General features: G+C 60.7%; 47 protein-coding genes. 21 read left to right on the top strand and 26 right to left on the bottom strand.

The features are described 5' to 3' along the window. Window positions 1–18 precede the first annotated feature (18 nt). A complete protein-coding gene (locus DES53_RS30565; RefSeq protein ID WP_113962140.1) occupies window positions 19–1,236 on the bottom strand; it encodes a hypothetical protein in 1,218 nt (405 codons plus the stop codon). Between the two features lie 188 nt (window positions 1,237–1,424). Continuing rightward, complete coding sequence (trhA, locus tag DES53_RS30560) at window positions 1,425–2,093, bottom strand: PAQR family membrane homeostasis protein TrhA (RefSeq protein ID WP_211325748.1); 669 nt, start codon at window positions 2,091–2,093, stop codon at window positions 1,425–1,427. A 313-nt stretch (window positions 2,094–2,406) separates the two neighbouring features. On the opposite strand from trhA, the gene DES53_RS30555 reads away from it, so the two are divergent. After that, window positions 2,407–2,772: an EF-hand domain-containing protein gene (locus DES53_RS30555; RefSeq protein WP_211325747.1), complete on the top strand. Its 366-nt coding sequence runs from the start codon at window positions 2,407–2,409 to the stop codon at window positions 2,770–2,772. Window positions 2,773–2,841: 69 nt separating this feature from the next. Here the strand turns inward: DES53_RS30555 and DES53_RS30550 are convergent, their stop codons facing one another. The 3 genes from DES53_RS30550 to DES53_RS30540 form a co-directional block, all read right to left on the bottom strand. Next, a complete protein-coding gene (locus DES53_RS30550; protein WP_113962137.1) occupies window positions 2,842–4,662 on the bottom strand; it encodes an NPCBM/NEW2 domain-containing protein in 1,821 nt (606 codons plus the stop codon). A 36-nt stretch (window positions 4,663–4,698) separates the two neighbouring features. Next, window positions 4,699–5,793, bottom strand: a complete 1,095-nt coding sequence (locus tag DES53_RS30545; RefSeq protein ID WP_113962136.1) for an SGNH/GDSL hydrolase family protein — start codon at window positions 5,791–5,793, stop codon at window positions 4,699–4,701. Window positions 5,794–5,859: 66 nt separating this feature from the next. Beyond that, complete coding sequence (locus tag DES53_RS30540; RefSeq protein ID WP_113962135.1) at window positions 5,860–7,173, bottom strand: hypothetical protein; 1,314 nt, start codon at window positions 7,171–7,173, stop codon at window positions 5,860–5,862. Window positions 7,174–7,415: 242 nt separating this feature from the next. Here DES53_RS30540 and DES53_RS30530 point away from each other — a divergent pair, with 242 nt between their 5' ends. Next, window positions 7,416–8,420 carry a hypothetical protein gene (locus tag DES53_RS30530; RefSeq protein WP_113962133.1) on the top strand — a complete coding sequence of 335 codons (1,005 nt, stop codon included), beginning with the start codon at window positions 7,416–7,418 and terminating at the stop codon, window positions 8,418–8,420. Window positions 8,421–8,477: 57 nt separating this feature from the next. Here DES53_RS30530 and DES53_RS30525 read toward each other — a convergent pair whose 3' ends face one another. The 3 genes from DES53_RS30525 to DES53_RS30515 all read right to left on the bottom strand — a co-directional run bounded on the left by DES53_RS30525 (window position 8,478) and on the right by DES53_RS30515 (window position 11,508). Further along, window positions 8,478–8,993, bottom strand: a complete 516-nt coding sequence (locus DES53_RS30525) for a protein-tyrosine phosphatase family protein (protein WP_113962132.1) — start codon at window positions 8,991–8,993, stop codon at window positions 8,478–8,480. A 290-nt stretch (window positions 8,994–9,283) separates the two neighbouring features. Beyond that, entirely contained in the window at window positions 9,284–10,351 is a 1,068-nt protein-coding gene (locus DES53_RS30520) for an NHL domain-containing protein (RefSeq protein ID WP_113962131.1), read from the bottom strand. Window positions 10,352–10,410: 59 nt separating this feature from the next. After that, window positions 10,411–11,508, bottom strand: a complete 1,098-nt coding sequence (locus DES53_RS30515; protein WP_113962130.1) for an NHL domain-containing protein — start codon at window positions 11,506–11,508, stop codon at window positions 10,411–10,413. 189 nt (window positions 11,509–11,697) lie between these two features. On the opposite strand from DES53_RS30515, the gene DES53_RS30510 reads away from it, so the two are divergent. Then, on the top strand, window positions 11,698–12,309 hold the full coding sequence (locus tag DES53_RS30510) for a hypothetical protein (RefSeq protein ID WP_147263728.1): 612 nt from the start codon (window positions 11,698–11,700) through the stop codon (window positions 12,307–12,309). A 260-nt stretch (window positions 12,310–12,569) separates the two neighbouring features. Here the strand turns inward: DES53_RS30510 and DES53_RS30505 are convergent, their stop codons facing one another. The 8 genes from DES53_RS30505 to DES53_RS30470 all read right to left on the bottom strand — a co-directional run bounded on the left by DES53_RS30505 (window position 12,570) and on the right by DES53_RS30470 (window position 25,986). Next, on the bottom strand, window positions 12,570–13,859 hold the full coding sequence (locus tag DES53_RS30505) for an SGNH/GDSL hydrolase family protein (protein WP_170157552.1): 1,290 nt from the start codon (window positions 13,857–13,859) through the stop codon (window positions 12,570–12,572). 647 nt (window positions 13,860–14,506) lie between these two features. Then, complete coding sequence (locus tag DES53_RS30500; protein ID WP_147263727.1) at window positions 14,507–16,213, bottom strand: glycoside hydrolase family protein; 1,707 nt, start codon at window positions 16,211–16,213, stop codon at window positions 14,507–14,509. 41 nt (window positions 16,214–16,254) lie between these two features. Next, window positions 16,255–17,019: an HpcH/HpaI aldolase family protein gene (locus DES53_RS30495; protein ID WP_113962126.1), complete on the bottom strand. Its 765-nt coding sequence runs from the start codon at window positions 17,017–17,019 to the stop codon at window positions 16,255–16,257. Next, window positions 17,016–18,122 (bottom strand): aminoglycoside phosphotransferase family protein, encoded by a 1,107-nt coding sequence (locus tag DES53_RS30490; protein WP_170157551.1) that lies wholly within the window; start codon window positions 18,120–18,122, stop codon window positions 17,016–17,018. Before DES53_RS30490 ends, DES53_RS30495 begins: the two co-directional genes overlap by 4 nt. A gap of 17 nt (window positions 18,123–18,139) precedes the next feature. Next, window positions 18,140–19,099: a bile acid:sodium symporter family protein gene (locus DES53_RS30485; protein ID WP_113962124.1), complete on the bottom strand. Its 960-nt coding sequence runs from the start codon at window positions 19,097–19,099 to the stop codon at window positions 18,140–18,142. A gap of 375 nt (window positions 19,100–19,474) precedes the next feature. Then, window positions 19,475–20,641, bottom strand: a complete 1,167-nt coding sequence (locus DES53_RS30480) for a sialidase family protein (RefSeq protein WP_113962123.1) — start codon at window positions 20,639–20,641, stop codon at window positions 19,475–19,477. Window positions 20,642–20,670: 29 nt separating this feature from the next. Next, window positions 20,671–23,151, bottom strand: coding sequence for a sialidase family protein (locus DES53_RS30475; protein WP_113962122.1), 2,481 nt, complete (start codon window positions 23,149–23,151; stop codon window positions 20,671–20,673). A gap of 39 nt (window positions 23,152–23,190) precedes the next feature. Next, window positions 23,191–25,986 carry a sialidase family protein gene (locus DES53_RS30470; RefSeq protein ID WP_113962121.1) on the bottom strand — a complete coding sequence of 932 codons (2,796 nt, stop codon included), beginning with the start codon at window positions 25,984–25,986 and terminating at the stop codon, window positions 23,191–23,193. Window positions 25,987–26,505: 519 nt separating this feature from the next. Here DES53_RS30470 and DES53_RS30465 point away from each other — a divergent pair. Together DES53_RS30465 and DES53_RS30460 are read left to right on the top strand one after the other, a co-directional pair. Beyond that, window positions 26,506–27,552 carry a LacI family DNA-binding transcriptional regulator gene (locus tag DES53_RS30465; protein WP_113962120.1) on the top strand — a complete coding sequence of 349 codons (1,047 nt, stop codon included), beginning with the start codon at window positions 26,506–26,508 and terminating at the stop codon, window positions 27,550–27,552. Between the two features lie 461 nt (window positions 27,553–28,013). Then, the gene (locus tag DES53_RS30460; RefSeq protein WP_113962119.1) at window positions 28,014–28,517 is read left to right on the top strand and encodes a hypothetical protein; all 504 of its coding nucleotides are present in this window, start codon (window positions 28,014–28,016) and stop codon (window positions 28,515–28,517) included. Window positions 28,518–28,895: 378 nt separating this feature from the next. Here DES53_RS30460 and DES53_RS30455 read toward each other — a convergent pair whose 3' ends face one another. Continuing rightward, on the bottom strand, window positions 28,896–29,630 hold the full coding sequence (locus tag DES53_RS30455; protein ID WP_113962118.1) for a hypothetical protein: 735 nt from the start codon (window positions 29,628–29,630) through the stop codon (window positions 28,896–28,898). A 78-nt stretch (window positions 29,631–29,708) separates the two neighbouring features. Here DES53_RS30455 and DES53_RS30450 point away from each other — a divergent pair, with 78 nt between their 5' ends. Both DES53_RS30450 and DES53_RS30445 read left to right on the top strand, forming a co-directional pair. After that, entirely contained in the window at window positions 29,709–30,128 is a 420-nt protein-coding gene (locus tag DES53_RS30450) for a hypothetical protein (protein ID WP_147263725.1), read from the top strand. A gap of 104 nt (window positions 30,129–30,232) precedes the next feature. Beyond that, window positions 30,233–31,294, top strand: a complete 1,062-nt coding sequence (locus tag DES53_RS30445; protein WP_113962116.1) for a hypothetical protein — start codon at window positions 30,233–30,235, stop codon at window positions 31,292–31,294. Window positions 31,295–31,970: 676 nt separating this feature from the next. On the opposite strand, the gene DES53_RS30435 is transcribed toward DES53_RS30445, so the two are convergent. Continuing rightward, window positions 31,971–33,422, bottom strand: coding sequence for a DUF1501 domain-containing protein (locus DES53_RS30435; protein ID WP_113962114.1), 1,452 nt, complete (start codon window positions 33,420–33,422; stop codon window positions 31,971–31,973). Between the two features lie 507 nt (window positions 33,423–33,929). Next, entirely contained in the window at window positions 33,930–35,792 is a 1,863-nt protein-coding gene (locus DES53_RS30430; protein WP_147263724.1) for a hypothetical protein, read from the bottom strand. Window positions 35,793–35,927: 135 nt separating this feature from the next. On the opposite strand from DES53_RS30430, the gene sufU reads away from it, so the two are divergent. From sufU to DES53_RS30395, 7 genes are all read left to right on the top strand, one after another. Continuing rightward, window positions 35,928–36,365, top strand: coding sequence for a Fe-S cluster assembly sulfur transfer protein SufU (sufU, locus tag DES53_RS30425; RefSeq protein WP_113962112.1), 438 nt, complete (start codon window positions 35,928–35,930; stop codon window positions 36,363–36,365). Between the two features lie 159 nt (window positions 36,366–36,524). Next, window positions 36,525–37,475: an ABC transporter ATP-binding protein gene (locus DES53_RS30420; protein WP_113962111.1), complete on the top strand. Its 951-nt coding sequence runs from the start codon at window positions 36,525–36,527 to the stop codon at window positions 37,473–37,475. A gap of 102 nt (window positions 37,476–37,577) precedes the next feature. Further along, window positions 37,578–38,336 (top strand): ABC transporter permease, encoded by a 759-nt coding sequence (locus DES53_RS30415; RefSeq protein WP_113962110.1) that lies wholly within the window; start codon window positions 37,578–37,580, stop codon window positions 38,334–38,336. Window positions 38,337–38,406: 70 nt separating this feature from the next. After that, complete coding sequence (locus DES53_RS30410; RefSeq protein WP_211325746.1) at window positions 38,407–40,488, top strand: GldG family protein; 2,082 nt, start codon at window positions 38,407–38,409, stop codon at window positions 40,486–40,488. Between the two features lie 53 nt (window positions 40,489–40,541). Further along, on the top strand, window positions 40,542–42,068 hold the full coding sequence (locus DES53_RS30405; protein ID WP_113962108.1) for a DUF4340 domain-containing protein: 1,527 nt from the start codon (window positions 40,542–40,544) through the stop codon (window positions 42,066–42,068). Between the two features lie 150 nt (window positions 42,069–42,218). Further along, a complete protein-coding gene (locus DES53_RS30400) occupies window positions 42,219–42,776 on the top strand; it encodes a cob(I)yrinic acid a,c-diamide adenosyltransferase (protein ID WP_113962107.1) in 558 nt (185 codons plus the stop codon). Window positions 42,777–42,799: 23 nt separating this feature from the next. Beyond that, complete coding sequence (locus DES53_RS30395; protein ID WP_113962106.1) at window positions 42,800–43,810, top strand: zinc-dependent alcohol dehydrogenase family protein; 1,011 nt, start codon at window positions 42,800–42,802, stop codon at window positions 43,808–43,810. A 171-nt stretch (window positions 43,811–43,981) separates the two neighbouring features. Here the strand turns inward: DES53_RS30395 and DES53_RS30390 are convergent, their stop codons facing one another. Both DES53_RS30390 and DES53_RS30385 read right to left on the bottom strand, forming a co-directional pair. Beyond that, a complete protein-coding gene (locus DES53_RS30390) occupies window positions 43,982–45,283 on the bottom strand; it encodes a hypothetical protein (RefSeq protein WP_113962105.1) in 1,302 nt (433 codons plus the stop codon). Window positions 45,284–45,359: 76 nt separating this feature from the next. Next, window positions 45,360–45,656: a hypothetical protein gene (locus tag DES53_RS30385; protein WP_113962104.1), complete on the bottom strand. Its 297-nt coding sequence runs from the start codon at window positions 45,654–45,656 to the stop codon at window positions 45,360–45,362. Between the two features lie 172 nt (window positions 45,657–45,828). Between DES53_RS30385 and DES53_RS30380 the strand changes: the two genes are divergently transcribed. Continuing rightward, entirely contained in the window at window positions 45,829–46,503 is a 675-nt protein-coding gene (locus tag DES53_RS30380; protein WP_245958296.1) for a class I SAM-dependent methyltransferase, read from the top strand. Between the two features lie 232 nt (window positions 46,504–46,735). Further along, window positions 46,736–47,371, top strand: a complete 636-nt coding sequence (locus DES53_RS30375) for a 3-keto-disaccharide hydrolase (protein WP_113962103.1) — start codon at window positions 46,736–46,738, stop codon at window positions 47,369–47,371. A 572-nt stretch (window positions 47,372–47,943) separates the two neighbouring features. Here DES53_RS30375 and DES53_RS30370 read toward each other — a convergent pair. The 4 genes from DES53_RS30370 to DES53_RS30355 form a co-directional block, all read right to left on the bottom strand. Then, the gene (locus DES53_RS30370; RefSeq protein WP_342782379.1) at window positions 47,944–48,894 is read right to left on the bottom strand and encodes an NAD(P)-dependent oxidoreductase; all 951 of its coding nucleotides are present in this window, start codon (window positions 48,892–48,894) and stop codon (window positions 47,944–47,946) included. Window positions 48,895–48,997: 103 nt separating this feature from the next. Continuing rightward, window positions 48,998–49,825, bottom strand: a complete 828-nt coding sequence (locus DES53_RS30365) for an MBL fold metallo-hydrolase (RefSeq protein WP_113962101.1) — start codon at window positions 49,823–49,825, stop codon at window positions 48,998–49,000. A gap of 373 nt (window positions 49,826–50,198) precedes the next feature. Beyond that, the gene (locus tag DES53_RS30360) at window positions 50,199–50,801 is read right to left on the bottom strand and encodes a peptidylprolyl isomerase (protein WP_245958295.1); all 603 of its coding nucleotides are present in this window, start codon (window positions 50,799–50,801) and stop codon (window positions 50,199–50,201) included. A gap of 157 nt (window positions 50,802–50,958) precedes the next feature. Further along, a complete protein-coding gene (locus DES53_RS30355) occupies window positions 50,959–51,621 on the bottom strand; it encodes a DUF1287 domain-containing protein (protein ID WP_113962100.1) in 663 nt (220 codons plus the stop codon). Window positions 51,622–51,690: 69 nt separating this feature from the next. On the opposite strand from DES53_RS30355, the gene DES53_RS30350 reads away from it, so the two are divergent. The 5 genes from DES53_RS30350 (at window position 51,691) to DES53_RS30330 (ending at window position 57,418) form a co-directional block, all read left to right on the top strand. Next, window positions 51,691–53,808: a sulfatase gene (locus tag DES53_RS30350; protein WP_170157550.1), complete on the top strand. Its 2,118-nt coding sequence runs from the start codon at window positions 51,691–51,693 to the stop codon at window positions 53,806–53,808. A gap of 57 nt (window positions 53,809–53,865) precedes the next feature. Further along, window positions 53,866–54,231: a 6-carboxytetrahydropterin synthase QueD gene (queD, locus tag DES53_RS30345; RefSeq protein ID WP_113962098.1), complete on the top strand. Its 366-nt coding sequence runs from the start codon at window positions 53,866–53,868 to the stop codon at window positions 54,229–54,231. Between the two features lie 303 nt (window positions 54,232–54,534). Further along, a complete protein-coding gene (locus DES53_RS30340) occupies window positions 54,535–55,692 on the top strand; it encodes a hypothetical protein (RefSeq protein ID WP_113962180.1) in 1,158 nt (385 codons plus the stop codon). Between the two features lie 41 nt (window positions 55,693–55,733). Then, the gene (locus DES53_RS30335) at window positions 55,734–56,144 is read left to right on the top strand and encodes a hypothetical protein (protein WP_113962097.1); all 411 of its coding nucleotides are present in this window, start codon (window positions 55,734–55,736) and stop codon (window positions 56,142–56,144) included. Between the two features lie 44 nt (window positions 56,145–56,188). Beyond that, entirely contained in the window at window positions 56,189–57,418 is a 1,230-nt protein-coding gene (locus DES53_RS30330; RefSeq protein WP_113962096.1) for an outer membrane protein assembly factor BamB family protein, read from the top strand. 25 nt (window positions 57,419–57,443) lie between these two features. Here DES53_RS30330 and DES53_RS33645 read toward each other — a convergent pair. Next, window positions 57,444–57,671, bottom strand: a 228-nt coding sequence (locus DES53_RS33645) for a hypothetical protein (RefSeq protein WP_211325745.1), incomplete at its 5' end; no start/stop codon positions are given.

Here is a 57,671-nt window from a genome sequence, read left to right as displayed (position 1 = left end):
GCAGGAGCAATGTGGTGATTACCTTCCTATTTCCAGCTTGAGCGGCCTGCCGTTCATGCTCCCCTGCGTGCTGATCACCCAAGGCACAGCATCGCGATTGAGCATGAGAGCTTTGCCTTCAAAAGAGTCGACGGCGCCTTTCATTTCACCATTCAGGTGGCCTTCATCCGGAGGTTGCAGCACGGCGAATAGCATGATGTGCAGGGTCTGCGTTTCAAACTGCTTCCGCATCGCACCTTCGAATGCCGGGAGGGTGTTCTTCAGCACCTGGCCTGCATCCACCAGGCTGGCATGCATCTCCTTCAGGTCGGCCTGGTAGTCCTTCCATGGCTTGGTGCTGGCAGCCTCGGCCCGCGCCTGGAGTTCGCGACCTTGTTCCGCATTCTTCTTCCATTCCTCCATGGAGGCGAGGGCTTGCTTCGCGGCGGCGGATTTGGAGCTGTCTGCATCCTGGCTTTGCGCATTGAGGAGGGACTGGGCCACGTCGAGCATGGCTTGCTCGTTTTCAGGAGAGTTCTGGATGCCCAGCACCATGTGCCGCATCCAGTCGGCCATGGCATGCTCACCCGTCAGGGCCTCGCGCACGGTGTGCAGTGGAGGCATGGCTTTCATATCGCCGATGATTGCCTGACCGTGATCTGTATCCAGGCTCAGCGCATGTCTGGCCGTGGTGCGGATGGCCTGCTGCTCGACACCCTGCTGGGTGATGGTGGTGATGAGCAGTGGCTCCGCGGCGAGGTGTCGTGCCGCGGCATGCACGTGCTTCGTCCAGGTCCATGCTTTCTCCAATTCACCGGAGGCATAGTGCGCCTCCACCTGCACCAGCGCGAGACGGCACATCTGCTGAAGCTTGGTCAGGTGTGGCATGGGGGCGAAGGGGCCCTCATCAAGAGTGGTACCCCACACACACGGCTGGGTGCCACGGGCCGCACGGGCAAAACGCTCCAGAGCACGCCGTGTGGAGCCGAGCAACGTGCCCACGGAAGGATCTGAGGCAGACAAGCGGCCCTCCAGGACCTCAGTGATGATCTTGAGCTGTGGCTGCTTCAGTTCGGGCAGCAGGGCAAAGGCCTGCCAGTAGAGCAGCGCGGGATTCGAGTCGGTGAATTTTTCCTTCTTTGCTGGAGGCGGAACGGGCGTGGCACCGGCACCACCTGCTGATGATGCAGCGGGCCCTTGTGCACCCAGCGAGGGGGCAACGAGAGCGATGCCGGCGAGGACGGCGATTTTCAGCATGCCACCAAGGTAGCAGAGACGCCGCCCGGTGCGAAACAGGCAAAGTGGGCAATTCTCTTCGCGAACTCCGGGTGCTGGGTTTTGCGATGGAGTCATCGTCAAACCAGCGACTCGATATTTCCAAGAAACGTGACTGCGCACTTATCGAGCCTTTTTATCAAATCCGCACGGCAGGCAGCGCTCCTCAATCAAGCCGTAGGCGTCGGCAGCACATAGAGCAGAACCGCCAGGAAATGGCAGATGCTGCCAGCCAGCACGAAGGTATGCCAGATGGCGTGGTGGTAGCGAAGCCGGTGCCAGCGGTAGAAGATGATGCCCGAGCTGTAGCAGATGCCGCCTGCAACGAGCAGCCAGGTGCCACCGCTGGGCAGGGCGGCGACGAGTGGCTTGATGGCCACGAGCACAAGCCAACCAGCAAATAGGTAGGCGAAGACAGAGGCGAAGCGGTGCACCTTCCGTGGCACGAGCTGCATCACCGCGCCTGTGACGCAGAGTGTCCAGATGACGCCGAAGAGCGTCCAGCCCAGTGGGCCCCTCAGCACCGTGAGGAGGAAGGGGGTGTAGGTGCCCGCAATGAGCAGAAAGATGGCGGCGTGGTCGAGCTTCTTGAAGAGCAGCTTCAGCTGTGGGCCGCGGATGGCATGATAGGCCGTGGATGCGGAGTAGAGGCCCACCAGTGTGGTCCCATACACAGCAAAGCTGACCATGTGCCACGCGGTGCCGTGCAGGATGGCATCAATCATGAGCAGCACCAGAGCCGCTGTACTGAGGAGCAGGCCGATGCCGTGGGTGATCCAGTTGGCGGCTTCTTCACCCGGGGTGAAGTGACGCGCGTCTTCCACCGGAGAGGGGCGCATGCCTGACGCTGGGAGGGGGAGTTGCCTTGCCATTGGGGAGGGACCGGCTGGGAGGTTTGATACGCTCAGGACATGGCACAATGCCCGTTGCGCGCGATGCACCGTATCATCGCAACTTCATGAAAACGGGTCAATCGAAAGGACCACAGCCCCTCTGATTTTTCCTTTCATTTAGCACGATACATCTGGAACGAACGGCACGCGGCATTGGATGCGCCTGGGATTGTGCCATGTCATTGAATGAGTGCTGTGGTGGCCGCGACTAACTCCAATAGCCAAAACCAACCCCCAAACAGAAATCGTGAATATGAAAATGATGTCCTTCCTTTGCACCTCCCTGCTGCTCGGCGCATCACTCGCACAGGGCCAGAGCACGCCCACACCGCCTGCTGCCCCCACGGCTCCCTCGACAACCCCGAGCGCCTCCGGGTCTGTAGCATCTGGCACCTCAGATGCCGACAAGGCCAAAAACAAAGCGAAACGTGAGAAGCAGTTCTCCCGACTCGACAAGAACAGCGACGCTTTCGTGGATCGTGAGGAATTCAAGAATGCAAAGTTCGCGCAGAAGAAACCTCAACGCGCCGAGAAGCGTTTTGCCCGCGTGGACAAGAACAACGATGACAAGCTCTCCAAGGAAGAGTGGCTGGCCGCTCCGGCGCGTGGAAAGAAGAAGGTGTAGTCCCGCCTTCAGAGCTGAATGCTTCTCGCATCGCAGCGCGGTTTTGCATCCGCGTTGCGATGTTTGTTTTTAGCGGGTCAGTTCCGGGTCAAGCCAGAGCCCCCAGTCAGAGCGGTCGTCGTCACCGGCATTCTCCACCACGAGCTCCAGCTGACGGATGCCGGTGACGGTGAGGTCGAAGGTGACTACGTCCTCCTTGATGGTCTTGGAGCGCCAGAGTTCTTTGCCATCGCCCTTGATGACAAAGACGACGCTGCCGTCATGCTCGCGAGCGAGGCCGCAAGTGCCTTTGAACTTCGACCACGTACCGCCGAGATCATAGACGTGTTGCGCGGGAGCATGGGCGTAGATGCCTCTCTCAAAGATGCTGCTGCTGGATGCAGGGTAGAAGGGCTCCTCTGCCAGTCGATCCACCGCGGGGCTGCCCCAGCCGACCTTTTGTGACTTGGGCAGGGTGTCGCACAAGCTGACGCTCTTCACGTCTACTGTGATGTCCGCAGGCGATTGCGTGGCTTTAGGTCCAGGCAGGAGGAAACGCTTTGCGACCTTGCGAGCCAGCTTCGCTCCGGCGCTCTGGGATTCGGGAGGGAGAGTCGCGAGGATTTGATCGGGTGTCATGTTGGCCCACTGCTTCTTGGCGACCACACCATCCAGAAGCAACTTCGCCTCCACGGTGCTTACATCCGGGGTGCCATCAGCGGAGACGGTGTAGTGAAAGCCGCGACGTTCTACGGTGAGTCCATTGGCATGGCAGGTGATGAAGCGCAGCTCTCCTGTTTTCGCTGGCTCCAAGGCATCGAAGGTGACGGTGAAGGTCCCATCCTTCGCCGGGATGGTGCTGATGGAGGCTTGATTGTAGTCGCTGTATCCCACCAGGGCGTAGGCGGGTGGTGTGGCTTCCAATTTGCCGGTAACGGTGATGGTCTTGCCTGTGGTGGTGATAGAAAGGTCTCCCACCTCGGATTTCAATTTTTCATCAAGGCCCTTGCTGCTCCCTGTGAAAAGCGGGTGGCTGGCCAGCCGCATGGCGTGCGCGAGTGTGAGGAAGCTGCCCTTGCCCTCACCTCGCAGGTCTTCGCCGTAGGTGCGATTGCCGCTGCCCATGAGTGCCGTGCCAAAGAGGGCGGCTTCGTCCGGGCGTTCCTTGTTATGAGGCAACCCGAGGGCATGGCCCAGTTCATGAATCACGCCGCCTACGAAGATGGAATTGTACCTGCCGACGGAGATGTCGCCGTACTGGCCGTCTTTGAGCCGCTGGTCCTTCACGGCGAGCAGGGCAGGATCGAGCAGAGGGGAGTCCACCTGCCATGCCGTTCCGCTGCGCGCGCTGCCACCGGCGTAGTAGGGACTGTTCTGCCGCATGGTGCGCTTCTCCGCGTCCCACACGGACATGTTGCAGAAGATGACGATGGTCTCGCTATCTCCTGAGAGGTCCTTGATGACACCTGCCTTGCGCAGGGTGGGGAGGCATTCGCGGCGAATCTCGGAACCGCTCTTCACATCATAGTGCGCATAAGGTTGCTCGCCTTTCACAAGATGAATCTTCAGCAGGCCATCGGCATCGTGGTCGAGCGGGATGCGGCGTACGGGGAAGCCCATGCGCTTCATCTCCTTTTCATAGAAGTCAGCCGTAGTCTCCATGACGCGACTCAGGCGCTCGCGCCACAGGGGCTGGGGTTCGCGGTCTGCTGGTGTCCAGTAGATGACGTGCAGCTTGCGCTCCAGCTCGCCGGGCAGGTCGCCATGGTAGGCCTTCAGGGTGGCCACTGCTGGAGGCACCTGCTCTGCGATGTCTGCCTTGGGGTCGCGGGCGTGGGCAGTGATGAGGGGCAGTGCGGCTGCGAGAATGACACTCAGGCGTCGAAGGAGGAAGTGGGAGCGTGCTTGCACGGAGGGAGGATGTTGGGCTTCGGAACGCAGGAGGCGCTAGCGGGCCGGAGAGGGCGGTAGAGTCAACACCCTGCGCAGGTGGGGCTCAAGCCCACGCGCGTACAGAAACATGCCATAGGTATTCGCATGACGCGCATCGGACAGGGCATCGGCCTGATCCGGAGAGATGAGGCTGAAGCCATCCACGAAGTGGATGTTGGCATCGCCGGCGGCCCGGCGCTGCTCCACAAACTTCGGGGCAAACTTCCGCTTCGCCACCTGGTACTCGCCCATGCGTGAACCGAAGGCCTCGGAGGGATTGTAGTAGGGACTCGGGACGAGGATGGGCGTGGTGGGATGCTTCGCGCGGATGATGTCCACGAAGCCCGGCAGGGTGGTGCTGTACTCCGTGGGTGTGGGATTTGCCCAGTAGTCGAGCACGAAGCAGGCGGCATCGATTTCAGCGACTGCATGGGCGAGAGCGGGCTCACCCTTTCCATTGCCGGAGAAGCCGAGGTTTATGAAGTCCATGTCCAGCCAGCGACCCAGCACACAGGGGAAGGCCATGCCGGGATTGGAGGTCTGCGCCCCCTGGGTGATGCTGGAGCCGTAGTAGACAATGGGCTTCGGATGCGAGTATGGAGGCGCAAGCTCCACCTTTGCGCCGGGGTCGAGTGTGATGGATTGTATCAGGGTGGGTGTACCAATGGGCAGGTACAGCGTGATGTCCCGCATCTCGACTCTCTTGCCGGTATCCCACGTCTTCTTGATGAGGCCATCCTCTTTTTCAGGGAGCGTGCTGCCATGGTAGCGGCCATTCACATAGAGGTCGATGCCGATAAGGCCGAGTGCAGGCGAGGGCGCGACCTTGTAGGTGCCCGTCTTCGCCTCCAGCGTGAGATGCACCGAGTCCGTGCGAAGGCGGACGCGTACACCCGCGGGTATCTGCGCGAGCCGCCACACCTTGGGTGGAATGGTGGGCTTCAACCGCTCCGGCAGGCGTTGGAGGGAGGGTTGCGTCTCCTTCCACCAGCCAAGGCCGTCCACCGTGAGGCGCGGGTCAGGGAAGGGGATGCGGACAGGCTCGGACTGCGCTGCGAGTGTGAGTGGCAGAAGCAGGAAGCAAAGGACGACGGCGGTACAGCGAGGCATGGAGGACTGGGGACGGAGCGACAGTTCAACGCCGAGGCTCGGAGATGATGGGAAAGGGACGCGTATTTATTTCGGTGCAGGAGCGAGCCAGAGGAACGTGGGGTCCGTGCTGAGTGTGAGTGAGAGCTTGCCTTCCGCTCCAGAAACTTCGATGGCGGTGGAGGCATCTTTGGCCAGGGGCATGCGCTCCGCTTTTTGCAGGGACATGTCCTTGGTATCGAGGCTCGCGGTGACATCGTTTTTGGTGGGATGCCACACTGCCCAGATGACGGGCGCGCCTTCTTTCTCCGGGGTGAACTCGTAGATGTAGCCCTCCTCAAGCGACGCTTTGATGGTACGGGCATAGCGGTAGTCTTCGAGTGATTTCAGCATCCATGCGATGGCGTGATATGCGGGCTTGGGTTCGAAGTTGCGCGTGATGCCTGAGGCGTGGTGCAGGCGGGCTTCGTCCGAGTCATTGAAGAAGTAGACGAATGCCTTGTCGATGTTCATGCCGGAGAAGAGGAGGAAGGAACGGACGAGCCAGCGGGCCTGGTCTTCGTCCGTGGAGTCCTCCCACCTGGCCCATTCACCCTTGGGGTCAGGCTTCTTTTCCGCAGCATCCCAACCGAACTCGGAAACCCACACGGGCTTGCCAGGGGTATTGGCATCGCGCCAGTGCACAAGTTCCTGAATGCGGCTGAGGTAGGGCACCGCTGGGTCTTCTGGATAGCTGCGGCTCCACACGGGCCATTGCTTGGCAATCGCATAGCGGTGGACGCGCAGTACGTCGTACAGGTCTTCGAGACCCTTGATGCTGTCTGTACCCTTCCAGTAGCGTTCGCTCTTGCCGGTCTCGATGTTGCACGTGGCAATCTTCATCTTCGGATTTCCCTCGCGTATGCCGCGGGCCATGGCTTCGAAGATGGTGCGGTAGGATGGGTCATCATAGAGGCCGGGTTCGTTGCCGAGCTCCACGTATTCCACGTAAGGCCACTTGCCACCGGGGCCGAAATTCTCGGCAAAGCTCTTCGCGTACGCATGCGCGTCGGCAGTCATGTTCTTCCAGTCCTTCTGCATGTTGTCGATTTGGAAGCACACCGAGATGCGCAGGCCTTTCGCATGCCATGAGCCGTAGATCTTCTCCCAGGAGACTTTGTTCTTCGCGAAGGGCCAGTCCGGAAGCTTGCTGGTGTCGTCCCCCAAGTCCCAGGGGACGGGATGGTAGTCACGCACCCAGCGACATACAGGATAGTAGAGGTCCGGTTTGAAATTCACCGTGTGACCACAGAGGCCTACGAAGTCACGGAAGAGGGGGGCCGGTTTGGCGTCTGGCTTGGCAGGCTCCGCAGCATGAAGGGCAGCAGCGAGGGCGAAGAGGCAGGGGATGAAGCGGAGCATGGGCGTGCGAGTTGCGAGCGGGAATGGGGAGCTATGCGCGATGTGCGCCGATGATCAGGACGTTCTCTGGATGTTATTTATCGCGGTCATCGTACAAAAGCCTGCCGTCCCGGTGCAAACGTTGAATTTCGGCTTATCGATGATTTCGATATACACGCTAGTTAATTCGGCCTTCGTTGCTTTTTGCTCGACATTGCATGGCGGTTTTCGCTAGTTTTTCTCGCAGCACCCCTCCCTAGGTTATGACGAGATACCCCCTCCTCGCCACCGCTGCGCTGGCGATTGTTGCCACTACTGCTTCCGGGCAGGCCCCTGCCGATACCGCTTCCAAGCTGGCAGGTTTCCATACCGTCACCGCACGCGCGTCGTCCACCACGCTGGTAGGTGTGAACTATGTACGACCTGCACTGGCCACGGGTATCATTGATGCCAAGGCGGCGAATTCATTGACCGACAATGACGTGAACTTTGCGACGGTGCTTGCCGGCCAGTCCAATCTTTGGATTGAGGTCACGAGTGGCGCGAACAAGGGCATTGCCACTTCTCTCTCCGCCGTGGGACAGAATGCACTCACCACAGAAGACGACCTCTCATCGCTGGTGGAAGTCGGAGACACCTATGTGGTGCGCACCGCCCAGACCGTTGCCACGCTCTTTGGCGCGACGAATCAGGCCGGGCTGCGCACCAGTAATTCACCGAACTCCGAAGGGGGGGCAGACCTTGTGCATATTCCAGATGGGAACGGCGGCTTCAGGGTGGTCTACTATTCGGCAAAAAAGAATGGCTGGCGTGAGGTGGGCAACAGTACGGCGGATGCGAGCGGCATTCCCGTTTATCATGTGGATGCCATCAAGGTTCAGCGGAATCAGGGCAGCAATCTGGCGCTGCGGTTTGCTGGTCTGCTCCGGACTTCGCCGACGTACTTCTTTGCCGCGACTGGCATCAAGACGGACGTGAACACGAACTATCCTTCTGGATCGACGCTCAGCAACAGCGGGCTGAAGGACTACGTGCAACATGGTTCGGAAACCACCGGTGACCTCCTCTGGTTCCAGGACAGCAATGGCGTGTGGAATCAGTACTACTACGCGGATGCTGCCGCGCCTCTCACGGAGGGGTGGAAGCAGGTGGGCCAGGGAGATGCAGACAAAGGGAGCACGACGTTTCCTTCCGCATTCTCCATTGAGCGCCGTGGCGCTTCGGGCCTGCTGAAAATGGTGCCGTCCCCGGACTACGAAGGACTCTAGGAGGGCAACAAGGATTTCCCTTGAGTTGGGCTTTGGCAGGACCGTCTTCCTGCGTCGTCAGGAAGATGGGTTCTGCTGGAGGTCCCGTGCCAGAGCGTGAAGAAAGCGCATCTGGGGAAAGGTCTCGACGGCACCGGGGCGCAGCTTGCGGACTTGGGTGATGGCTTCGTCCGGTCCCATGCCGTTGCAGATGAGATGCCCAGCGAGCATGGTGCCCGTGCGACCGATGCCAGCGACGCAGTGCACGGCCACTGCCCGGCCCTGTGCATGCTGCTCGCGGGTGAAATCCATGAAGGTGCGGAACTGCTCCACGCTTGGTGCGAGTCCATCTGTGATGGGCAGGCAGAGATAGGAGAAGCCCGCGGCCGTGTAGGCGGACTCCGCGGAGCGCATGTTCAGCAGGGAGACCACGGCACGGATGCCCGCCTCCCACAGTGCGGGCAATTCGTCCGGGAAGGCTTCGAGCGTGGAGCTGGGAGACTCATGCCGGTCTGGATGCACGAAGGGCATTGATGTGCCCGCGAGTGAGCCGGGGATGACCCACCAGAGATCTGTTTGGGCAGGAGATGGCATGGCGCGTGGATTTGATGGTACCCCAAGCAGGGAAGATGCGCATCAGGTGTCTATGGTGTTGTCATCGGAATGTGCATCAAATGAACGAGTAGGCCGAAAGCGTTCCACAAAGGCGCCGATGGTGTAGCGCAGCATCCATCTCCACCGGCCACCTTTCTGTGGAACTTTTTCAGAGTTCGTACAGTTCCCGTACCCACCCAAGGTGGCGACTGCTTCGCAGGCTGACCTTGGGCTAGGGCAATGTACAACGCCTTCGGCGTAAAAACGGCTGCAGTTCGATTGAAGCCACTTTACTTCACCATCTTCAGCACGCGGTTGTTGTAGCTGTCGGTGATGTAGAGTTCACCGGTCTTCGGGTGGATGGTGACGCCGTGCGGACGGGCGAGTTCGATCTTGAGCGGGTCGCCACCTTCACCGGCATTGCCTTTCTTGCCCGTGCCGGCCACGCGTTGGATGCTGCCGTCCTTGGGCACGTAGCGGCGGATGAGGTGATTCTCCGCATCGGCGATGAGCACGGAGTTGTCGCGGTCCACGCAGATGTGCTTGGGGCCATTCATGGTGGCATCGATGGCGGCGGCGCCATCACCGGTCGCGCCCTTCTTGCCGGAGGCATTCACCACGGTGCGGATGCGTCCGTCCTTTTCCACCACGCGCAGGGCATTGCCGTTGCGTTCGAGGATGTAGATGCGGCCCTCGTGATCCACGGCGACAGCGCGGGGGTCCACCAGCGGTGCTTCGGTGGCGAGAGCGCCATCCTGGGGTATGCCTTTCTGTCCATTGCCTGCCACGACTTTGAGATTGCCCGTGGTGAGGTCGAGTTCCTGAATCTGGCGCAGATTCGCGATGTAGAGCTTCGTGCCCGTGAAGTTGAGAGTGATGCAATAAGGGCCGGAGCCTTTGGCTTTGTCGAGCGGAGTGGCATAGCCCTTGAGCGGAGCGACACGGCCTGCTTTCACATCCACTTCACGTACGAGACCATTCCATGTGTCGCCGATGAGGATGTTCCCATTCGGCAGCACGGCGAGATTGTGCGGACCATTGAACTGAGCATCGATGGCCGGGCCGCCGTCACCGGAGAAGCCCGGCTTCAACTGACCGGCCACGTGCGAGAGTTTGCCAGTGGAGTCCACCTTGAGCAGGCGATTGCCGGAGACCATCTCCACGATCCACATGTTGCCTTCCGCATCGAACTCGGTGCCGAAGGGTTCTTTGAGGACGGCGTCGACGGCGGGAATGTTCACCGCGTCTTTGCTGCCACCGGCGACGAGGACGAGCTTGTCAGCAAAGGCTGACGTCGCCGCCGTGAACGCGAACGCGGTGGCGAGGATGAGGGAGTGTCGGGGGGAAATGCGAAGCATGACGGGTAGTCTGTGAAATCTCTATCTAATGCGAATGACCAGTGACCAATGACTTGCTCTCACTTCTTTTTCATCACGCGCACGCGATGCGCCTCGCTGTCGCCGATGTAAACGGAGCCGTCCTTATCCACGTAGATGCCGTGGAGGCGGGCCATGGCGCACTTGAGTGGGTCGCCATCGGGGCCGTCGCCTTTTTGGCCGGTGCCTGCCATGAGGAGGAGTTTGCCGGTCTTTGCTTCCACCATGCGCACGCTGTGGCTTTCGGTATCGGCGAGCCAGGCGTTGCCTTCGGCATCAAGCGCAATGCCCTTGGGACCGAAGAGGGAGGCCTCCTTGGCGGGGCCACCGTTGCCGGTGAACCCCTTCTGACCGTTGCCAGCGATGTGGTGAATCTTGCCTTCCTTCAGGTCGAACTTGAAGACCTGGTTTCCTTCACGCGTGGCAAGCCAGAGATTTCCCTGAGGGTCGAAGTCCATGGAGCGCGGTCCCTTGAGCGGCGTGCCTGCGATGGGTGAGCCATCGGGAGTGGGACCAGGCTTGCCAGTACCGGCGAAGGTGGAGATGTTCCCCGTCTTCATGTCCACCTTGCGGATGACGTTGTTGCCGATGTCGCAAATGTAGAGGTCACCGGCGAGATCGAACTGGATGCTGTGTGGCTGCTTGAGCTGCGCCTTGTTTGCAGGACCACCATCGCCGCTGTAGCCTGCGGTGCCGGTGCCCGCGAAGGTGGTGATGATGCCGGTCTTGCCATCGACCTTGCGGATGGCGTGATTGGCCATGTCGGCGAGATAGTAGTTGCCGTCTTTATCAAAGCGAATCTCGTGTGGGAGATTCAGCGTGGCTTCGAGTGCGGGACCGCCATCGCCGGTGTGGCCTTTCTTGCCGGTGCCAGCCATGGTGTGAATCTTGCCGTCGGGTGTCACTTTGCGAATCTTGTGACCGGTGTATTCCGTGTACCAGAGGGCGCCATCGGGTCCGCGCACGACGCCGAAGGGATTGTCCATCTTCGCCTTCGTGGCCGGGCCACCATCTCCGCTGAAGCCCTGCTCACCTGTACCGGCGAAGGTGTCGATGGTCCACTCGGCAGCGGAGACGTGGGCTGGAAGTGAGGCAGCGACGAGGCAGGCGAGAAGGACGTGGGAGAGTCGGAGTTTCATGGGAGGAAAATCAAACGGGGGATGCAGAGCAAGAAATTACAAGGCGGGAGAGGAAAACAGAAGCAGAAAGGCAGTGCTTTCACCCAGGGTGAAAATGACATCTGTCTGCGGGGGGAGGCTCGGTGAAATGTCACATTCTGGCATGCGGGGACATGCAGGGAGTGCCCTTCACTCGATCCCTGAATGAACATGAAGACTGCATCCCGATTTGGCTTGGCTTCGCTCGTCATTGTGACCTGCGGCCTGTTTGCGGCAGTGCTCAGGGCCCAGGTGCCGGACGTGCCGGAGACTTTCCCCAACGGTGTGGTGTATGGACCCAAGGCAGCATTTGCCATTGCGGCGCCCAATGGCTGGGTGCTGGACAACAAGTCGGGTGCGGCGGATGGCCTTCCATGCGTGCTCTACCCGAAGGACGCCACGTGGCATACTGCGCCGGTGGTGATGTACGCGAAGATTGCCAGCACGACGCATGAAGATGCGAAGGAGTTTGTGAAAGTGGCAATCGAGCACATGACGAAGCAGCGTGCTGGCTTCACGCATCGTCTGGTGGCGTCGGGCAAGACGAATGAGGGGCTGGAGTGGTTCATCAATGAATATCCCGCCACGGAGTCGTATCCGCGTGTGGAGCGAGTGGCCTATGTGCAGATGCCGAAGGCGGTGGCGTTCATGGTGATGAGCGCCGAGAGTGCGGATGTGAGTGCACGCTATGCGGTGGCGCTGGAGGACGTGGTGGCGTCGTTCAAGTACAAGGAGGAGTTCATCGGGTATGTGCCGCCGAAGGTGGGAGAGAAGGGGAAGTAGTCAGTAGTCAGTAGTCAGTAGTCAGTAGTCAGTAGTCAGTAGTCAGTAGTCAGTAGTCAGTAGTCAGTAGTCAGTAGTCAGTAGTCAGTAGGTTTGGTGGGTTTTTGATCCATGTGTTTGCAATGTCAGGGATTCGGGTGTGAGGCGTTCCTGGTCCTTGGGACAGTGGCGATGTCGAAGGAATGTCGTGAAAAAAGAGCCCGCCGGATGTCCAGCGGGCTCTCTTGAGTGATTGATATCTGAGTTGAAAAAGACTGCGTTTACTGCACTGCTTCCACCTTGAGGGTGTGCTTCACGGGCACGAGGAGCTTGCGGGCTTCGGTGTCGAGAGTCTGCTGCTTGGTGGTCATCTTCTTCTTGAGCACTTCGAGGGCGCTGGCGAATTCCTTGTCCTCCTTCACATCACCGGCGAAGGAGCGGAAGTGGGTGATGAGGTTCTTGATCATCACGGTTTCCTGGGACTGCTTGGCACCCACAGCACTGGAGAACTTGGAGAAGGCACCATCGAAAGGTGTGCTGGTGAATTCCGCGGCGAGGTTGATGCCGGAGGCGAGTTGTTCCTTGGTGAACTCCTTCGTTTCCTTGCCCCAGGTGACCTTGGCCTTGGGAGCGGAGAGGTTCTTCACCTGGAGGGTGTAGCGATTCAGCTTCTCGTTGAAGTCGCAGAAGGACAGGATGCTGCGGGTGCCGCCCTTGGCATCGCCTTCGAAGCAGAAGGGCCAGCGGGTGCTTTCGAGTTCTGCGCTGCCGTTGGCGCTGCTCAGGACCTTGTGTCCTTCGGTGGCAGTGGCGCTGCCCTTCAGGTCCACGGTGATGGTGCCGATGTTGCCATCGAGGCCCAGCGACTTCAGGAAGGCGAGGGCCATGAGGAGCTGGCCGTTGGAGTTCGGGTGCACGCCATCGCGACCGCACACGTCGTAGTCCACTCCGAGCTTGGCCTTGGCCTTGGTCATGGCGTTGATCATCTCGTCGTGGACGTTGGCAAAGCCGGTCTTGAATTCGGCGGCGAGCTTCGCGTCGATGTCGCGCAGGTGGGCGAGGTTGTCGTTGTAGACATCGGGGCCGGTGGACTTGTTCGCGTAGTACTTGGTGTCCACCGCGCCCGGGGAACCTGCCACAATGTTCTTCACGCCGAGTTGTGCAGCCTTCGTGAGGATGGCGCGCATGTTCTTCTCATACTCGTTGCCGATGTTTGGGCTGTAGGCCACGTAGCTGCCGTCGTTCATGCCGTAGCACAGCGTCATGGCGGTGGGCTGGAAGGTGGAGAGGTCATTCTCCATGCGCGCTGCAAAGCCGCCCGCGCGCTCGCCGCTCCAGCCGTACTGGAAGACCTTGATGTCTTGGCGTCCCGCGCTGGCGAGCAGGTAGACCTCGATGAACTTCGAGTACTGCTTCTGCTCGGTGATGGAGTCACCCACGATGGCGAGCTTGGCATTCTGAGGAAGCGTGGTGCTCACGCCCTGCGGGACGGCTTTCGTTTCGCCGAAGGCGGGGAGGGAGACGGTGGCGAGGAGACCTGCGAAGAGGATGGGACGGAGTCGAGGGATCATGGGAGGGGATGTGGGAGACATCATACAGAGGTGGGAGGTGGGGAATTTCACCGAGGTGAATCAGAGCAATCATTTTTGGCGTGCCCGAAGTCGTACGCCGAAGGCGTTGTACATCCCCAGCCCAAGGTCAGCCTGCGAAGCGGGCGCCACCTTGGGTTGCGGGAAGCTTGGGCCCGAACTCTGTAAGAGTTCTACAAGCTGTGGAATCGCAAAGGGGGTGGAACGTCAGCAGTCAGGCACCCTTTTGTGGAACGCTTTCAGCGTACAGAACTCAACGGGTCGCACCCAAGGTGGCGCTTACCGCTTCGCGGTGACGCTTACCTTGGGCTATACAATGTGCAACGCCCTCGGCGTAAGAATGCAACTGTCGAATCAACATTTGCAATAAGTGTTTTGAGCGTGGCTACTTTCAGCCCTCTTCGCCGGAACTGTGCGGCGACTTTATTCTTGTTTGCGCTTCTTGCCGAATTTCCAGAAGAACGGAGGTGTTGTACTCACGATGAGGTGAACGCATTCCCTCAAGGAGGGCGCATTCGAGAGTTCCCTGTTCGTGGGGTTTCAGTTCCTCATGGAGAGGAGCAGTATGAAAGTTGTCTTCTGCGTCCATAGGGAAGTTCATTGTCGACTCGCCATTTGAGTATTCGACCCTACCGCTGACCCACCGTATCGATGGCACTTTCGAATCCCGGGCCACCAGCACCGACATAGCCATGGCTGGCACCGGTGGTTTCAGGGCTGACCCAGAAGGCGTAGAGCTTCCCATCGGTGAGGTGGAAGCGGAAGCGTACGGGTTTGCCTTGCAGAGTGGACAAGCCTTGAGCGTCCTTCCATCGGACAGGCTGGCAGGTGTGATCTGACTTGAGCGGGGCACAGTTTTCTTTCGTGAAAGGAGCGATGACCTTTCCTGCTTCATTCAAAATCTCGACCTGCAGCGAGCCTTCTGGAGCATCCATGTTGACGAAGAGGTGACTGCCCTGGAAGCGCACGGGCACGGTGGTCAGCGTGCCGCCGTTCCCGTCCGCATTCATGGAGGCGAATCCGTCCCGTCGCAGCGTGGCGAGTCCGGTGGAGGCTTTGGCGTACATGCCGGTCCAGATGCCCTTGCCTGCAGGTGCATCCGCGGCCTTCAGCGTTTCGTCGCCTTCAAAGGCACCGTAGTAGAAGTGCAGCCTGTCTCCCACGATGAGACAGCACCCGCCGGTGGAGGTCACGTAGGCGCGCTCCCAATTACCTGGCTTGCGCGAAGCGGTGATGAAGGATTTCCGCTGCTGGCGGTCCCAGTGGAATCCATCCCGGCTGAAGGCGACCTGAAGCTCGGTGATCTTGGGATAGCCGTCCTGCGCACAGGTGTTGTTGTGCGGACCGTAGAGCACCTCAAAGAGGCCGAGCATCACGCTCTCATACGCCACGGCATCGATTTTGTAGAGCTGGGGACGAATGCTCAAGCCTGCGGGGTCGGGTTTGTCAGCATCGTCAGAGCGAGCCCAGAAGACGGGTGGTGCTTTCTTCCACGCATCACCCTGCGCCTCATAAAAGTCTTTGTGTTCCGTGTAGCCGCGCGTGCGGGCGGAGGTGCCTTCCAGGTTGTGATTGGTCCGGTGGCTGAAGACCCACACCTTGCGGAAGGGATTGTAGAAGAAGGTGGTGTTGTCCCCGGTGCTGCCGGTCGCGCCACGCATGGTCCAGTGAATGCCATCGGGCGAACTGTGCAGGGTGCCGCCCGGGGCATTGCTGAGCTCGCCGCCCAGATCGCCGGACCGAGCGTAGAGAAACATCTTGTAGCGTTCCTCCGGTTTCTGCGTGTCGTGGTCCAGCCAGATGGATACTCCATCCCGCCGCCACTGGGGCTCGCCTTTCACCACAAGGTTGGTGCCGGGGACCACATCGTAATGCTGGCGGTCCCACTTCAGTCCGTCCACACTGGTGGCGAGCGCGGTCCCATCGAACCATCCCGCCATGTGCCAGAGTTGGAAGCGCTGGGTGGTTGGATTGAAGAATGCGCCATCACTAAAGGGCGCGGCCATGGGCTGGCGTGTCTTGCCAATCTCCCACGGCTCCTCAGGTGCGAGCAGCGGATTGCCCACGTGCTTCACGGGTTGGTGAAATTCCCGGGTGAGCGTGCTCTTCGCGATGAGGAAGTCATCCACAAAGAGCTGCCGACCGACATCAATGGGAATGCACTCCGGACGCTGCGTGAGGTAGGGCGGCGGCTGGGGAGTCTGGGCTGCGGCGGGGGCCAACAGCGGAGGCCACTGCTGCGGAAGGCGGATGCCATTGTAGAGCACCTCGCCTTCTTCCTTCGCTTGAGCTTTGCATGGCGTGGTCCATGACCCTGTGAGAAGGAGCGTCAGCACGCTCCCACGCAGCATCAGCCTGTGGAGGCGCACCTGCACACTCATATGTGTGCTTGGGAGTTCGCGACGACATTACGTGCGCCTTGCAGCGCTTTCTGAAATCCGCTGCGAATCAGCGCAAGGTCGGAGTCCATGGCGAGGCACGTGAAGCCCATCTCCAAGAGAGCGGGAAGGTCAGACGCCTTGCGCACGAGGATGCCGGATTCCTTGCCAGCGGCGTGAGCGATGGTGACGACGTGCTTCAGGCATTCGTCGTAGCCCTCGGCGATTTCATTCGGGCGGGCACGAAGGTCGAACTGCAAGTCGGCGGGGCCTACGAAGAGGACGTCCACGCCATCCACGGCAGCAATGGAAGCGGCATTGACCACGCCATCGATGGTCTCAATCTGCGCCATGAAGACGGGCGGCGGTGGCGAGGCATCGGGCACATTCAAGCCGTAGCCATACACGCGCGCGGAGCGGGAGATGCCGCGCTTCCCCACGGGTGGGTAGTGCATGGCCTCCACGCATTCTTGAGCGGCCTCGGCACTATTCACATGTGGGACCATGATGCCACGGGCACCCCAGTCGAGCACGCGACCGATGAGGTCCGGGTGCGGTGCACCCACGCGCACGATGGCGGAGGTATTCGAGCCGCGCAGAGCGCGAAGCTGCGAAGGGATGGCAGCCTCCGATTCACAGCCGTGCTCCAGGTCCATGAGCACCCAGTCATAGCCTACACCCGCAGCGAGCTCGGCAATCACGGGGGAGCCGATGGAAAGCCAGGTGCCAAGACGGATGCGGTGGGCGGCGGAAGGGTCGCTCATAGTTGGGAGACTTCTAGGTCCTCCCGGAGTCCATGCAAGGCGCGGAACAATCGTTCTCTCGTGAACTCCCGCAGGTCAGCTCCTGAGCTGCCGGAGCTGATGAGGAAGAATCCGTCCGTCCGCTTGAAGTAACCGGCACCCACGCGGATGACGGACTTCACGAGCATGTTCCGCAGCAGGTGCATCCAGAAGCGTCGGCGATGCTCCGAGGGCAGGGGGCGCACGGAGGCGTAGCCGAGCAGGGCCGCTTCAATGATGTCGCCCTCGTGGAAACAGGCGAGCAGGGAGAGGTCATCCATGGCATCGCCGGAGACGGCGTCGTCCCAATCGATGTAGGCCTCGATCTGGGTCTCGGTGCCGAGGATGTTCCAAAGGGCAAGGTCCTTGTGCACCAGGCAGCCTTGTTTCAGGTCGAGCAGCTTCTCGTGTTTCTCGATTTCCTTGCGGATGTCACGCGCTTCCCCAAGGCTGAGGAATTCCTGCTCCACGAGGTAGTGCAGGTGGCGGTCCAGGCGCATGAGGAAGTAGTCCGCATACTCCGCGTGGAAGCCCGTCAGCTCATCGATGTCGCGGAGAGATTGGGGATTGAAGGGGCCGAAGCCAGAAGGTGTCAGTGTCTGCCACTTCGCCACGGCGGCGCCGATGGATGCGGCGGTCTGGCGCAGGTCCAGCGTGCCCTGCTTGTGCCAGTGATTGAGGTCCGGATGCGGAATGTGATCCATGACCTGCCAGGCAAAGGGCACGTCGGTGCGGGTGGCATCCACAATGTGCACCTGCGGGGCGCGGATGCCGAGGAAGCGCACCTCCTGCAGCACGCGGGACTCCACTTCGATGTAGTCGTCCCGGTCCGGTCCGTCCTCCACGCGGATGAAGAAGCTGCGGGCCTCTGTCTCCAGCAACCACGTGAGGTGATTTCCCTGACTGCCGGAGGGTTTGAGCGAAAGGTGCTTCCCGATGGCGTGGGGGCGCAGCACGTCCAGGAGCTGCTGCTCCAGCGCGGCATGGTCCCGCGTCTCCTGGGTACCGTGAAATGCCGCCGGGCGGTCACATTTCCAGTAGTGGATGTGACTGCGAGGATGGGAGAGGAGAGGAGAGCGTCTCACTGAAGCTTTAACGATCATCAGGCGCTTCGCTTTGAAGAAGTTTCAACAGTTTTAACCTCGGGGGTGACGGGATGTTTCCGCCACCAGGCGGCGGCGAGGCTGCCGACGATGTTTTGCACCACGCTGCTGAAGACGGCGGGGACGGCGGCGAGCGGCTCCATGGTGAAGTTTTTCTTGGCCAGCGCGGCGGCGAGCCCGCCGTTTTGCATGCCGACTTCGATGGAAACGGTGCGGGCCACCAGTTCCGGATAGCGGAGAACGCGGGCCACGAGGTAGCCGAGCACGAAGCCGATGACATGGAGCAGCACGGCGGCGAGGAGGAGCTTGCCTGCATTGGCCATCACGGCGGCCGCGTTGTTGGAGACAATGCCGCAGGTGATGAGCACGAGGGCGACGACCGAAACGACCGGGCCGAAACGTGAGACTTTTGCCACCTGCCGGGGGAAGAGCCAATTGCTCAGTACCCCGATGAGCACGGGAGCCACGACAATCTGCAGCGTAGAGAGGCACAGGCCCCAGGCATCCACGGGCACACGATGACCCACCAGCCACTGGCACCACAGCGGTGTGGCAATGAAAGCCAGCAGGGTGGACGTGAGTGTGACGGAGACGGCGAGTGCCACATCCGCCTTTGCCAGGTAGCTGATGACATTCGATGCCGTGCCGGAGGGACACGCAGCCACGAGGATGAGGCCAACAGCGAAGCCTTTCTCCAATCCGAGGAGATGTGCGAGGCCCCAGCCCGTGAGCGGCATGATGGTGTAGTGCGCGAGGAATCCCAACGTGAGGCAGCCGGGCATGCGGAAGAGGCGCTTGAAGTCCTCAATCGTGAGCGTGAAGCCCATTCCGAGCATCACGATGGTGAGCGCCCAGACAATCCATTGTCCGGTGAACCACGTGAAGGCTGAAGGGTACAGGAGCGAGAGCAGCGCTCCGCCCACGAGCCAGACGGGGTAGAGATTGGTGAAGCGGGTCATGGGGAAAGGAGAGTGAACAGTAGTCAGTGTTCAGTAATCAGTAGGTAGTGAGTAGTGAGTAGTGAGTAGGGGACGTGTCAGTGATTTTGCGGCCCTGGGAGCTCTGGTCTCTGGCCGGCGGTGTTGGTGCTGGGGTTGGTTCGGGTGCGGATGGGTGTGGTCGTGTGCAGTGGCTTCAACACAGAGACACGGAGACGCAGAGGAAACTTCGGAGACTGAGGTCGGGGGCAGTCTTGAGTGTTGAGGTGGGGTGGGAGTTTGTGCGGGTGGTGTGAGCGATGTTCTCACGCGCACTTGTCACTCACGGACTCAGTTCTACTTACTACTCACCACTTACTGCCTGCTGAACACTGCCTACTGTTTACTGAATACTCTTCACTTCAGCGGCGGCAGCTTCGCGCTGTAATGCACGGCGCGATGGCGGTTGTCGTCATAAGCGAAATGCAGCCACTGCTTGTCCTTGCTCACGAAGCCGTCGGGGTAGTTGATGCGGCCCTTCGGTCCATCGCTGGATTCGGGGACGAGGATGCGCTGGTAGGGCCAGGTCTTCAGACCGTCGAAGCTAATCCAGAGGGCGAGGGGGCTGCGGTGCTTGGGGTTTGGATTGTGCAGCATGGCGACGGTGTCGCCTCCGAGGGAGAAGAGGGAGGCCTTGGAGCCGGGATTGGGGATGTCCGTCTTCGTGGCGAAGTCGGGCCACGTCTTGCCTCCGTCCTTGGACTCGGCGTAGTAGAGCACGCCGCCGAGCTTGTCCCCACGGATGACCATGGCGATGCGGTTGTCGCTCAGTTCCACGATGCTCGGCTCGGCCCAACCGAAGTACTTGTCATCCTCGGTGAGACGGATGTTGCCGTGCTCGCTCCAGGTCTTGCCGCCGTCGCTGCTGATGAGCACGCCGTTGCGAGGGTTCGTGAAGGCGCGTTCCAGTGGTGGCTTTTCCTGTTCTGCTTCTGGTCCGATGTAGTGCTGGAAGGGCAGCATGATGCGGCCGTCCTTCGTGATGATGCTGGGGCGGATGAAGGTGCGCAGTGCCAGGCGGCCAGGCAGGGGCTCGGGTTTGCTCCAAGTCTTGCAACCGTCGTCACTGTGGATGAACCACGAGTGCCAGTTGGTGGACCAGTGCTTCGCGTGGGTGGAGAAGTAGAGCGTGGTGCGATTGCCCCGCACGAGGACTTCTGTGGGACCCTGGCCCATGGTATCGCCCTCGCGGGGGAAGCCCACGTTGAAGGCCTCCAGCGGTGTCCAGGTTTTGCCCTGGTCGGTGCTGCGGGAGATGCCGGTGTAGTTCAGCGGGGAGGGTTCGGTGTCTCCACCGGCGAGGATGAAGAGTACCCAGGAGCCATCCGGCAGCTCGCGCAGGGTGGTATCACACACCATGCTGTTGGGCTTGATGCCATCATACGGGTTGCTGCTGCGGTCTTCCTTGGCGTCCTTCTCTGCCTGCGCGGCCCAGTCCACGGTTTCGGCGTGGGAGTGGGTGAGTCCGGCGGTGGTAGCACCGGTCAGGGCGAGGGAAAGGAGGAGGCGTCGCGTCAGCTTCATGATGGTGGGATGGGGTGGGATGACTTCTCTCAGGAGGTGGTGGAAGGGGCGGGTGCGGGAGCGGGCTTCGCCGCGGGAGTCGTAATCGATGCGAATTCGTGGCAGATGCTCTTGTCCCGGAGGGACATCGGATGGTAGCCGGTCGGTGAAAGGAGCCTTGGCGACTGCAACCACCGGATCATGTCGACTAAGAGATGTTCCGTCCCGGATGGGACGGCGGAAAAGGCGTGGCAGTCAGGCTTCACGTCGCACGGCCATGGCGACATCCCTTCCGGCGTGCCCTCCGGGACGCGATGAAGTTTCCATGCGAGATCCGGTGGTTGTGGTCGCTGAGGCTCCCGGCACCACCGGCTACCATCCACGCTCCCTCCGGGAGCAACTTCGAAGCTGCGAGGAGATGCCGACGCTGAGTCGCGTTTGCCTGGAGACTTGCTGGTGTTGGAACTTGTGGAAGGAGCGGGTGTGGGCGCAGGCTTTGTTGCAGGAACTGGGGATGGAGATGGCGTGGTGGACGCAGGGGGAGTAGTTGGAGTGGGCGTTGGAGCAGGAGCGGGCTGTGTGGCAGGTGCAGGTGTGCCGGTGGGAGGAGATGGCGCTGGTGCACCTGCAGGCGCAGGAGTTGCTGCAGGTGCGGGTGCTGGCTCCGCTGCAGGAGGTGCAGGCGGAGGTGTCACGGTGGCGCGCACGGACTCGATGAGGAAGCCCTCGTCGCCTTCATCTGCGGCGGACTGGAAATGGGCGTAGCTGATGCCGTGGCGGGATTCGCGTCCGAAGTTCAGTGTGCCGGAGGCGGGCTGGCCATCCACCTGCACCTCGCACTTTGTACCCTTGGCGCACTCGGCCCACTTGAAGGTGAGCGTGTGCCACTGGCCGGGCGTGAGCTTCACGCCTTCCACATTGGTCGTGCCATCGCCTTTGATCTGCAGACTGCCCATGGCGAGCGTGTGCGCGGTGGGGTCGGTGGGATTCAGCCAGCGGTCAATGAGCGAGAGGCGCGCACCGGCGGACTTCTCCTGCAGGCGAATACGGACCTCGAAGGTGCCTGCGGGTGCGGCAGGGAAGTTCCACACGGCGCCTGCGTTCGCGTACATGGCATTGCCATCCGCCACACGTTTCACCAGCAGGGCTTGCTTCTCCGCGCTGTCGGGATGCGGCACGAGGGCGCAGGATTCGAAACGGTTCAGCGCGCAGTGGCCGCGGATGCCGCGCAGGAAGCCCTGCACGGACCAGTCATCGAGGTCGTTCGCGAAGCTGTTGCTACGTTCCCTCTCCTCCAGCCAGGCGGGATTGAAGAGCACCAGGGAGCGGTGCAGCCAGTGCTGGCCCAGTGCGACGAGTACACGGCCCTCCGCCACCTCGACTGCTTGCGATTGATGCACGCTGCGGTCGATGCCGCCGGTCTCCGCATAGCGACGGTCATTGCGTGCGGGATTCAGGTAGAGCTCGCGGAAGCCGTGCCATGTTTTTCCATCGTCACTTGAAATGGCGGCGTGGATGACATCGCGATTGGTGAACATGTCCTCGCCCTGGCCGTCATTGGCGCGACCAAGATAGGGCGCAGTGGCGGCGTTCTTCACGAACTCGGGGAGGGGAGTCGTGTTGTTCCAGAGGAAGAGCAGCTTGCCATCGCGCAGGCGGCGGATGGTGGGCATGGTGAGTGTGCCGTAGAAGGGCGAGGGCTGCGGCTCGCTCCACGTAGCGCCGCCATTCTCGGAGAAGGACTCGTAGTGCGTGTCCTGCGAGGTGCGGAATAGCATCCACACGCGTCCATCCTTCAGTTCCACGAAGGTGGGCTCGTAGGCTTCGTTTTGCCAGCGCACGGACTTGTCGCGGCCATTCGGCTTGTGCGGAGGCGCGGCGACGAGATTGGAGCGCTGCCACGTCGCACCTTCGTCATCCGAATAGAAGGAGCCGACCTGATTCAGGAAGTCCGGCTCGAAGCGTCGCATGGTGGTGAAGGGCGCGAGGATGCGCTTCCCCTCGCGGATGAAGACGGCAGGGCGGATGAGTCCAAGCTCAGGTCCGCGCACCTTCGTCTCCCACACACGGTGCTGGCTCCACTGGCCATCCATGCCACCCTTTGAGCGGATGGCATACACACCGTCTTCCTTGGTGATGAGGCGCACATATTCATTCGTCACCGGGCTGCGTGCATCCGCGGCCATGTGATTCGGCGCTACGGACTTGCTGTCCCACGTGAGTCCGTTGTCCAGGCTCACGATGTAGTTCTTTGGCAGATGGTCCGGCTGATGACGCAGCAGGATGCTCACCTGGTCGCCGTAGTCATAAGCGCGAATCTCACCATTCACGAGGCGCACGAGGCCGAAACCCGCGTCCGTGGGCGGTCGGCCCACCCACACCGGCGCATTCACCTCCGTGATCGTCGCGGGCACTTTCGCGGGGAACACCAGTGCGGGATTCGCAGCGGTGAGCGGCGCAGGAGTGCAGAGCAGGCTCAGGCTCGCGAGCAGGAGGGCAAGGCTTCGTGATGTGGACGTGGGCAGCATCATGGGGAATTCCGGAGTTGAGTGAGGCAGAACTTTGCCTCATCAACGCGCAGAAGGCACAGCCTTTTCTCCCACCGTATCGGTGTTTCCGGTGAATCCGGGGCCACCCGCGCCGACGTAGCCACGGCTCGCGCCGGATTCGTCCTGGCTGACCCAGAAGGAATAGAGGTTTCCACGAGTAAGCTCGAAGCGGAACTTCACCGGCTTGCCGCGCACGGCATCGAGGTTCGCCGCACCCTTCCATTTCACCTCAGTGCAGGTCTCGGTTCGTCTGACCAGTTCGCAGTTTTCCCGGGTGAAGGGAGGGATGGGTTTGCCTGATTCATCGAGAACATCTGCCGACAACGCCCAGGCATCGGTATTCACAAAGAGGTGCCGTCCATTGAAGGCGACCTTCTTCGTCGTGAGATTTCCGAGTGCATCGCCCGCATCCATGGAGGCAAAGCCATCGCGGCGCAGCGTGGCCACACCGACCGTGGCGCCGGTGTACATGCCGCGCACGCCATTCGGTGCGATGCCGGAGTACGCGGTGAAGGGGAAGTAGAGCTTGTCGCCAATCACCGCGCACACACCCGTGGTGCCATGGATGTAGCCGCGGTCATACGTGCCCTCCTTCTGCGAAGCGCCGATGAAAGCGCGGCGGTCCGGGCGATGCCAGTGGAAGCCATCGCGGGAGAAGCCCAGCTTGATCTCCGTGATCTTGGGGAACTTACCCTCATCACAAATCTTGTTGTCCGGCCCGAGGTGGATGTAGAACTCGCCGAGCAGGATGCTCTCATACGCCACCGCATTGAGCGAGTAGAGCTGCGGCGCATCGCCAATCTTCGGGTCCACTTCATCGAGACGGTCCGCGTTCGTCCAGTACACGGACTTCTTCCAGTCGGCCTTCAGGAAGTCACGGCTCTCCGCGTAATAACGCGAGCGACCATGCGGGCCACCTTGCTTGATGCTGTACACCCATGTGTGGCGGAAGGGATTGTAGAAGATGGAGCAGTAGTCAGCGGACTTCTCCATGGGCACCGGGGTGGACCACTTCACGCCATCAGAAGTTTGCAACGTATGCGGGCCACGGTCGGTGAGGTACTTGATGCGCTCAGCAGGCTTCGCATTGATGTCGAGCCACACGGAGTTGTCGCCACCCACGGCCTTGCGACCGGGAGGCAGCAGGAGATTGCCACCGGCGAGCTTCAGGTCGGGGCGTGTCCAGTTGATGAGGTCCGGGCTGGTGGCCACGGCCAATCCACCGCGCCATCCGGCGGTGTAGAACATCTTGAAGAGATTCTCCTGCGGCTCCCAGAACACGCCGCCGTGACCGAGGTAGCACACGGCCTGCTGATTGTTGTCTGCCCCCGTGGGTGCGAGCTCGAAGGGCGTCTCCGGCTTGAAGACGGGATTGCCCTCGTACTTCTGCGCGGTGTGGAAGGTGCGCTTCAGGTCCGTGCTCTCGATGAGGTAGTCATCCACGAAGAGCTGGCGGCCGAAGGTGATGGGGATGACGTCCGGCTTGTTCTTCTCCTCCAGCCACGGCACAGTCATGGGCTCGAAGGATTTCGGGTCCTGCGTCTTCGGCGGCCACTCGCCGGGATTGCGCAGGCCGTTGTAGGTGACTTCACCGATGGTCGCACCGAGCGCCTTGCTCACGAGCATCTTCGTCTGCGAGCCGGGGGATACCAGTTTGCCTGCGAGGATGTCCTCCTCCGTGAAACGGGCCATGAGAATCTCGCGCTCCTTCGCGCGCTCGCGGTCGTGGATGATGTTGATGCTGCCATCCGGTGCCTGGAAGCCATCAGGGTAGGATACACCATTGCGCTCATCGATGACCAGGCCGCCCTTCCACGTCTTGCCCTCGTCCTCCGTGAGGTAGGCGGTCATGAGGGTGCGTCCGGTGCGCTCGGTGAGCGGGCCATTCTTCACGAGCAGGATGCGACCGGAGGCGAGCTTCCGAAGGTGGAAGCGGGCGCTGGGATTCTGGAGCGTGGAAGGTTGCGGCTCGCTCCACGTCGCGCCCTGGTCGGAGGAGAAGGTTTCCGCGATGCCGTAGTTCGTACGCACGAGCATCCAGAGACGACCATCATTGAGCTCCACGAACATGTGCTCGTCGAACTGCGTGTGCGGCACCACCACGCCACCACGGCGCGTCCATGTGGCGCCCTGGTCCTTGGAGACAAAGAGGTGCGCCATGCGCATGTCATCCAGTTCGGCGTGGGCATCGCGCAGTTCGGGGGGATTGATGTTGCCGCGGCCCCACAGGGAGATGGGCAGGAGCCACTCGCCGTTTTTCAGCACGAGGGGTTTGTTCAGCGTGAGTCCGTGCCAGATGCGGCGCGGCTCGGACCACGTGGGATTCGCGTCATCAGGGTTGCTGCAGGTGATGGCCCACACGCCGGCGCGGCCATCGTAGTAGCCCATGGACTGGTCGTAGAAGAGCCAGAGCTTGCCGGTGGGGTCTGTCCACAGGTTCCCCACGAGGATGCGCTTGCGCAGCCCGGTGGGCGCTTCCGGTGGGTCAATGACAAGACGGGGCTTCGACCAGGTGGCGCCGTGGTCATCGCTGCTCGCGAGGACGAAGTAGCCGAGGTCGCTGTCACCACCCGCGACCCACGCGGACCAGAGGCGGCCCTTCTGCGTGCGGTCCATGCCGATGACCATGGCGTAGTCGCGCTGCTCATCCGAGTACTCGGGACCGGGATTCGTATTGATGAAGGAAGGCTCCATCGCGAGGTCCAGCACACTCCTGGGCACGGTGAGGGTGTCTCCCTCGGCGGCCATTAGCGTGGACGCATGAGGCAGCAGCGAGGCCGTGAGGCAGAGGAGGGAAAGGCGTGGGAAGGTCTTCATGCCGGTGCGAAAGGAAGCGAGTGAGACAAACAGACGGAATGGAGCGGAGTGCAGGTGCGTGGAGTGGTTACGGGATTGTGCGGGTTGAATTTCTTGAGAAGAACACGGATGTCATGTTATGGTAACATCCCATGGCCACTGCTGGACCCACTGCGACTGTGGGCGCTGACTTGAATCCTCACACAAAGAACACCTCATGTGCGCCACCTACTCAGTTCGAAGCTTGCTCCCGGAGGGAGCGCGGCTGGTAGCCGGTCGGTGGAGGGAGCCTCAGCGACCGCAACCACCGGAACTCCCACGAGAACGTGATGGCGTCCCGGAGGGCACGCCGGAAAGGGTGCAGCGTAGTAATGGACCTTCATCGGCCCTGCGACGACCTTCCGCCGTCCCATCCGGGACGGAAGCATCTTTTGTCATCATGATCCGGTGGTTGCGCTCGTCTAGACTCGCTTCACCGACCGGCTACCAGCCGTTGTCCCTCCGGGACAGAGCATCTAGCTCCAGATTAAATTAGCCCCTATGTCCTCAGCCAACGCCGCTGTCAGCCTGCAAGACATCGCCACACGCGCCGGCGTGTCTGCCATGACCGTGTCCCGCGTGCTGCGGAATTCACCCCGTGTGTCGGAGGCCGCGAAGAAGAAGGTGATGCAGGCGGCGCGGGCGCTGAAGTACCAGCCGGACCCGCATCTCGCGCGCATGATGACCATGGTGCGCAGCCGGAAGGCTCCGAAGGTGCGCGCCGTGCTGGCCGTGGTGCGGGAGGGCACGCCGCAGGATGCGCTGCATGATACAGCGTATCAGTATGTATCCATTGGCGATATCCGCAATCGCGCCGAGAAGCACGGCTACTACGCGGAGGAGTTCTGGATGGGGCGGGATGGCATGACGCCCGCACGACTGGGCAAGGTGCTGCAGGCGCGGGGCATTGAGGGCCTGATTGTCTCCCCGCAGTCCTCGCAGATGCTGTGCGCACAGATGGACTACGCGCCCTTTGCTGCCGTGACCTTTGGTTATGGCCTGAAGCAGCCCTCGCTGCATCGCGCTGCGGGGAACATGACGCTCGGCGTGCAGATGGCCACGACGCAGCTCGCCGCGCGCGGGTACAAGCGCATCGGCCTCGCCGTCACGCGCTGGGTGGATGACCGCGCCGAGCACGCCTACAGCGGCGCCATGCTGTTCTTCCAGCAGAGCATGCCGAAGAGTAGTCGTGTGCCCATCCTGCTCTTCCCGCACAACGACCTGCGCAAGTGCGCCTCCGTCTTCAAGGAGTGGATGAAGACGCACCAGCCCGACGCGCTCATCTCCTTTGACACCTATGTCCCCGACTGGCTGAAGCAACTGGGCCTGCGCATCCCAGAAGACATCGGCCTCGTGGTGCACGATTGGACCCACCGCATGAAAGGCCTCGCAGGCATCTACCAGCGTCGGGATGAAGTCGCCGCCGCCGGCGTGGATCTGGTGGCCACGCAACTCCTGCAACACGAGCGCGGCGTACCCGAAGTGCCCCGGCAGATTCTCATCCCTCCGGCGTGGATGGAAGGGGACAGTGTATGCGGAAGCGGGTGAGGTTTTAACGCAAAGCAGCAGAGCAGCAAAGAAACTGAAGGAGGTTAGGCGTCCCCGCCTGACAGCGGGCGTTAGGCGTCTCGCCTGACCGACACTCCGCTCACCACTCGCTCTTCACCTTGCAAGGCCGATTCAAGTTAACCGCAAAGGGGCAGAGAGGCAAAGGACGCAGAGGATGGAGTGGGGGTGGCTGGTGGGACGCTCGACGTGCAGTGAGGTGGCCACGTCTCGATGCAGAGGTGGCAAAGACGCGCAGGTCTCGTGGATGAGTGCTATCCAAACTCTTGTGCCTCTTGCGTTTTTTGGCGGCTAACCCTCAGTCGATGCTACGGCAGGAAGTCGGGTCTCCTGACCGGACAGTGGTTGGCGGGTTTTCTTACCCGCCTGTCATGGCTGCTTGGCAGTTGCCTCGTGAACCGATAGGCTGCGCGTGTGCTGGCCATCCCACATGTGCCCATGCGATGAGTTCCAAGTTCAAGACACTTCTCTTCATCACGCTTGGACTGCTTTTTGTAGCAGTGCTGTATGTGGTTCTCCGCCCCCTCACCATGCAGAACCCACTGCGTGCCCGCGTGACGAAGGTCATCCCTGAAGGCGCGTACACGGTGGTGCGATTGGAAGTGCGCAACGAGTCCCGCGATGCGGTGCTGCTGCTTGCCAGGTGGGGCGTGTACGAGGCAGAGCCGAGGCCTGCGGGTTTCGCGGTCACCACCGATAATCTGGATGATCTGATGCCCATGGTGCTCGAGCCGGGGAAGTCCTACACCACCGGTGGCACGGTCAGCGTGGCGAGCTTGAGCCGTGGCAATCCCGTGTACTGCTATGAATGGATGCCTCCGTGGCTGCCGACGCTCGATGGGTACTGGTGGAAGGTGCGGTCGATGTTCGGGATGGCTCCCGCGAGCCTTCTTCACGACCAGGGCAGGTGGGGTACGGCTGAGATTGAAGTACCGCGTACGCCGTGAGTGGGGTGTGTGGGATGATGGGCGGGTAGGAAGACTGCTGGATGCATCCTACTGAAGGGTTAGCCGCAAAAAAACGCAAAAAGGCACAAGAGTTTGGATAGCACTCATCCACGAGACCTGCGCGTCTTTGCCACCTCTGCATCGAGACGTGGCCACCTCACTGCACGCATCCTGTCCCCTGCACCCAAACCCACTCCATCCTCTGCGTCCTTTGCCTCTCTGCTTCTTTGCGGTTAACTAGAATCGGCCATGCAAGGTGAAGAGCGAGTGGTGAGCGGAGTGTCGGTCAGGCGAGACGCCTAACGCCCGCTGTCAGGCGGGGACGCCTAACCTCCTTCAGTTTCTTTGCTGCTCTGCTGCTTTGCGTTTCACCCAATCTCACCGTCCGCGGCCACTCGCACGGTCCACCATGTTCTCGTAGATGCGCCTCCGTTCCTCCATGCCCATGCCTGTGTTGCGGATGCCAATCATCTGGCGGTTGATGTCCTCGCGCTGTTGTACGCTCAGGCGGGAGAGCTTCTCCACCATCTCGGGTGGGGGCTGGCGTGGGTAGCCATCGGAGGTGAAGCCTTCCTTGTAGTTCACAGCGGCCTTCTTCGCTTCCTCGACCTCGGCGGTGTTGAGCGGGCGTGGGCTGCCATTGGGTCCACTGCCGCCGGGGCCTCCACCGGAGCCGCCGGGACTTGAGCCGGAGCGCGTCGGCTTGGGCGGTGGCTTCTGATAGCGGATGACGGTGATTTGACCACCCTGCATTTGAATCTTCGCCGTCCAGGTGTGCATCTGCGCCGGGTCGCCGCCGATGGCAATCAACTGCCAGCCCTCGCGGTTCGGCGTCTTGGTGACCACGTGCGATTCCATGGTCTGCGTATCCATGAGCGTGGCGTGCACCTCGTTGTTGAAGCGGGCCACACCCGTGAGGATGAGGGAATCGGAAATGCCCAGTGACCGGGTGAAGGGAGAGTTCGCCAGCAGGCCCTCGAAGGCCTCGCTCTTCAGCGGTTGTGGCAGATCTGCGTCACCTTCCACAGCCGGAGTCTCAGGTGGCATCTCGGCTCCCTGAGCCGTCATAAGGGCTATCGCCATGCCGCACAGGGCGCCATGTGTCAGCTTCATTGCTTTCTTCAAAAGCAAATGGGGCAGGGGAGTCACGCTTGGGATACGGGCGGCACTGGGCCGACTTTCATCTGCCGGATGAAACGCGACACTCCGGTGGAGACCGCCATTCCCTGGGGAACAGGCTCGACGGACAGGGCGTTTGGGTCTATGAACTTGAAACAGCCTGCTCAATCTTCAGCCGCTCGTGACATGGAAGTTTTTGGAATTACCGCGCTGGTGCTTGCCGCCTCTGCCACCGTGTTTCTCATCCAGGTGAGTTGCTGGCACCAGGTGCTGGGAGGCAGGGAACACTATCTGAAGACGCGCCGATGGCTGATGATCGCATCTGTCGGCTTCCCCTTGTATGCAGTCCTGCATCTGGGGATTTCACGATTTCTCGGGGAAGATGTGTCCCTGGTAAAAGTGGTTGCGGCATTGGCGGGAACCATCTGGGCGGCCATGCTTACTCTGTGGGGGCACCACCTCGCTGCGAGATGGCGTGGGTTTACGCGATAGTGGCGCTGCCCTGCCGACTGAGTGGACTCATTGGTGCTGCCTAAAAGAGCTGGCTAAACCTTGCGATTCCCGATTGAGTTTGCCTTGCGCAAACCCTTCGCAGCATGAAAAAGCTCGCCTCACTCGTCCTTGCTCTTGTCACCACGCTGGCCGGCATCACTCATGGAGCTGATGGCTTCAAGACGGGCGGCGTCATCTTGTATCAGACGGAAGATGTGCTGGAGGCGCGTGCGCCGGATGTCAAGGAACTGGCGACGTATGCGCAAGCCCTCGAGGCAGCGTGTCATGAGTACTTCACGAAGGAGGCAAGGCCGAAACCGCCCTTCTACGTGTTGGCAGCGGTGAAGCCCGGCAAGACATCGCGTGTGTGGTTCGTCACACCAGACGCGAAGGAGACTGCCCGCATCGAACCTTTGAAGAAGAAGCTGGAAGCCGTGCCCGCGATGGCAGTGAAGGAAGGACCGGTGATCATCGGCATTTCGGATGAAGCCACCGCAAAGGCGGAGGGAAAAAACAGCGATGGCCCGCCCATGCCGGCGGAGTGGGAGGAGGCCGCGACGAAGGCGAAGAAGGACCTCGAAACTCCGGATGAAATCCTCGCCCTCGTCTGGCCGGATACGGATGCGCAGAAGGCCGCGACGAAAGCAACCACGGTGGAGTATGTGGAGCAGATACTCGAACCGCTCGGTGGCAAGATCACCAAGCCCAAAGCCTGGCACTACACGGAGGGGCACAAGGGCGCCAAGTTCGTGTGGACCATCTCCGAGCAGGACATCTCCAACGGCGGCAGCTACGACACCGGCGTGCGCATCCAGGCCTTCTTCAAGGTGAAGGAGAACACCGGAAAGAGCGCGAAGGAATTTTTGCAGGGCTTCCTCGCAGCCAAGCAGGAGGGTGAGGGCAAGGTCCTCTCCACCTGCCCGGAGAAGGAGCAGGGCATGTTCACCCGCACCTGCCTGGAGATGGAGGAGGGGAGGTTCCACATCATGTACTCCGTGTTCTGGAGTGATGACATCAGTGTGGTCATGATCTCCGGTGCTCCCAAGGAACAGTGGGATCGCTATTCGCCAGTGTTCAATCGCATGATGGAGTTCCAATTGTTCGATATGGAGCGGATTGAGAAAGACGCGGCGAAGGAGGACGCAGCCGCCAAGGAGAAAAAGTAGGCGGCAAGGCAGGTGTGGGACGGGATGGTGCGTGTCGCTAAGCGATTCGATGTCGACACGCTAGCGACTCACAAAAGGGACGCTGAGCGAACGCTGAGCGTTACGCTAGCGTCTCTCAGAAACATCGCTATGCGAACGCTTAGCGTGTGGAATCGGGGTGAGAAGACGCGCGGAATGCGATGTGGCCTGGAGACCTCGGGCATTTCAGTAGTCAGTAGGACGGTGCGTGGAGTTTGTGTGGTTGGGGGATAACCGCAATGAAACGCAAAAGGCGCAGAAGGTGAGAACGCAGGTGAGATATGGCGGCGTGGGAATCGTCAGCAGCCGCGCCCTGAAGGGGCGCAGGATCCCGCAAAACGGGACCAGGGTTAGGGAGCTTCAGGCGACCGACACCTTGGGTGATGTATCAGACTGTATTCGACCATGAGGGGGTCGTGGATTAGCCGCAAAAAAGCGCAAAAAGGTACAAGAGTTTGGATGACACCCGTCCACGCGACCTGCGCGTCTCTGCCTCCTCTACTTCGAGACGTTGTTACCGCGAAGCACATCGCACACCCAGCGCCAAACCCTCTCCCTCCTTTGCGTCCTTTGCCTCTCTGCGTCTTTGCGGTTAACCAGAAGCGTCCCTTTGACGCGGCTGCCTGCCACGTAAAATGACGGGCAAGGCACCGGAGAATTACGCGATGAGCTCCTTAATCACCTGCCCGCCAAACTGCGACAGCTGCTTGAAGCGTCCGGCGTGATAAAACGTCAGCCGGTTATCATCCAGCCCGAGTAGCCTCAGCAGGGTCACGTGCAAATCACGCACGTGGTGCACGCATTCCACGGCTTCGGCGCCGGTTTCATCCGTGGCGCCGATGGTGTGGCCAGCTTTGACTCCGCCGCCGGCGAACCAGACGGTCATGGCTTTGGGATTGTGGTCGCGGCCATACGCGGTGCCGCCGCGCACGCCGTTGTCCGGGGAGCGTCCGAATTCCCCGCACCACACCACGAGGGTGTCTTCCAGCATGCCGCGCTGCTTCAGGTCGGCGATGAGGGCGGCGATGGGTTTGTCCACGGCGCCGATGAGGTTCGCATGGGCACGCTCGATGTAGTCGTGGCTGTCCCACGTGCCGGCGTAGAGCTGCACAAAGCGCACGCCCTGCTCCACGAGCTTGCGCGCGAGCAGGCACTTGCGGCCAAAGGCATCCGTGCGGTCATTGCCGATGCCGTACTGCTCCAGCGTCTTTGGGTCTTCCTTGGAGAGGTCGAGCACGCCGGGCACCTGCATCTGCATGCGAAACGCGAGCTCGTAGTTCTCCATGCGGGCGGAGAGTTCGCCATGCCACGGATGCTCGGCGAGGTGCTCTTGATTGAGCTTCGCGAGCAGGTCGAGATTCGCGCGTTGCAGCTCAGGCGTGATGCCCTTGGGTGGTTGCAGGTCGAGAATGGGCGAGCCCTTGGCGCGCAGCGGCGTGCCTTGGAAACTGGCAGGCAGGTAGCCGTTGCTCCAGTTCGCCGAGCCGCCCTGCGGATAGCTTACTTCGGGCAGCACCACGAAGCCGGGCAGGTCCTGATTCACACTGCCGAGGCCATAGGTGGTCCATGAGCCGATGGCCGGGTCGCCGCCGAAGCGGTTGCCGGTATTCATCTGGTACATGGCGGTGGGGTGATTCACCGAGTCCACCTGGCAGCCGCGGTAGAAGCAGAGGTCATCCGCCACGTGCTGCAGGTTCTCCCACAGCGTGCACATGTCCGCGCCACTCTGGCCTGCCTTGCGAAACTCAAAGGGGCTCTGCACGAAGTAGCGCTTCCCGCCGGACATGGCGGACTGCTGCTTGTCCGTGCGGGTGAATTCCTTCAGGTGCTGCTTCGCGAGCGCGGGCTTCGGGTCAAAGGTATCGATGTGCGAGGGGCCGCCCTCCATCATGAGGAAGATGCAGCGCTTCGCCTTGGCCTCCACGTGGCCTTCCTTGGGCGCGAGCGGTCCGGATTTCTTCTGTTCCTCCGCGGCGAGGAGGGTGGAGAAGGCGACACTGCCGACGCTGGTGCCGAGACCGTAGACAAAATCGCGTCGCGTGGGAGTCCACAGGGAGCGTCCTCCCGCACAGGGAAAGCGATGGCTGGCGATGGAGGTGGCTTCGTGCATCGGCGGGTGGGGAGGGCGTGACTCCTGTGCGTGTAACGATGCGGATGGCGGGTTTTGGACAGGAAATTGCGAGACGGGGAGGTGGCGGGTTCTTGGGAATAGCCGCAAAAGAGCGCAAAGGACGCAAAAGGATGAGGAGGTAGGGAGGACCGACCTTCTGCCGGTGGCATCGACTGAGGGATTAGAGCGGTTTAAGTTACAGTGTAGCCATTTTCGTTATGGGGGCGCGCCAACCCAACCGCTGGTCGCGGTACGGCAAGTCACCCCTGATCGAAGGCCACGATTTTGTTTAAACCGCCCTAGCCGCAAAAAAACACAAAAGGCACAAGAGGTTGGACGGAGGCGTGCTGCGGGTCTTTGTCTCTTTGCTTCAGCGAAGCGGCATGGAAACGGCTTTGCGGTGTTGTGAGCGGGGCTCGGTCAGGCGAGACGCCTAACCTCCTTTTGTTTCTCTGCTGCTTTCGCTGCTTTGCGATAAACCCCATCCGCTTCACCGGCGAGGCACGGCTACAACTGTGGCGGCGGAGGGGCTTCGGCCACGGCGGGAGGCAGTCGCGAGGGGTCGGTGAGCTGGAGAAAGCGCATCTCCTCCTGCAGCATGATCTGGCCCTGGGGAATCTGCTTGGCGATGCCCTTTGCCTGTTCATCACGCCCTGCGGCAGTGAGGATGCCGCAGAGCACGGCCGCCTGACCGGGGGTGAGCTGGCTGAGGTTACTCTGGTTGAGCTGACGCGCGGCGGCGTCGTAGTTCAGCATGCGGAATTGTCCCAGCGCCATGATGAGCTTGCGGCGCGAGTCGTCCGGAGCCTCCTTCAGGAGCTTCTGCATGGTGGAGATGGAGAGCTCCAGGTCCATGCCGGCCAGAAGGCTGGCGTAGAGGGCGCGTTCACGGATGTCCTTGTTGTCCGGCCAGCGCTCGGCGCTGTCATGGCAGGCCTCGATGAAGCCCTTTGAGTTGCCGTTGCGGTAGGTGAGTTTCAGCAGGCCGTCGAAGGCCTTGCGTTGAACGGATTCCGAGCGGCGGAGGGCGGAGGCGGAGCGGTAGGCCTGCTCTGCCACGAGGAGGAAGTTCCGCTGCTCTGCGTACTGGGCAATGTGCAGGATGGTATTGGGCTGTCCGTACTGCTCCGCGGTGGCGAGTGCCTTCACCAGGAGCGAGTTCACTTCCTCCCATTTCTTGCCCGATACAAAGGCAAGGTGTGCCGTGTAGAAGGCGCGCTCATGGGTGAAGAGCCGGGTGCGCGGGTCATTGATGAGCTTCTCCATCTCCGCCTTCCGGTCCTGCAGCATGAGGACGTTCAGATAGTGGCGCAGCAGCGGGGGATAGTCGCGCACCTTGTCTTCGTTGAAGAGGATGAAGAAGCGGTCGTACTCGCCTTCCACGGAGAGCCACCGGGCGATGGGCTCCAGTTCCTCGCGCTTGGTGTCACGGCGCTCGGCCACCGCCTTGTCCAGAATTTCCTTGCGACGGCCGGGTTCGATGGCGACCAGCCGCTTCATGGCGGCGATGTGGTGCGGTTCCTTGGCGAGAGGGTGACGCTCCAGGAGGGAGATGAGCAGGCGCTGTTCCCCGGGATCCGTGAGGGTTTCCTCATCCAGATACTCCAGCGCTTCGAGCCCCTCCTTGCCCTTGGTCTCGGCCACCCGCCACAGGTCGGACATGCCTTCGCTCCTCTGGACGGGGTTGCCGAGTTCGATGCGACGCAGGGCGTAGGTCAGCTTGATGTCCAGATCATCCGGAGCGCGCTCCACGTACACCTTCAGGATTTCCAGGAGCTTGTCCTTGCGATTCAGGTCGCGCATGACCTTGTCGGCGATTTCCACCACGCGGCGGTTCGGGACGGAGTTGCGCAGGTTTTCCTCAATCTTCGCGCTCGCAGCCTTGTTGTCTGCCGAGTTGGAGAGTGCCGTGATTTCCAGCAGGAGGTCTTCGTCGTTGAAGTGGCCGAGGTCGCGGAGCTTGTCCAGCAGGTATCCGGCTTCTTTCTGCTTGGTGAGCACGTAGAACCTGGCCAGGGTGCGGACGGCTCTGGGATTGTTAGAGTCCAGGTGGTATGCGCGGGTGGCGGCAGTCCAGGCCTTCACGATTTCCGCGTTCTTCTCGTACTCCTCGGCATCATCCACAAACTGGTTGGAGCGGAAGGTCTGCACCATGTTGTGCAAGGTCTTCCCGTAGATGACGGCCAGGGTGCCCAAGCCGAAGAAGACCGCCACGATCATGATCTTCGCCAGCAGGCGGGCCGTGCCGGACTGTCGGTCGATATCCGCCAGGCTGGGCGGAAACAGCCACCGCCAGGCCCGGACAAACGGCCTGAACAGAACGAAGGGCTCGGCCGCGTCAGATGTAGCGTGACTCTGGGATTTCAGCATGCGGGGAAGGGAGCGGAAAGCATAGTTTTTGGTCACCTAAATGGCAAGGACGTTGAAACAGTCTGGACGGTGAGGCGGAAAAGAATTGAGGGCGGGGGTTGACGCACCGCACCGGACCGTGGAGGTCCAGAGAGCATGCTCACCCCGGAAGTCTGTGAAGCCATTCTCAGAGATCACTACCGCAACCCGCGGCACCGTGGCGCGTGCGAAGGAGCACAGCCTGAGACAGTGGAGAACCCGGCATGTGGCGACATCGTGACCCTGTCACTCGCGGTTTCAGGGCCGGAACGGAGCGTCATCTGTGCCCGGTTTGTGGGCGCGGGGTGTGCCGCGAGTCAGGCGGGCGCCTCCTTGGTGCTGGGTATGGTGCAGGGAAAGCCAGCCACCCAGGCCACCCACCTGCTGGAGCATTTTTGTTCGGTCATGGAATCCGGCACAGTGGATCCTGAATTGCATTTTGAGGAGTTTGGCGACACCGGGGCGCTGCTCAGTCTTGCACGGTTTCCCGCCCGTGTGGTGTGCGCCACGCTGGCTGCCCGTCAGATGATCCGGATGTTGCGCCCCTCCCTCTGACCATCGGGCAGCATGCATTTTTTTCTTGAATAGCCCCTCAGCATTGCGCACAGAATTCTTTTCCGCCCATGTCCACTTCTGAAATGGGCGGTTGTAACAATGGCGTCTCACAGGCGTTAGTTTTTTCCCTGCACGAAGCTCAAGGCAAATCCTCACATCATGATACAGGTAAAGGATCTACGAAAAGAGTTCGGAACCAAGGTTGCGGTCGATGGAGTGACCTTCAATGTGGAGAAAGGTGAAGTGCTGGGCTTTCTGGGGCCCAACGGCGCCGGCAAGTCCACCTCCATGCGCATGGTCACCGGCTACTACCTGCCCACCGCCGGCAGCATCCGTGTGGGTGGCATCGACATGCTAGAGGAGCCGGAGAAGGCGAAACGCTTGATTGGCTACCTCCCGGAGAATGCGCCGCTGTATTCAGACATGAGTGTCTCAGGCTTCCTCGGCTTCTGCGCAGAGATGCGCGGCCTCTATGGCTACGCACGTGCCCGTGCCGTGGACAAGGCGCTGGAGACCTGCTTCCTGGAGCCCGTGCGCAACCAGAGCGTGGACACGCTCTCGAAGGGCTTCCGCCACCGCACCTGTCTCGCCCAGAGCATCATTCACGACCCGGAAGTTCTCATCCTGGACGAACCCACGGACGGTCTCGACCCCAATCAAAAGCATGAGGTGCGCAACCTCATCAAGCGCATGGGCGAGACAAAAGCCATCATCTTCTCCACCCACATCCTGGAGGAGGTGGAGTCTGCCTGCTCCCGCGCCATCATCATTGACCGTGGCAAAATCGTGGCAGACGGCACACCTGACCAGCTCAAGCGCCGCGCTCCGGGTGCGGATGCCGTGCGCGTGGTGATTCTCGGTGCTTCGGGTGCAGCCATCCGTGAGGAGCTTGGGAAAATCAGCGGCGTGGACAAAGTGGAAAGCACCGCAGCAGAGGATGGCCGCTTCGCCGGGCGCGTGCTGCCCTCACGTCAGGGAAATCATGAGGGCCTGTCCCGCGAGATTGCCTCGCTGGCCCAGGCGAAGGCCTGGAAGGTGGAAGAACTGCACCGCGAGGAAGGCCGCCTGGATGAAATGTTCCGCGCGCTCACACGCTCGGACACAGCCTGATCCACACCTCTCCGCCCATGGCGCGTGAGGACTTCTGGTCCGAGACGCGCCCGGCGGCGCTGATTGATTTCTGAACGTCGTTTACCACACACTTCGCTTCTCATGAGTTCCTGGAAAAATACCTTTGCCGTCTACAAGCGCGAGCTGCTCGGCTATTTCAATTCGCCCCTGGCTTACATCATCCTCGTCATCTTCCTGCTCGCGGTGCAGGGCTTCACCTTCATCGTGGGCGGCTTCCTCAATCGGGACAGCGCCTCGCTCTCGTACCAGATGGGCTTTTTCAGCTGGCATCCCTGGATCTATCTCATGCTCGTGCCCGCCGTGGGCATGCGCCTCTGGTCCGAAGAGCACCGCCTGGGCACCATGGAGCTGCTCATGACCATGCCCATCTCTCCGTGGCACGCCATCCTGGGCAAGTACTTCGCTGCCGCCACCGTGTGGGCGTTGGCCCTCGCGCTCACCTTCCCCATTGTGTGGACGGTGTTCTACCTTGGCGAGCCTGACCCCGGGCCTATCGTCAGCGGTTATATCGCGAGCTACCTCTATGCGCTTGCCTGCCTGGCCATCACGAGCGCCGTGAGTGCCTTCACCCGCAGCCAGGTCATCTGCTTCATCATCTCCGTGACCATCTGCCTCGTGCTCTTCCTCATGGGACTCCAGCAGGTGGTGGATTCCGTGCTGAAGGTGACTCCTGACTCCCTCACCGGAGTGGTGAAGATTATCGCCCAGCTCTGCTTCATGACCCACTACGAGTACATGACGAAGGGGCTGCTCGTCTTCCGCGATGTCCTCTACTTTGTCAGTGTGATCGCCGTCTGTCTGATGATCACGCACCACGCCCTCCAGAGCAAGCGCGCCTGATTGCGCCAGCTATTCCGCACCTTTCTTAATCACCCAGACCTTACTGCCGCCTATGAAACACAAGGCCACCGTGTCAGCCCTTTCCTTGCTGAACGTCATCGGAATCATTGTAGTGGTGAACTACATTGTCGGGCATCTCAACATCCTGAATCCGAAGTTCGACCTCACGGAGAAGAACATCTACACCCTGTCGGACGGGACCAAGCGCATCATCTCCCGCATCAATCCGGATGAGCCGGTGACGCTGCGCTTCTACGCCACGGAAGACGGCCGTATCATGCCGCAGGAGGCGCTCAACTACGTGACGCCCGTGCGTGACCTGCTCATGGAAATCGAGAAGGAAGGCCGCGGCAAAATCAAGCTCGAGCGCATCGACCCCCGCCCGAGCACTGAGGACGAGGACAAGGCCATTGCGGACGATATCACGAGCTTCAACGGTATGGATGGCACGAGCAAGTTCTACCTGGGCCTCGCCATTGAAGCGGTGGATCGCAAGGAGATCATCCCACTGCTCAATCCCAATGATGAAGCCTCGCTGGAGTACTACATCGCCCGTGGCATTTCCAAGGTCACGTCGAATGAAGGCAGTCGCGTGGTCGTGGGCGTCATGAGCGCCATGCCCATCGCGGGCCCGGCCATGAATTTCCCAGGCATGCCGCAGCGTACGCCTCCGCCGTGGATGTTCATCCAGCATCTGCGCCAGGACTATGATGTGCGCGAAGTGTCGATGTCCTCGGACACCATTGATGCGGATGTGAAGATCCTCCTCGTCATCCATCCCGGCGGCATCACGAATGCGGCCCAGTTCGCCATCGACCAGTTCCTGCTGAAGGGTGGCAAGGTGATCGCGATGGTGGATCCCCGTTGCATGGTTTCTGAAGCGTACAACAACCCCAACCAGATGCAGATGGGCATGGCTCCGCCCTCGGCGCCGCAGGATTCGGATTTGCCTGAGCTCTTCAAGGCATGGGGCGTGGAGTACAACAAACACCAGCTCGTGGCAGACATGACCTACCGCGTCACTGTGGGGCGCGGCAAGTCCGTTCCCACTTTCCTCAGCGTGGACCGCGCGGGCATCAACACCAGCGAGCCCATTGCCAACGCACTGGAGAAGGTGCAGATGTTCTGCACGGGCGCTTTCAGCATCAGCGCGAAAGAAGGCATTACGGCGACCCGCCTGCTGGAGTCGTCTGAGAACTCTTCCTTCATCGACAGCAGTGAGGCGGAGAAGGTGCAGAATGAGGAGATGACCAACTTCCAACCGGAAGGGAAGAAGAAGATTCTGGCCCTGCGCCTCACCGGCACGTTTACCACTGCCTTCCCGGAAGGCGCGCCCAAGCCTGAGGCCATGCCTCCTGGCGGTCCGAAGCCTCCTGGCATTCCTGGATTGCCGCCCGGTCTCACCCTTCCTGGAGCCCCTGGTGAAACGGGTGGTGAAGACAAGAAGGATGCGGGCGCTCCTGCCGCAGCGACAACCCCGGCTCCCGCAGCCGCTGCTCCTGCCGGTGCTGCTCCTGCCGGTGCTGCTCCTGCCGGTGCTGCTCCTGCCGGTGCTGCTCCTGCCGCGCCTGTAGCTCCGGAGGCCCTGAAAAAGTCCGCCAACAGCGAGGGCATGGTCTTCCTCTTCGCAGACGCGGATATGCTCTACGATGTCTTCGCCCTGCAGCGTGACCAGTCCGGGCGCGCCGTTCCTATTCCGATCAACTCGAACATCCCCATGATGCTGAACATCATGGAAATGGCGAGCGGCAGCTCGGACCTCGTGGCCGTGCGCAGCCGCGCTTCCAGCCACCGTGAGTTCACGAAGATGAACGAACTCATGTCCTCCGTGGAAGCCAAATACCGCCCCGTCATCGAAGAGCAGAACGCTGCGCTGAACAAAATCGTGGGAGACATCGCGAGCCTCTCCGGTGCGAAGCAGGAGCAGGGCGTGGTCTTCCTCAATCCCAACAAGCAGCAGCTTCAACAGCTCAAGGACAAGCAGCTCGAAATCCAGAAGAAAAAGCGGGATGCTGAGAAGGAGCTGAAGAAGCAGAAGGATCACCTCGAGATGATCATCACCACGCTGAACATGGCTGCGGTACCGCTGCTGGTCGTTGCCATTGGTCTTGTCCTCGCCATGCGTCGCCACTCCATTCAGGCGGCGCACTGAAGCTGAATGCTGAAGCAGATATCATTTCTTTCTTTGCACGCTTTTCCAAACTCATGAAAAAACCGGCAATCCTTCTCATCGTACTTGTCGCACTTGTGGGGTTCGCCCTGTTCTACAAGAGGGCATTCGACGAGCGCACCAGCGGCTATAGCCTGAGCAAGGCGGATGCGCGGGAGTTCCTCCTGCCCAATCTGCCTTCGGACAAGGTTCATAAGGTCACCGTCCATGACTCGAAGGGGAAAGTCTCGCTCGCTGTGGTAGGAGGCCAGTGGGTGGTGGAGGACCGTAGCAATTATCCCGCCTCTCTTGAGAAGATCCAGCGCGCGGTGCAGGGACTTGAAGAGCTCAAAATCAAGGACCGCAAGGAGGTGGGCAAGTCCTCCCTGGCGAAGCTGAATGTGCTGGCTCCCGGCGAACAAAAGGATGGCGAAGGCGCCGGACTTGAAGTGAAGCTTGAAGATGAAAAGGGCACTCTGCTTGGCAGTGTGGTGGTGGGTTCTTCTCCCAAGAGTTCCGGTGGTGCCTCCAGCACCAACATGTTCGGCGGTCCCACGCCGCAGCGTTTCGTTCGCACGCCCAATGACAAGGACACCGTCTGGGTGGTGGATGACAGCTTTGACGAATTGCTGTCCGATCCCAGGCTGTGGCTCAACATGGCCTGGCCCAATATCACCAATGTGAAATCCGCGGAGGTGAATTTCCCAAATGCGGCGGACTCCTGGAAGGCCGAGCGCGCCACCCTTGATGCACCGTTTACCTTTGTGAATGCTCCGGCCGGTGAAGAGCTGGACACTGCCAAAGCTGCCGGACTGGCTGCCCGCGTGCTTGAGGGGCCACTCAATGACGTGCTGCTCAAGGACAAGGTGACGCCGGACACCATGAAGGGAGCGAGCAAAGTGAAGATTGTCACCTTCGAGGGATTCACCTATGACGTGGAAATCCTGGCGAAGAAGGATGCCGAGGAGGGCTTCCCCGCCTATCTTGTCACCATGAAAGTGACAGCGGACCTTCCCAAGGTGCGCAAGCCTTCTCCCGATGAGAAGGAGGCTGACGTCAAACAGAAGGATGAAGAGTTCAAGCAGCGCAACGAGCTGCTCACCAAGCGCCTCGCTGATGAACAGAAGCAATTTCACGGTTGGGTGTACGAAGTCTCGCAGTATGGTGTGAGCTCGCTCGTGAAGAAGCGCAGCGAGTTGCTTCGTGAGAAAGCTCCGGCACCCCAGGCTCCCGTCCCTGGCGCCTTGATGCCTCCCAATGCTGCTCCAGTCCCGCCCTTGGGGATTCCGGGAACTGCCCCTGTTCGCTCCGCTCCTCCCGCAGCCTTGGCCCCCGCACCTGCTCCTGCTGCTGAAAAGCCCGTGGAGTCCAAACCCGCCGCGCCAGCTCCTGCAGACAAGCCAGCAGAGACCAAGCCCGCTGCTCCCGCCCCTGCGGAGAAGCCTGCTACGCCTGCACCTGCGGACAAGCCCGCTGAGACCAAGCCCGCTGCTCCCGCCCCTGCGGAGAAGCCTGCTACGCCTGCACCTGCGGACAAGCCCGCTGAGACCAAGCCCGCTGAGACCAAGCCCGCTTCGTCCTAGTGCGCTGCAAGTAGCTCAAGACCGGGGACGGCATGTCCCCGGTTTATTTTTGCCGTGCATCGGCCCATGCCTGGATACAGGTCATTTGGTGACCGTTGCCCGCGTACGTTTGCCTCTTGAACACTGCGGTTGCTCAACGTAGCGGTAGCCATGTCCATCACCACCAGGCGCGGCGACACAGGAGAAACAGACCTGCTCTTTGGCTGCCGGGTGCAGAAGGACTATCCTCGCATCGACGCCATCGGCTGCGTGGATGAGCTGAATGCTGCACTTGGCGTCGTGCGTCTCACTGCCACCGGAGAGGCCGCCCTGCATGAAGTGCCGCTCATGCAGAAGACGCTCATCGCCCTGATGGGGGAACTCGCCACACCACCCGGACAAGAGGCGCGCTATGCGGAGACGCATCCACAACGCATCGATGCCGCTACCGTGCAACACCTTGATGAACTCGTGCGTGAACTGGAGAAGGCCGGCGCTCTTCAGTTCAAAGGCTGGGCCCTTCCCGGTGAAGCGGGATCCCTCAGCGGCGCACATTGCGATGTGGCCCGCACTGTCTGCCGTCGTGCTGAGCGTGCCGTGGTGAGCCTCAACGGCTCGCCCGAGGCGGTGCCCAATGAAGAAATCGTCCGCTACCTCAACCGCCTCTCAGACGTACTCTGGCTGATGGCGAGGATGGAGGAGAAACAAGTGTCACAGGGCGCTCGTTAAATCATAATAGAGAGTGATACACCATGAAGGTATGGCAGATTCAAAGACCCGAGGGGCCGCAGGGACTGGACCTAGTGGAGCTGGAAGCTCCCAAGCCCGGCCCGCATGAAGTGCTGGTGCGCATCCGCGCCGCCTCGCTGAACTATCGCGACCTCGGCACCACGAAGCGCGAGCGCCCGGGCAATCTTCCGCTGCCCTTCACCATCTGCTCAGATGGAGCAGGGGAGGTGCTGGAGGTTGGCGCTGGTGTCACGAAGTGGAAGGCGGGTGACCGCGTCATTCCGCTCTTCTTCCAGCGCTGGCCTGCTGGTGGCATGACTCACGATGTGATGAAGTCCGCGCTCGGTGGGGCCTTTCAGGGCGTGCTGGCAGAGCAGGTGCTTATTCGTGAAGACGGCCTCGTACGCATTCCAGACTCATTGACCTTTGAGCAGGCGGCCACCTTGCCTTGTGCTGCGCTCACCGCATGGAATGCGCTGGTGGGCCACGGTCATCTGCAATCCGGCGACACCATCCTCACCCTCGGCACTGGTGGCGTGTCCTTGTTCGCCCTGCAGTTCGCGAAAATGCACGGCGCTCGCGTCATCATCACCAGCAGTAGTGATGAAAAGCTCGCCCGCGCGAAGGAACTCGGCGCGGATGAAACCATCAACTACAAGACCAAGCCCGACTGGGAGCGCGAGGCTTTCGCACTGACAAAGAAACGTGGCGTGGATCACGTGATTGAGCTTGGTGGTGCCGGAACTTTGCAGAAGTCCCTCGATGCCGTGCGCTACGGGGGACGGGTGAGTGTCATCGGCGTGCTCACCGGGTTTGAGGGCACCGTGAATCCATGGCCCATCATCGCCCGGAGCCTCACTGTGCAGGGCATTTATGTGGGCAATGGCGAGCACATGGAAGCCATGCTGCGCGCCATCGACCTTCACAAGCTGCAACCCGTGATTGATCGTGTCTTCGGCTTCACCGAAGCCCGTGCCGCCTTCGAGCACATGGCCGCCGGAGCACACTTCGGGAAGATTGTGGTGGAGGTGTAGGATAAGGTGATGTGGTGTATCGCCGCGATTGAGCATCGTCTCGTGACATATCCAGCGTAGTGAAGCAAAAAAGCGGCCGCTTCGCGCAAGGTGGCGTGCTTTTAGGCTCAACCATTGCGAGTCGCGCGAACTATCCTTACGAGACGTCTCAACGGAGATGCGCCCTTCTCTCTACACCCGCACACCATCCCTGCAGAACTCATCCCACTCACGAAACTTCCGTGCCAGCTCTGCGCCCTGCGGTCCCGCTTTGAGCAGGTCGAGATAGATTTGCGCATCACTCGCCAGCGGTAGATCGAGATCCAGATGCTGCTGCAGGATGCTGACATACCGGTATGAAGGCTGCGTCTCCAGAAACACGCCTTCGTCATCCGGCACATGGAGCCAGAGACCGTTGGCGGACGGCGTCTCCTGGTTGTCACCATCATTTTCAAGGTCATCGTCTGCCCGGAGGTCCATCTGCTCCAGCGCCGCAGCATCTGGCATCACCGAAAGATACACAGAGATGGATTCATCCGCGGCATCGGAGGCTCCACCTTCGGGATGCCGCAGTCCTGCGGCGAATTGCCGGGTGAAGGCAATCTGGACGTCGTGTGACTTCGCCCATGCGCGCAAGGTGTGTGCTACCTCCAGCGGGCTGCGTTCATCGATCGCGAAGTTTTGCGACTTCGTTCGCGCCTCGAAGTGATCTGTCGACGCCCATGCTTCCAGCAGGTTGCCCGGCTGGGTCACCTGCAAATCACGATGAGCCGTTCGTTTGGCCAGTCCCTGCGCGATGAGATGCTGGGCAATGCGTGAGACCAGCCCCGCGCTTGCCTGTGAACGTGCCACCACGTCCCCCTGGCTCCAGAGGCGTGATGCATCCGTGAGCAGCGTACGCAGGATGCGGGCGCTCTTTCCGGCGAAGATGTTGCGCGGCTCCACCTCATGCTTGTAAGCCCGGCCGGGAAGGGGAGCTCGATCCACCAGCAAACCGGGAGCCCGCAGCAACGTGCGCCCATTCAGGTCCATCGCGCACAGCCGGCGTTCACGACATATCGCCTGCATGCCCGCCGTAAGTTCCGTGGTCAGGAGCAGGGGCGGTGGTGAGCCCTCCGGCGTACGAATCTTGCGCAGCCGTGCCGGGCTTGGCTTCAGCTCATACACCGGTGCGAAAGCCTGCGTGTGTCCCTCGACCTCCAGCTCGAGCTGGGGGATGGGCGCGCCATTGCCCGGCTCCGCAAAGGCCCACTTCATGTCCGGGTCTGTGTGCAGCAGCAGTGTGAAGTGCATCACCAGCTCGGCGTGCTCGCGCACCGATGTCACGGCTTTCTTGCGGGACTTCGACTTGGGTGAAGGTGCCGCGGAAGATTCCGATTCCATGGCAGGTTTTTCGGACTTGTCCCAAGATTCGAAAAAGCTTCGATCATCCACAGGGAGATGCCGCGAGTCTGAAGGCGCGGCTGGCTGGGACAGGAGCGAGGCGAGCTTCATGGGAGGGTCAGACTAGCGGAACTCGGGCCCGGTGGCCAGTGGTTTTGCAATGGGCTTGCGTGGTTGATATTGATATTTAACCTCGCACGCGTCTCCAGGTCCAACGCGCCACAGACCACAAGCCCCAATAGAACAGACCGGTCAGGAAGACAAAGAGCGGATTAAGGATGAGCCCTGCGAAAGAGACGTAGTCGATGAACTGGTCACCTCCTGGAGGCTTGTCCCACATGACGATGGGGATAGGGAAGCCTGTGCCATGAAACCGATCCTCGGTACCCCATCGTATGGCGCTGCACATGCTGCCCAAAACAATGGACGCCAGAAACCACAAGCCGACACGGAGGTAGCTGGTGGATCGGTGGGGAATGCTCATGTTTCTCCGAATCTAGGGGAACCTCGGAAGAATGGGATGCCAAAAATGGAACGGAGAGGTGATTGAACTCGTTGAGTGCAGCCGTCTGAGTCATACTCGCATGCAGATGACACCGTTTTCTTTTCGCCGACTGTTTTGTGTCCTTGGAGCCCTTGCACTGGTCGCTGGAGCGGTGCGTGGTCAAGCTCAGGACAGTTCCTCAACCGAGCCGCCGCATCCCGGCCTCACAGAGTACCTGGGGCGCAACGTGGCCCAAACGATGCACTACACCGGTGCCGCGTGGCTCATTCGTACGAAGCGTGATCGCGAGGAGGCTGCCACGCTCATGCGCTCGAAGCTGGAGCTGAAGCCCGGCATGATCGTGTGCGACCTCGGCTGCGGAAATGGCTACCACACCTTCCCCATGGCGAAGGAAGTGGCCCCCTCCGGCAAGGTCTATGGCGTGGAAATTCAGGAGCCGTACCTGAAGATGCTGGAAGAGGCTGCGAAGAAACAGGAAGTCACCAACTTCGTGCCTGTGCTCGGCCTGCTGCACGACCCGAAGCTGCCGGACAACACCTTCGACCTCATCCTGCTGGTGGATGTGTACCATGAGTTTTCCCACCCCGTGGAGATGCTCGCCGCCATGCGCAAGGCCCTGAAGCCCGATGGCAAGCTGGTGCTGGTGGAGTTCCGCGAGGAGGACGAGTCCGTGCCCATCAAACCAGAGCACAAGATGTCCAAGGCGCAGGTCAACAAGGAGCTCAATGCGAATGGCTATACCTGCGTGAAGGAGTTCGATGAACTTCCCTGGCAGCACATGATGTGGTTTGGGAAGACGCCGGAGAGTGGGGCGGCGGTGAAGTAGGGGGAGAGGTTCTTGGTTCTTGGTTTCTCGCTGTTGGGCACATCAAGGGGCGTGCGACGAAGGGGGCAGGAGTGCCCCGATCCTTGAGGGGAAAGCCGTTCGGTCGCAGTAGATTGGTCTGGCTTGGTCAGTAAAGGAGGCGTCAGCCAAGCCGGAACGGGGGCACTCTTGCCCCCATTTTTTGTTCTGCTGCTTGAAAGTTAGGGAGGCTGTTCGCAGTTCCTTTTCTCCCATGAAATCCGCCTTGTTCCTAAGCTTCCTCTTTGCCGCTTCTCTTTCTGCCGCTGAGCCGGTCACGCTCACGCTCGCAGATTTCACTGACGGCGACGGCAAGCCCGTGCCGGCCGGTTGGGTGCAGGACTCGGAAGGCGTCATCAGCCGCGTCGCCAAGGCAGGAAACATCATCTCCAAGGAGGAGTACTCCAGTTTCGAAATCGAGTGGGATTGGAAGCTGGATGCCGGTGGTAACAGCGGCATCAAGTACTGGGTGAACAAGTTCGACAAGAAGGGCTGGCTCGGGGTGGAGTACCAGATGATTGATGACGAGAAGCACGCGGACGCCAAGAAGGGCGACAACCACAGCACCGCCAGCATCTATGACATCATCGGCCCCGTGGCGGACAAGGGCGTGAAGGCTGCTGGCGAATGGAACCACAGCAAGGTCATTGTGAAGGACGGCAAAATCGAGCATTGGCTCAATGGCAAGCTTGCTGCCTCTGCCGATACCAAGTCGGAAGCGTGGAAGACCGGCATCGCGAACAGCAAGTTCAAGGCCGTGGAAGGTTTTGCCCCCGGCAAAGGCAAGCTCATGCTCACCGACCACGGCGACCCCGTGTGGTGGAAGAACATCCGCGTGAAGGCGCTGTAAGGAAGTCGGGTCTCCTGACCGGACAGTGGATGGTGGGTTTTCCTACCCGCCATCCGAAACTGCTGGGGCATTTACGTCACGTGGCCGACTCTGGTTAACCGCAAAGGGGCAAAGAAGCAAAGGACGCAGAGCTTTTTGAAAGGGTGGGCTCCGCGGAGTGGAACGTTTCGGAGAAGAGGAGGCAAAGGGAGCGGAGCGTTTTTCCTCCTGGGGTAACTCTCGTCTGTAACGCGTTCAGGCGGTGCTCTCTCTTCAATTCCTCCGCGGAAACGCCAGGAAGTCGGGTGGTGTGGCAACCTGAACGCACAAAGCGGACACGATGCTCCGCAAAGCTCCTGCGCGTCTTTGCCTCCTCTTCTTCGAAAGCCCTGCTACCTCTCAACACAAAGATACATCCCAACGCCAAACTGAGTCGAACCTCTGCGTCCTTTGCTGCTTTGCCCCTTTGCGGTTAACCAGAAGCGTCCATGCAGCGTGACCTCCTTCTGTGTGGTCGCGAGCTTTCCCTAAGGCATTAAAAAGGCCTCCTATCCGGAGGCCTTTCATGGTTATCACTGAACCGGGCTTTGCGCTTACGCGTGCCGTCCCTTGAACGTCAGCTCCGCGACACCGCTCTTGTCCAGGCCGCCGAGTCCGAGTTGCACCATCTTCTGGTACTGGGCTTCGGTGGCGGTGTTGAGGGGCAGGTTCAGGCCCTGCTCCTTGGCCAGCAAGCCTGCGATGCCGCTGTCCTTGGCGGCGTGCTCGGCGCTGAACCAGCAATCATGCGAGCGGTCCGCCATGTCGGCACCGTCGGTTTCCAGCACACGGCTGTTCGCGCCGGTCTGGGAGAAGACTTCGCGAATCATGCCGAGGTCGTGACCGAGGGCGGCGGCGAGGCCGAGGCCTTCGGCGAGACCCGCGGTGTTGATGTTCATGACCATGTTTACCAGCGCCTTCACTTCGGCGGCTTTGCCAGCACCACCGGCGATGAAGCGGCGGTTCACACTGAGGTCTTCGATGATGCGCTGCACCTGCTGGTACACGGCCTCATCACCGGCGAGCATGAGATACAGCTTGCCTTCACGAGCCTGGCTGATGCTGGATGCCATGCTGGCTTCCAGTGCACTGGCGCCAGCGGTGCGGGCAGCCGCGTACACTTCGCGGTGGATGCCGGGCGTGACGGTGGCACAGTTCACGAAGATTTTACCCTTCGCATTCACCAGCAAGTTGTCGCTGCCTTCGAGGAAGATGGTGCGCATGGAGGCGTCATTCGTCACCACGGTGAAGATGACATCCGCCGCGGCGGTTACGTCCGCGAGCGTCGTGGCATGTTTGCAGCCGATTTCCTTGGCAAGCGAGGCGGCGCCCTCCGTGTACACGTCATAGACGGCGGTGACATTGTAGCCACAGTCCATGAGGCGGCGGGCCATGTTGGCGCCCATGCGGCCGACTCCGACGAATGCGATGGTTTGAGACATGATGAGGCAGGTGTTACGTGGTTGGCGTTGAAGAGTGCTGTCTTGTACAGCGCTGAATTCAATCTTGCTCCCGCTCTTACTCCATCATGTCGTGACTGGAAAAGAGGAGAGTGACAAAGGGCAAGGGCGAGAGCAGGATGCTCCAGTCCGTCTGGTCTGGCGGCGACTACGAAGCCGAGGGCTTGTATTCGGGGTAGAAGGGGTTGTGCGCCTTCTCCTGACCCACCGTGGTCATGGGACCATGGCCGGGGCAGATGACGGTGTTCTCCGGGTTGGCGAGGATGTAGCGGCGGTTGGTGGCCAGGGCATCCGCCCAGGAGACCATGCCGCCACCCATGCTGGAGGCGAAAAGCGCATCTCCCACGATGGCTACACGCTCATCCAGTCCGTGGATGATGTACGTGATGCCGCCACGCGAGTGGCCGGAGGTCTGCTTTGTCTCAATGCGCAGACCTCCGAGATTGAACTCGTGTCCCGCATCGAACAGCTCAGTGCCGTCCCAGGGCTCCTTGTTGCAGGAGTAGACAGGCTGGTTTGCGGTACGCAGCGTGGCAATGTCCGCCACGTGATCCGGATGCGTGTGCGTGAGGTAGATCGCTTCGAGCTTCAACCCCTTGCTGGCGATGAAATCCACCATGGGCTTCGCCGAGGCGCCCGTATCGAACGCAGCAGCGAGCTTCGTGTCCGGGTCCCACACCACATAGGCATTCACCGTGTAGTCCTCGTACGGCGTGTTGAACTGTTCCAGTCCGGCCAGGCGCACCGGATCAGGATACCAATCCTTCTTCGCCATGGCGATCAAGGCTCCGGTGTGGAGATTCAGAGCACGCGAGATCTTGTCGAATACGATCTCATCCATGGAGCCTTCCTTGAGCTTCGTGATGACGGACTCCGGCATGCCGATGCGCGCGGCCAAGGCGTCGTCTGGAAGGTTCAATCCCCGCTGGGCTTTGCCAATGACATCATTGTAGTTGTCTTCGAGAGGGATGGGCATGACTGAGGAAGAGAGAGTGAGGGCGCATGATTACCAGCGGGCTGGCGGGGCCGCAATGGGAAGTTTGCGTTCCCACAAAATGGAATTTCGGACTGCCACCGAACAGGGCGGCGAAAACCGGATTTGCTGGGGTCGGCATCAAGGCAGGCCGGGCAGTTTGCACTTGGGGTGCCGGGCGGCCATGTCCGCCGGGGCGAGGGGGATTTCGTGCCTGTCCCGTCTTTCTTGTCTCGGCGGCAGGTGTGTAAAAAAATCAGCGGCAGGGACCGCTGGGGTCGCTGCCGCTGTGAGAATCCAAGTCCGGTGTTTCTGGAAGTCCGCCGCGCATGAGCTCTTCAAAGGGCTCAGCGACGGCGCTTCAAGAACTCGGCGCTTACTCCGTGATGGTGATCTTCGTGATGGTGATGGCCTCAGCTGGCACATCCGCGTGAGGACCTTTACGCGTGGTAGGAACGCTGACGATGGCGTCCACGACGTCGAGACCCTTGGTCACCTTGCCGAACACCGCGTAGCCGTGTCCGTCGAAGCTGGGGAAATCCAGATTGGCATTGTCCTTCACATTGATGAAGAACTGGGAGGTGGCGCTGTTCGGATCGCTGGTGCGGGCCATGGCGATGGATCCACGTGCGTTCTTCAGGCCGTTCTGGCTCTCAATCGCGATGGGCTTGTCCGTGGGCTTCTGGCTCATTTCTGCCGTGAAGCCGCCGCCCTGAATCATGAAGCCGGGAATGACGCGGTGGAAAATGGTGCCGTTGTAGTGCTCCTTCTTCACATAGTTGATGAAGTTCTGCACGGTGATGGGTGCCTTGGCGCCATCGAGTTCGAGTTCGATAGTACCCTTCGAGGTTTCAATGGTGGCTTTCACTTTGGCTGGAGCTGGGGTGGTGGTTTCTGGTTTGGCATCTTGAGCATGCAGACCAAGAGCCGTGGCCATGACGCCGGCCGCCAGCAATTTGAGGAAGACGTTCGTTTTCATGGAAAGGGACTGAGGCACTTGTTGCACTTCGGTGCAATGGCAAAAGTAAGGACTGCGGTCATCATCGTGCTCAAAATTCGCAACCGGGGGCTGCCGGGCAGCAAATGAAACGGCTCCGAGGGCATTCAAGGCCGCATTTATGCTCTGGGTCTGGCACCTATTTCCCGGTCCAGCGGTAGTGCCCGGTCAGTGGAAACTCGAAGAGCCGGTCCTCCATTTTGGGACCGCTGCCAATATTGTGCACAATCCAGGGGCGCGGGCCGCCATCGGGCGCGGGGACCACAATCGCGATGTGAGGCAGGTGCGGCGGCACGGTGCAGGTGATGAGGTCGCCGGGGAGGTAGTCTTCCGGCTTGTCCGTCACGGGCAGGCTGGAACCCTTGCGCTTGAAGAAGGTCTTCAAATTCGGCACGCGGCGGTGGTCGATATTCGGGTCCGGGCGGCTCAGGCCCCAGTTCTTCGGGTAGACGCTGAAGTTCCGCTTCATGTCCTCATGCACCAGCTTCTGGAGGTCCAGTCCGAGGGTGCGGTAGGAGCGGATGACCTCATCTGTGCACACACCGGTGTCAGCGGGCACATCTCCATTGGGGTAGTCCAGGCGCACATAGTCAGGCTCATAGCGCACGGTGTGCCTGGTGCGGTCCAGTGCGGCATGGGCCAGCTTCGTGGCGAAGGTCTCGTCCTTGGGCAGTTGCGCCCGGGCGGACTCCACCTGCTCCGGCGTGGCACCCCGCAGGTAGGGCAGTGACAGCACGAGGGCGATGCCCGCCACGCTCAGGACCTGCAGGACTGCACTGGCTCGTTTCAGGAATGAATCCATTGGCGGGGTCATGCTTCTGGCTACAATGCTGGCTGGATGTTTGGAAGACATTTTTACTCGCCCTTGTTCTTGCTCGCGGTCGTTGTGGCCGGTTTGACCATGGGCAGCACGGATCTGCTCAGCGCGACGCGGAAAAAATCCGGAACGGGGAAAGCAGCCGCGAGTACCACGGCCGCGCCCACCGTGATTCCGGTGGCTCCGGCTCTGGCGCCTCCGCCCAAGGCCCGGCCTCTTCGCACCAAGGGGCCGAACGTGGTCTTCATCATCGCAGATGACCTCAATGACTGGGTGGGCTGGATGGGCGGGCATCCCCAGTCTCGCACGCCGAACATGGACCGCCTGGCGCACGCGGGCATGCGCTTCACCAATGCGCACTGTGCCTTCTCCCTGTGCAATCCCTCCCGCACCGCGCTCTTCACCGGCATGTGGCCCTGGCAGAGCGGGGTGTATGGCAATGAGCAGGACTGGCGCAAGTCCATCCAGGTGCAGGGCAAGCCCACGCTGCCAGAGTATTTCCGCGATACCGGCTTCCTTACTGCAGCCGGCGGAAAGGTCTTCCACGCGAATCATGGCGGCCCGGAAGGGCGGCTCACCGGATGGCACGGCGGCCGGCGTGGCTTTGAGCAGGATGGTGTCTGGGACATGCGCTTCCCAAGTCCCGGCGTGCAAATCCCGGACCTGCCCGTGCACGTGGGGCAGAATTTCAACGGCCTCAATATCTGGCACTGGGACTGGGGCGGCATTGACGTGCCGGATAATGAGACAGACGATGGCAAGGTGGTGAGCTGGGCGGAGAAGTTTCTGCAGCAGGACCACGGCAACGCCTTCTTCCTCACAGTCGGCCTCTACCGTCCGCACTCACCCTGGTACGCGCCCCGGCAGTATTTCACCGAGCGCCCGCTCATGGATGTGACCCTGCCGCAGGTGAAGGCCGATGACCTCAATGACATTCCCGAAGTGGCGAAGGGGTACATCAAAGGCGCGGAAAACAACCACCGGCGCATCTTGGAAAAGAACCTCTGGCCCTCGGCCGTGCGTGCCTACCTGGCGAATGTCTCCTTCTGTGATGCCATGGTGGGTCGTGTGCTGGATGCGCTGGATCGCAGTCCGCACAAGAAGGATACCATCATCGTCTTCACCAGTGACCACGGCTGGTACCTGGGTGAGAAGCAGCGGTGGCACAAAGGTGGCCTGTGGGAGGAGGGCACACGCGTGCCGCTTGTGATTGTGGCGCCAGGCATCACTCAACCCGAGGCTGTGTCGAATGAACCTGTGAGCCTCGTGGATCTGTATCCCACGCTGTGTGATCTGGTGGGCATCCAGAAGCCTGCCCATTTGGGAGGCGAATCCCTCCTGCCGCTGCTGAAGGATCCTGAGGCGAAGCGTTCGCGGCCCGCCTTCACCTTTGCCGGGACCGAGGAAAAGCAGTCCTACTCGGCTCGCACCGACCGCTGGCGCTACATTCGCTATGCGAATGGGGCTGAGGAGCTCTACGATCACCAAAACGATCCCCATGAGTGGACGAATCTGCTCTTTGCCGCTGCGCCTTCACCCGATGCGGTGGCTGCTGCAGAAACGCTGCGCAAAACTTTGCCGACTGCGTGGGCCAGTGCCTACCGCAAGCAGGGTGACGTGCGTGTCGATGCCGGCGCGGATGGCAGTGTGACCTACTGGTATCAGTCCGGCGACAGCTTCTCCGCGGACGATTCGCCGGATATCAAAGAGCGTGCCCTCGAAATTGAAATGGTCTTCGACTATGACCCTGCGGTGGATCGTGACAGCACCATTCTGAGCCAGGGTGGACCGCAACTTGGCTTTGCAGTGCACTGCCTGGATGGAAAGCTCGCCTTCACCGTGAACTACGATGGCCTGCGTACCACGCTCAAGTCCACTGAACCACTGCCAGCCGGGCGGGTCATCTACCGCGGGCTCTTCGCTCTGGACGGCACTCTCGCCTTCAGCGCCACGGGATTGAAGGAGGAAGCACGCGGCTACGCTCCCATGGAGGGAGGCTTTCCGCGCAAGCCCAACCAGGGGCTTCAGGTCGCACAAAGCTTCGGTGTGCTGGATCGTGAAAGCTTCCCAAACAGCACGCCCTTTGATGGTGCCATCCATCATCTGCGCTATACCCTGCTGCCCGGCAGTGCCGTGGAAACCCGTGCTGCGAAGGCCGTGCCGGTCGAGTAGCCCTGCCGGAAACTCTTGTACTCAAACCGAACCCTCAAAACCGAAACTCTCCCAGCCATGCGCTGCCGCCTCGTCAAAGATTACCGCTTCGAAGCCGCCCAGACCCTGCCGTCCCTGCCGGGGAATCACAAGTGCAAGAAGATGCACGGCCACAGCTTCAAGGTCGAGATCGCTGTGGAAGGAGAGGTCGATCCGAAGATTGGCTGGGTCTATGATCACGCGGAGATCTCCCGCGCCATGAATCCGCTGCTTGAGCAGCTTGACCACAGTTATCTCAATGAGATCGAGGGTCTGGAGAATCCCACCATCGAAATCATGGCTGCGTGGCTGTGGAAAAAACTTGCACCTCAACTTCCCGGCCTGTGTGAGATCGTGATTCACGAGACGCCGACTGCCCGCTGCGTTTTCCGCGGGGAATTTTGAGCTCGGATGCGCGCGGCTTTTCTTGGCTGCATCGCACCATCCTCCAAAGTGGTGCCGTACTATAGTGGCCGACTTTCTCCGAAAGTCGCAGCGTGTTGATGTTACCAACGAGGTTGCTTTCACCCGCATCAACTTTCGGAGAAAGTCGGCCACTATATCTGCCTGCGTCACGAAGCGTGGCCGACACCTCGCAACGCCGGATCATTTCCAAGACTTCACGTTCCGACTCAAAGATTTCTTGGCGTCGCCCCGTTTTGCAGTCTACACCTCCGCCTGTTGACGCCCACCACCACCGTCTCCGCCATGCCTGCGAACCCAATCACGCTCACCCGCGTTGCTGCCCTCTCGTTGTCGTTGCTCCCCATGGTGGGTGCATCCTCCCTGTACGCCAATGCCGCCAAATCCCTCGACTCGATTGTCGCCGTGGGAAAGGAAGGGCAGGGGAATGAAACTGCCAGCGCCGCGTGGAAGGAACTCGTGGCAGGAGGACCGGAAAATCTGCTGCCCATTCTGAATGCCTCGGGTAAAGGCAACGTGGTGGCGGACAACTGGCTGCGTCTTGCCGCCACGGTGATCGCGGATGACGCCGTCGCAGCGAAGAAGACGCTACCCGTTGCGGAACTCGAGTCCTATCTCAAGGACACCAAACACACGCCGCAGTCGCGCCTGCTTGCCTTCGATGTGATTCGTCAGGCCGATGTGGCGAAGGCCGATGTCATCGAGCCCACCTTGCTCAATGACCCCTCCCAGGAACTCCGCCGTGGCGCGGTGCAGCGTCTTATCAATGCCGGAAAGAAGGCTGCGGATGCGAAGGAAGAATCTGCCGCGAAGGAATCCTACACCAAGGCACTCCATGCCGCGCGTGACGAGGACCAGGTGAAGGTGATCGCCGAAGCTCTCACGAAGCTGGGGATGGAGGTGGACTTGCCCAAGCACTTTGGCTTTCTCATGAACTGGCAGGTCATCGGGCCGTTCGACAATGCCAAGCGCGAAGGCTTCGATGCCGTCTATGCGCCGGAAAAAGAAATCAAGCTCGAGGCCACCTACGAAGGCAAAAAGGACGACAAAGGCCAGCCCACGAAGGTGAAATGGCAACCCTTTGAGACCAAGCATGAGTACGGCAAGCTCGACTTCAACAAGCCACTGGGCATGCTCAAGAGCAGCACCGCCTATGCGCTCGCCACCTTCAACACGGATGAAGCCCGTGAGGTGGAACTCCGCCTCGGTTGCAAGAACGCCTGGAAAGTCTGGGTGAATGGCGAGTTCGTCTTCGGTCGCGATGAATACCATCGCGGGCAGAAGATGGACCAGTACAAGCTCAATGCGAAGCTGAAGAAAGGCGCGAACACCATCCTCGTGAAGTGCTGCCAGAACGAGCAGACCGAGCAGTGGACCGTGGAGTGGGAATTCCAGCTCCGCGTGTGTGATGCGACGGGAACGGCGATCGCCAGTAATCAGTGATCAGTATTCAGTAACCAGAAGAAAGCTCTCAGTTTCTGAATATGACTGCCTTCGAAATCTTCTTGAACGGCAAACGTCTGTGCACGGTTGGGCTTGAGAGCGGTGTCGTGTCCACGATCCTCAATTGGGTGAACACCCCCGGAGCGAATCCACGGCGTGCGAAAGGTTCGGTGCCCAAGGAGTTCCTGTCCATCCATGCCGGGGGATTGGATGCCAAGACGAATGAGCATCTGATCTGGAAACGTCGAAATCTCAAAGTGGGAGACGCAGTGTCCATCCGCGTCGTGGAAGTTCCCAAAGCCGACAAGCCGCGTGAGCGGATAAAACGCGAGCCCAGGCAGGAACTTCGAGCCACAAAGAAGTACGTGCGCCAAACTGCCAGGAAGCTTGGATGGCAGGTAGTGGGCAAGAAAAAATCGGCGCAGCAAAGGGCTCGCAAGCGCACGGGCTGAATCAAAGCATGTCATCCCTCTCTTCCCAATCCTCGTCTTTCGCTATGTTCCATTCACATACCTTCCTCCGCAGTTCACTGATTACTGTGTACTGCTCACTGATTACTTGTGCTTTCTCCGCCGACTGGCCCCAGTTCCGTGGCCCCGGCAGTGCTGCTTATTCAGCCGACGCTGTCGCTCCTGTGAAACCCAAGATCGACTGGAGCGCTTCGCTTCCCGGTCGTGGTCTCGCGAGCCCCATCATCATTGGGGACAAGGTATACGTCACCTGCTCCAGCGGTCCGGGACAGGAGCGGTTGCATGTGATCTGCTTCAAGGCCTCCGATGGCTCCAAAGTCTGGGAACGCCAGCTCAAGGCCACGGGTCGCACCATGGCGCACAACAAGTCTTCCGTCGCCGCGTGCACACCCTGCAGCGATGGGAAGCGTCTCTTCGCGCTGTGGTCTTCTAACGATCTCGCAGCCTTTGATCTCGATGGCAATCTGCTCTGGCTGCGCGGTCTCACCATCGACTACCCCAATGCCAGCAACAGCCTCGGCATGGCGTCTTCTCCCATCGTGGTGGGTGAGACGGTGGTGACCATGATTGAGAATGACAGCGAGAGCTACACACTCGGCGTCGATGCCAACACGGGTCGCAACCTCTGGAAAATGGAGCGTCCCAAGTCCGCCAACTGGACCAGCCCACTCGTGTGGCAGGCGGACAAGAACAGCGCTCCGATAACCCTGCTGCAATCGTCCAAGGGCATCGTGGGTGTGGACGCCGCCACCGGCAGCCGTCTGTGGGAGTATGAAGAGGGTGCCTCCACCATGTCCTCTGGTGTGGTCATGGATGGCGTTGTGTATGCAGCGTCCAAAGGCATCACCGCGTTGAAGCCGAAGACCAACGGGGAAGCCCCCGAACAAATCTGGCGCTCCGAGCAGCTCAACCCCAGCACCATCAGCCCGGTCGTCGTGGGAGATCACATCTTCACCATCAACAGCGCCGGCGTGCTCAATGAAGCGAATCGCCTCACGGGCGATCGCGGCTGGAAACTGCGCCTCACCGGCCCCTTCAGCGGGTCTCCTGTGGCCGCAGGAAAGAACATCGTCGCCGTGAGCGAGAAGGGCGTGTTCCAGGTGGTGGACACGACCGCTGCAGAAGGCGCTGTGGTTGCCACGCTGCAGCTTCCGCTGAATGCGGAGACCAAGGAACTCGTGCTCAGCACCCCGGCCCTGAGCGGTAAGCATGTGTTCGTGCGTACGGACAGCACCCTGTGGCGGATAGGGGAGTGAGCAGCGAAAGAAAGTAGCTTCGGCTTCAGCCGAACTCCTGCAGCTCACCATGTTCCTTCACCGCAGAACAAGCGGTGCCGCATACTATTCGGCTGAAGCCCAATGCCATGAAGGGAAGTTGGCGAGGAATGGCGTAAAGGATGTTGCGTTTGAGATGATTAAGTCTAGTTAGATAAATGGAGTCGCGGAAGTGGTTGTCTGTTTTTTTCTGAGTTGAGCGCGCAGCGTTTGCGCCGGGTGCGTGAGCGTTGTG

It is taken from the genome of Roseimicrobium gellanilyticum (assembly GCF_003315205.1).
GTDB classification, from domain to species: Bacteria; Verrucomicrobiota; Verrucomicrobiia; order Verrucomicrobiales; family Verrucomicrobiaceae; genus Roseimicrobium; species Roseimicrobium gellanilyticum.
This window is presented reverse-complemented; position numbering and strand designations above follow the sequence as displayed.

Coding starts and splice junctions, on each gene's coding strand:
- DES53_RS30565 (WP_113962140.1), bottom strand. CDS start 1,236: ATGCTGAAAATCGCCGTCCTCGCCGGCATCGCTCTCGTTGCCCCCTCG.
- trhA (WP_211325748.1), bottom strand. CDS start 2,093: ATGCGCCCCTCTCCGGTGGAAGACGCGCGTCACTTCACCCCGGGTGAA.
- DES53_RS30555 (WP_211325747.1), top strand. CDS start 2,407: ATGATGTCCTTCCTTTGCACCTCCCTGCTGCTCGGCGCATCACTCGCA.
- DES53_RS30545 (WP_113962136.1), bottom strand. CDS start 5,793: ATGCCTCGCTGTACCGCCGTCGTCCTTTGCTTCCTGCTTCTGCCACTC.
- DES53_RS30540 (WP_113962135.1), bottom strand. CDS start 7,173: ATGCTCCGCTTCATCCCCTGCCTCTTCGCCCTCGCTGCTGCCCTTCAT.
- DES53_RS30530 (WP_113962133.1), top strand. CDS start 7,416: ATGACGAGATACCCCCTCCTCGCCACCGCTGCGCTGGCGATTGTTGCC.
- DES53_RS30525 (WP_113962132.1), bottom strand. CDS start 8,993: ATGCCATCTCCTGCCCAAACAGATCTCTGGTGGGTCATCCCCGGCTCA.
- DES53_RS30520 (WP_113962131.1), bottom strand. CDS start 10,351: ATGCTTCGCATTTCCCCCCGACACTCCCTCATCCTCGCCACCGCGTTC.
- DES53_RS30515 (WP_113962130.1), bottom strand. CDS start 11,508: ATGAAACTCCGACTCTCCCACGTCCTTCTCGCCTGCCTCGTCGCTGCC.
- DES53_RS30510 (WP_147263728.1), top strand. CDS start 11,698: ATGAAGACTGCATCCCGATTTGGCTTGGCTTCGCTCGTCATTGTGACC.
- DES53_RS30505 (WP_170157552.1), bottom strand. CDS start 13,859: ATGATCCCTCGACTCCGTCCCATCCTCTTCGCAGGTCTCCTCGCCACC.
- DES53_RS30495 (WP_113962126.1), bottom strand. CDS start 17,019: ATGAGCGACCCTTCCGCCGCCCACCGCATCCGTCTTGGCACCTGGCTT.
- DES53_RS30485 (WP_113962124.1), bottom strand. CDS start 19,099: ATGACCCGCTTCACCAATCTCTACCCCGTCTGGCTCGTGGGCGGAGCG.
- DES53_RS30480 (WP_113962123.1), bottom strand. CDS start 20,641: ATGAAGCTGACGCGACGCCTCCTCCTTTCCCTCGCCCTGACCGGTGCT.
- DES53_RS30475 (WP_113962122.1), bottom strand. CDS start 23,151: ATGATGCTGCCCACGTCCACATCACGAAGCCTTGCCCTCCTGCTCGCG.
- DES53_RS30470 (WP_113962121.1), bottom strand. CDS start 25,986: ATGAAGACCTTCCCACGCCTTTCCCTCCTCTGCCTCACGGCCTCGCTG.
- DES53_RS30465 (WP_113962120.1), top strand. CDS start 26,506: ATGTCCTCAGCCAACGCCGCTGTCAGCCTGCAAGACATCGCCACACGC.
- DES53_RS30460 (WP_113962119.1), top strand. CDS start 28,014: ATGAGTTCCAAGTTCAAGACACTTCTCTTCATCACGCTTGGACTGCTT.
- DES53_RS30455 (WP_113962118.1), bottom strand. CDS start 29,630: ATGAAGCTGACACATGGCGCCCTGTGCGGCATGGCGATAGCCCTTATG.
- DES53_RS30450 (WP_147263725.1), top strand. CDS start 29,709: ATGAAACGCGACACTCCGGTGGAGACCGCCATTCCCTGGGGAACAGGC.
- DES53_RS30445 (WP_113962116.1), top strand. CDS start 30,233: ATGAAAAAGCTCGCCTCACTCGTCCTTGCTCTTGTCACCACGCTGGCC.
- DES53_RS30435 (WP_113962114.1), bottom strand. CDS start 33,422: ATGCACGAAGCCACCTCCATCGCCAGCCATCGCTTTCCCTGTGCGGGA.
- DES53_RS30430 (WP_147263724.1), bottom strand. CDS start 35,792: ATGCTGAAATCCCAGAGTCACGCTACATCTGACGCGGCCGAGCCCTTC.
- sufU (WP_113962112.1), top strand. CDS start 35,928: ATGCTCACCCCGGAAGTCTGTGAAGCCATTCTCAGAGATCACTACCGC.
- DES53_RS30420 (WP_113962111.1), top strand. CDS start 36,525: ATGATACAGGTAAAGGATCTACGAAAAGAGTTCGGAACCAAGGTTGCG.
- DES53_RS30415 (WP_113962110.1), top strand. CDS start 37,578: ATGAGTTCCTGGAAAAATACCTTTGCCGTCTACAAGCGCGAGCTGCTC.
- DES53_RS30405 (WP_113962108.1), top strand. CDS start 40,542: ATGAAAAAACCGGCAATCCTTCTCATCGTACTTGTCGCACTTGTGGGG.
- DES53_RS30400 (WP_113962107.1), top strand. CDS start 42,219: ATGTCCATCACCACCAGGCGCGGCGACACAGGAGAAACAGACCTGCTC.
- DES53_RS30395 (WP_113962106.1), top strand. CDS start 42,800: ATGAAGGTATGGCAGATTCAAAGACCCGAGGGGCCGCAGGGACTGGAC.
- DES53_RS30390 (WP_113962105.1), bottom strand. CDS start 45,283: ATGAAGCTCGCCTCGCTCCTGTCCCAGCCAGCCGCGCCTTCAGACTCG.
- DES53_RS30385 (WP_113962104.1), bottom strand. CDS start 45,656: ATGAGCATTCCCCACCGATCCACCAGCTACCTCCGTGTCGGCTTGTGG.
- DES53_RS30375 (WP_113962103.1), top strand. CDS start 46,736: ATGAAATCCGCCTTGTTCCTAAGCTTCCTCTTTGCCGCTTCTCTTTCT.
- DES53_RS30365 (WP_113962101.1), bottom strand. CDS start 49,825: ATGCCCATCCCTCTCGAAGACAACTACAATGATGTCATTGGCAAAGCC.
- DES53_RS30360 (WP_245958295.1), bottom strand. CDS start 50,801: ATGAAAACGAACGTCTTCCTCAAATTGCTGGCGGCCGGCGTCATGGCC.
- DES53_RS30355 (WP_113962100.1), bottom strand. CDS start 51,621: ATGGATTCATTCCTGAAACGAGCCAGTGCAGTCCTGCAGGTCCTGAGC.
- queD (WP_113962098.1), top strand. CDS start 53,866: ATGCGCTGCCGCCTCGTCAAAGATTACCGCTTCGAAGCCGCCCAGACC.
- DES53_RS30340 (WP_113962180.1), top strand. CDS start 54,535: ATGCCTGCGAACCCAATCACGCTCACCCGCGTTGCTGCCCTCTCGTTG.
- DES53_RS30335 (WP_113962097.1), top strand. CDS start 55,734: ATGACTGCCTTCGAAATCTTCTTGAACGGCAAACGTCTGTGCACGGTT.
- DES53_RS30330 (WP_113962096.1), top strand. CDS start 56,189: ATGTTCCATTCACATACCTTCCTCCGCAGTTCACTGATTACTGTGTAC.